Raw genomic sequence first — 55540 nt, 5'->3', positions numbered from 1 at the left:
CGCGAGTTGAGATCCATGACGGGCCGATTATGAGGGGGCGGACCAGAGACACAAGGGCGTCGGGCCTGATGACGCATGCGCGGGATCGGGCTTGACGGATGAGAGGGACGCGACGCGATGGCGGACGGGGCGAACGGGGGCGGTACGCTCCGGGATTGGATGGAGGCCCAGCTGCGGGAGCAACTGGCGCCGGAGCGGCTCGACGTGATCGACGAGTCGCATCTGCATGCGGGCCATTCCGGGGCCCGCCCGGGGGGCGAGACGCATTACCGGCTCGACATCGTCGCCTCCGCCTTCGCGGGCAAGAGCCGCGTCGAGCGGCACCGCTTGGTGAACGCGTTGATGGAGGAGGCGTTCAAGCGCGGCCTTCACGCCCTCGCGTTGCGGGCGCGCACGCCGGAAGAGGCGGCCTGAACTCCGGGGGCATCGACGCCGTTGGGAATGGCCGTCCGCGGATCACGAGAGACGATATGGCGATCCTGGTCCGTTGTCGCAGTCCCGCGCGCGCCGGTCACGACCCCGTCCGGAGGCCGCCATGTCGTTGCGGGTGACGCCGCGCATCGCCATTGCGGACGACGAGATCGAGATGTCGTTCCTGCGCGCATCCGGGGCGGGCGGCCAGAACGTCAACAAGGTCGAGACGGCGGTGCAGCTCCGCTGGGCGGTCCTTGCGTCGCCCTCCATCGATGAGCGGGTGAAGGCGAACCTCGTGCGCCTCGCCGGGCGGCGGATGACCAAGGACGGCGTCCTCGTGCTCACCGGGCAGCGGCATCGGACCCAGGAGCGCAACCGGGCCGAGATCCTGCAGCGGCTCGTCGACCTCGTGGCCGAAGCCGCCAAGCCGCCGCCGCCGATCCGCCGCCCGACGAAGCCCACCCGGGGCTCGCAGGAGCGGCGCATCGGCGCCAAGAAGAACCGCGCCACGATCAAGCAGGGGCGGGGCAACGTCCGGGATTCCGAGGGTTGACGAAGCCTTCGCACGTCGGGTCGCCCGCCGTCATGGATCTGTGAAGCCGCCACGGCCGACGCCCTTGACCTGGAGCGCGCTCCAACACGTACACCGCTCCGGCACCGACGAATCGTGCCGATGAAGATCAGCGACTTCTCCCGACGCAGCGGCCTCAGCATCGATACCCTTCGCTATTACGAGCGGATCGGCCTGCTGCCGCGCACCGCCCGCGACGGCGGCGGACGGCGCAGCTACGGGGCGGACGACCTCGCCTGGGCGTGCTTCCTCGGCAAGCTCCAGGCCATGGACATGCCGATCCGCGAGCGGCTCACCTACAGCCGCCTGCGGTCGGAGGGCGACGCCACCCTGGCCGCGCGGCGCGCCCTGCTCGAAGCGCACCGGGCGGCCCTCATCGCACGCCAGGAGGAGCTTCGCGGCCTGGTCGCGGCGCTCGACGCGAAGATCGCACATTACCGCGATCGCGAAACCCAGAGTGGAGACAGCCAATGATGGTCGATCAACGTACCGCGGGGGCCGGCGCGGCGCCGCTTCCGCCGGCCGAGGGATCCGCAAGTCCGGATCGCTACCAGCGTGGGCTCGACCAGCTCCGGGCCATCAGCGGGCCGCAGGGTGCCGCGGTGATCGACAGCCTGAACGACATCGCCCCCGACCTCGGCCGCTACATCGTCGAGTTCGCGTACGGCGACGTGTTCGCGCGCCCGGGCCTCGACGTGAAGACCCGGGAACTCGCCACGGTGGCGGCCCTGACCGCCATGGGCACGGCCGCGCCGCAGCTGAAGGTCCACATGCGGGCGGCCCTGCGTGTGGGGGCCTCGCGTCAGGAGATCGTCGAGACGGTGATGCAGATGATCCCGTATGCCGGATTCCCGGCGGCGCTCAACGCCATCGGCATCGCGCGGGATGCCTTCGCCGCGGAGTGAGCCCCGACAGGGCGGAGGCCGCGGGACGTCAGCGCCCCGCGACCCTCGGCCGGACGGCTCAATGGATCGCGTCGATCACCGCGGCCTTCGGGCTCGCGTCTGGTGCCGGCGACGAGCCCGCCACCAGGGTGCTGCCCGGCTTGGCGATGGTCAGCGCGATCGCGATCAGCGCCAGGATCGCCGCCAGGGCCGCCGGGAACAGGAAGGCCGATTCGCCGTAGCGCAGGTCGAGTAGCCCGCCGAGCACCGCGCCGGTGCTGAGGCCGGCCCAGAGCGGCGCCTGGATCCAGAATGACGGCGCCACCGTCCCGAGCAGCAGGTTGGCGCAGCCGGTGCCGAAGCGCACCACCGCGCCGGTGACGTAGGTCAGCGCGAGGGAGCGGCCGCCCTCGTCCTGCAGCGTCGCGTTCTGGAGCCCCAGCGCCAGCACGATCGGGTAGGCGTGGAGCGGATACGCGAAGGTGCCCCACGGCATCAGCAGCCCGCCCGCCAGCAGCAGCGCCTGGAGGGTCAGCAGCACGGCGAGACGCCAGCGCCCGACCCAGGCGGCGATCAGCGTCCCCAGGAAGGCCCCGAAGCAGAAGATGCAGATCGTGCTGGCGACCCGGGTGACGTTCTCCCAATCGGCATTGGCCACCGCCACGCCGAAGCGCGTGGTGTTGCCCGACATGAACGACATGAAGAGCTGGGAGAATTCCAGGAAGCCGATGGAATCGGCGCAGCCCGCCAGCATGGCCAACGCGATGGCGAAGGGGATGCGGGTCCGCGGATCGGCCGGGAAGGACTTGTCGGCCGGCGGTTCCGGCTTGCGCTCCGGTGTGCCAAGACCCGTCCGATTGCCATAATCCGCCATGCTGTTCCCCGATACAGCGGCCGCACCCGTCGCGACCGACTGACAATGGACGAATAGCGAGACCGTTTCATGCCGCGGTGCGGCGTAACACAACGACGCGGCCCGGCACCGGCAGCCCGGCCTCCCGCCGGACCCCGGCCGAACACAGGGTGAGGACTGCGAGGCTGGCTTCGGACGCGGCCTCCGCGACGTGGGAATCGGCATGGGCGTAGCGCCCATCGGCGCCCAGGACGGCGCCGGTCCCGTCATGGGACTGCACCGTGAAGGCCGCGAGCCCGCCCGGACGCAGGACGCGGCCGATCCCCGCCAGGACGGGGCCGAGATCCGCCACGTAGATCAGCACGTCGGCGGCGAGGCAGAGGTCTACGGAGCTTGCCGCGTCTCCGGCCAGGACCGCACCGAGTTCGCCCTCGACGAGGCGGTCGTAGAGCGGCCGGCCCTGCCAGGACTTGGCGCGCGCCAGGGCCAGCATCCCCGGCGAGAGGTCGACGCCCGTCAGGTGATCGACCCGCTCGCGGATCGCCGTGCCCATCAGGCCGGTGCCGCAGCCGAGATCGAGGGCCGTGCCGAAGCGCTCGGGCAGGCCGGGGAGGGCGTCTCGGATCAGGTCCGGCCCGACATAGGCGAGGCCCCCGACCAGATGGCGCTCGAAGCGCGGCGCGTAGCCGTCGAACAGGGCCTTCACGTAGGCGGGGGAGAGGGCCGGCAGGCCGTCGCCCGCGCCCAGGCGGACGAGCTGGGCCCGGACGCCCAACGTGTCGTCCGGATCGATGTCGAGGGCGCAGGCAAAGGCCCGGGCTGCCGCATCGCGCATCGGTGCATCGCCGCCCGCCGCCAGCCCCTCCCGCGCCCGGCCGAGCAGCAGCCAGGCCGGGGCGTAGCGCGGGGCGATCTCCAGAACCTGCTCGGCGAGATCCGCGGCGGCCGCGTGGTCGCCCTCGTCCAGGCAGGCCTCCGCGTAGCGATAGCGGCGGTCGGCGAGGAGGTCGCCGGAACTGTGCTGCGGGGCCATGCGTCTGCCGGTTCGGGGGCGCCACTATATCGGGGCCACCGGCGGACTCCACCGGCAGCACGGACCCGATGCCGATACGCGCCAGCGATCTCCTCACCCTGACCCGCGAGGGTCTCTACTGCCCCCTCGGGCGCTTCCACGTCGATCCGACCTGGCCGGTGGAGCGCGCGCTGATCACCCACGGCCATGCCGATCATGCCCGCTCCGGGCACACCCACGTGCTGGCGACGCCCGAGACCCTGCGGATCATGGCGGTGCGCTACGGCGCGGACTTTTGCCAACATCGGCAGGAGGCGCGCCTGGGCGAGGAGATCCGCGTCGGCGACGTCACCGTGCGCTTCGCCCCCGCGGGTCATGTCCTCGGCTCGGCCCAGATCGCGATCGAGCGGGAGGGCGCCCGGGTGGTGGTCTCGGGCGATTACAAGCGGGCGCCGGACCCGACCTGCCTGCCCTTCGAGGTGGTGCCCTGCGACGTGTTCATCACCGAGGCGACGTTCGGCCTGCCGGTCTTCACCCATCCCGACACGCGGGGCGAGGTGCGCAAGCTCCTCGACTCCGTCAGGCTGTTCCCGGAGCGCGCCCACATCGTCGGCGCCTACGCGCTCGGCAAGGCACAGCGGGTGATGGCGCTGCTGCGCGAGGAGGGCTGGGACCGGCCGATCCACCTCCACGGCGCGATGGAGAAGCTCACCGCCCTCTACAAGGAGGAGGGCATACCGCTGGGCGATACGCCGAAGGTGGTGGCGGCCGAGCGCAAGGACCTGCACGGGGCGATCGTGATCTGCCCGCCGTCGTCGATCCAGGATCTGTGGTCGCGGAAATTTCCCGACCCGGTGACCTGCTTCGCCTCCGGCTGGATGCGGGTGCGCGCCCGCGCCCGCCAGAAGGGCGTCGAGCTGCCGATGGTGATCTCCGACCATTCCGACTGGCCGGACCTGTGCCGCACCATCCGCGACACCGGCGCCGGGGAGGTCTGGGTGACGCACGGGCAGGAGGACGCGCTGGTCCACTGGTGCGGGACGGAAGGTATCCGGGCGAAGCCGCTGCATCTTTTAGGATATGGCGATGACGGCGAGGCCGAGCCCGCCCCCGCGGAGCCCGGCCCTGAGACGGAGGCGGCCGCGTGAACGAGTTCGCCCATCTCCTCGACCGCCTCGCCTACGAGCCCCGCCGCAACGCCAAGCTGCGGATGCTCCAGGATTATTTCACCCGCACGCCCGACCCGGAGCGCGGCTACGCCCTCGGCGCCATGACGGGGACGCTGAGCTTTCGTGAGGCGAAGCCGGCGCTGATCCGGGGGCTGGTGGAGGAGCGGATCGACCCCGTGCTGTTCCGGCTGTCGCACAATTACGTGGGCGATCTTGCGGAGACGACGGCGCTGATCTGGCCGACCCCGCGGGATCTCCCTCCCTCCTCTGCGGGGGAGGGTACCCTGCGCAGCAGGGGGGGGCGGGACGAAGTCCCGCAAGAGGGGAGCGCGGCTTCTGGAGATGGCGAGAGCCTTTATGAAGGTCGCGACCTCTCCAGCACCGTCGCTCCCCCCTCGCGGGACTTCGTCCCGACCCGACCCCCGCTGACGCGGGGGCCACCCGCCCCCACAGAAGGGGGAGGGGATCCGCCCGTAGGTCTCGGCCACAACAACCCGCCGCCCCACGTCCCGACCCTGGCCGAGGTCGTGGAAACCCTCGCCACCATCCCCAAGCGCGAACTCCCCCGGCACCTCGCCGACTGGCTCGACGCCCTCGACGAGACCGGGCGCTGGGCGCTGCTGAAGCTCGTCACCGGCAATCTCCGCGTCGGCGTCTCGGCGCGGCTCGCCAAGACGGCGGTCGGCGCCCTCGGGGGCCACGATGCCGATGCCGTCGAGGAGGTCTGGCACGGGCTGACGCCGCCCTTCGAGACCCTGTTCGCCTGGGTCGAGGGCCGGGCCGAGCGGCCCGAGACCCTGAACCCAGCCCCGTTCCGGCCGCCGATGCTGTCCCACCCGATCGAGGAGGAGGCCGACCTCGACAAGCTGGAGCCGGAGGCGTTCTCGGCCGAGTGGAAATGGGACGGGATCCGCGTCCAGCTCGTCGGCGGCCGCGACCGGGCCGGTGTGCAGGTCGGCAAGGTCTATTCCCGCACCGGCGAGGACATCACCGGGGCCTTCCCGGATCTCGCCGAGGCGATCAGCTTCACCGGCACACTCGACGGGGAATTGCTGATCCTGCGCGAGCGCCGGGTGCAGAGCTTTAACGTGCTCCAGCAGCGCCTCAACCGGAAAGCTGTCACGGCCAAGCTCCTGGAGGAATTCCCCGCCCATGTGCGGGCCTACGACCTGCTGACCCTCGACGGCGACGACCTGCGGGCCGACCCGTTCGTGGAGCGGCGGGCGAAGCTGGAGGCTCTGGTCACGCGCCTCGACCATGCCCGCATCGACATCTCGCCGCTCGTGCCCTTCGCCGACTGGGAGGCGCTCGCCGCCGCCCGGGCCGATCCGGCCTCGGTGGGGGCGGGCGAGGATGCCGAGGCGATCGAGGGCATCATGCTCAAGCGCCGCAACAGCCCCTACCTGCCGGGCCGCCCGAAGGGTCCGTGGTGGAAGTGGAAGCGCGAGCCCCACATCGTCGACGCCGTGATGATGTATGCCCAGCGCGGCCACGGGAAGCGCTCGTCCTTCTACTCGGACTACACGTTCGGGGTCTGGCGGGCGGCGCCCGAGGGTGGCGACGAGCTGGTGCCGGTCGGCAAGGCCTATCACGGCTTCACCGATGCCGAACTGGCCAAGCTCGACCGCTACGTCCGCAACAACACCACCAAGCGATTCGGCCCGGTGCGCGAGGTTGCCCATGGGCGCGAGGCGGGGCTCGTGCTGGAAATCGCGTTCGAAGGGGTGCAGCGCTCGACTCGGCATAAGTCGGGCGTGGCGATGCGCTTCCCCCGGGTCAGCCGGATCCGCTGGGACAAGCCCCCCGCGGAGGCCGACCGGATCGACGTGCTGGAACGCATCCTCGCCCGGGGCGAGCGCGAGGTCGCGCCGGGTGCAACCCTACTGGAGAAGGCCGGATGAGGCAGGGCAGTGGGCAGGGCAGTGGGCAGGGGAAGATCGGTCCGGTGGAGATGCTGGCCTCCGGCGCGGTGGAACGCCACGCCAGCGGGCGGCTCACCATCGGGACGGCGGGGCAGGGGTTTACGGACTTCACCGACGCGGTGGCGGCGTTCGTCCGCGACAGCGGGATCCGGGGCGGGCTGGTGACGGTGTTCTGCCGGCATACGTCGGCCTCGCTCACCATCCAGGAGAACGCGGATCCCGACGTCCAGACCGACCTGATGACCGCCCTCGACGGGTTCGCGCCGCGCCACGCCGGCTACGTCCACGGCGCCGAGGGGCCGGACGACATGCCGGCCCATATCCGCACGCTGGTGACCGATTCGGCCCTGACCATCCCCCTGGTCGACGGCCGGCTGGCGCTGGGCACATGGCAGGGAATCTACCTGATCGAGCACCGCGACCGGCCGCACCGGCGGGAGATCGTGCTGAGCGCGATCGGTGCGTGACTGGAGTCCCAGTCGGACCGATCGGCAACAGCCGGCAACACACCGGCGGTTAACCATGCCGTGCCCATGATCCCTGTCGGATGGAGTCTTGCGGCTCCGACCCACGGAGACCCCGATGAGCCTCTACGCCGCGCTCGCGAACTCGATTTCCGGCGCCTCGGCCCAGTCGCTGGCGCTCAACAACATCTCGGGCAACATCGCCAACACGCAGACGGCGGGGTTCAAGACCACCGAGACGCACTTCGCCGACATGCTGGCGCAGACGCAGCGCGGGCCGCAGCAGGCGGGCGGCGTGGCCAGCAGCACGCGCGACACGCTCGGCATCCAGGGCACGATGCAATCCACCGGGGTCTCGACCAACCTCGGCATCTCGGGCAACGGCTACTTCATCGTCCGGGCCAACACCGGCACCGACCAGAGCCCGACCTTCACCGGCCAGACCGCCTACACGCGGCGCGGCGACTTCGCCCCGGATGCCAACGGCTACCTCGTCAACGGCGCCGGCTACTACCTGTTCGCGGGCCCCTCGGCCAACGCACCGGTCACGGTGCCGACCGGCGCCAACACCCTGGCGGACCTGTCGGTCTCGTCCGCCGGCACGATCACCGGCACCGCCGCGAATGGCAGCACCGTGCCGCTCGGCACCCTGACGCTGGCGCAGTTCGGCACGCAGGAGAACCTGACCTCCCTCGACGGCGGCGCCTACGTGGCCAACGGCCAGTCCGAGACGCCGAGCTACGGCCTCAACGGCGCGACCCTGCGGGCCGGCGCGGTGGAGCAATCGAATGCCGGCATCGCGGACCAGTTCTCGAAGATGATCGAGACCCAGCAGGCCTACACGGCCAACACCAAGGTGATGAGCACCGCCGACCAGATGCTGCAGGACGCCATCTCGATGTATGCGTGACGGCCGAGTCTGACCGAAGGTTCGGGGTTTCCAAAGGGCAAGCCCTTTGGCGGGTTCTCAGGCAAAGACTTGAGAAATCTGGCCCTGAGATGTTCACCAGGGCTCCGCCCTGGACCCGCGAAAGGTCTCGACCTTTCGAAACCACGACTGGAGCCCTCCACGCGACGTCAGAGGATCTTGAGCGGGTCCTTCTCGGGCGGGGGCGGCGCCACGTCGGTACGGTTCCACCAGCCGCCGCCGAGGGCCACGAACAGCGCCGCCGTGTCGGCGTACTGCGTGGCCCGCGCGGCCGCCGAGGTGACCAGCGCCGAGAGGTAACCCTGCTGGGCGATCAGCACCTGCGAGGAGGTGACGGCGCCCGCGGTGTACTGCTTGCGGATCAGCCCGAGGCTCTGGTTGGTGGCGCTCACCGCGGCATCGGCGGCCGCCACAGCCTTGGCGTCGGCCTGGAGCGCCCGCAGGGCGTCGGCGACGTTCTGGAAGGCGGTGATCACCGTCGCCTTGTACTGCGCCTGAGCCTGGGTCAGCGATTCCTCGGCGGCCCGCTGGCGGCGGAACAGGGTGCCGGCGTCGAAGATCGGCGCGGTCGCCTGCCCGATGATGGTGAAGAAGGCCGCACTCGGATTGGTCAGCTGCGCGATCCGCGTGGCGCTCGATCCGCCGGTCGCCGTCAGGCTGAACTGCGGCAGGCGGTTCGCCAGGGCGACGCCGACATTCGCGCTCGCCTGCTGCACCAGGGCTTCCGCCGCCTTCACGTCGGGCCGCTGCTGCACCAGCCGCGAAGGCAGGCTCACCGGCAGCCGGTTCGGCAGGCGCAGGGCCGAGAGCTCGAAGGTCTCGCTCACCTCATCCGAGGGCAGCCGCCCGGCGAGCGCGGTCAGCAGGTTGCGCTGCTGGGCGAGCGCCTTCTCCAGCGGCGGCAGGAGCTGCTGCGACAGGGCCAGCGCCGCCTGCTGCTGCACCACGTCGGCGCCCGCGATCTGCCCCAGCGAGAGCTGCTTGTTGTAGAGCTGCAGGATCTCGGTCTGCGCCTGGATGACCCGGCGGGTCGCCTCGATCTGCGCGCGCAGGGACGCCTCTTGAACCGCGGCCGCCACCACATTGCCGGTCAGGCTGAGATAGGCCGCCTCCAGCTGGAAGCGCTGATTCTCGGCGGTGGCCTCGAGCGATTCGATCCCGCGCCGGTTCCCGCCGAACACGTCCGGATTGTACGAGACCACCGCCTGCGGGGTGGAGAGGCTGTAGAGGTACTGGAACTGGTTCTGCAGGGGCGATTGCAGGTCGAGGCCCGGCGCGAGGGCGCCCTGGATCTGTGGGGTCGCGGTCAGGCTCGGGTAGAGCGTGCCCTTCTGGGCCAGCACGTTCTGCTGGGCCACCCGCAGCGAGGCCTGCGCGGCTTCGAGGTTCGGGTTGTTGGCGAGCGCCTGCTCGACGAGGCGGTTCAGGGCCTTGGAATGGAACAGCGTCCACCACGCGCCGGGGATGTCGGCGCCGGACACGAAGCTCTGATCGGCCGAGCCGCCCTGGCGGGTGCGGACGGCATCGGCGGCTGAAGGGTTCCTCAGCGGCTCCCGGGTGTAGCGGCTGACCGGCGGATCCTCCGGCGGCACGTAGTTCGGGCCGACCGCGCAGGCCGACAGGGACAGGAACGCGGCGAGCCCGCCCACTGCCCGTCCGCACCGTTTCGGCGCACGCATCACCATTCCGCCCCCGGAAGCCTCACTCCGGTAGAGCGACGCGGAGCCCATCCAAGTCAATGCAGCGGTCCCCAGATGGCGCGCGCGGGTGGTTCGTTGTGGCGTGCCTGCAACGAGCCGCATCCGCGTTGTCAGCCGGCTCACGCGGCGGCCCGATGCGCGGGCCGCGCCAGCGCGTCCGGGTTCGGCTTGCGGCGGGAGAACAGGGAGATCAGCACCGGCACGATCACAAGAATGAGGGCCGGCGCCAGGATGATGCCGCCGACCACCACCAGTGCCAGGGGTTTCTGCACCTGCGAGCCGATGCCGGTGGAGATCGCCGCCGGCAGCAGGCCGACGCAGGCGGCCACGCAGGTCATCATCACCGGGCGCATGCGCACCACGGCGGCGTTCCAGACCGCCTCCTGCTTCCGCCAGCCCTCGTCGAGGAGCTGGTTGTAGTAGGCCAGCAGGATCACGCCCTCCATGGTCGAGATGCCGAACAGGGCGATGAAGCCGATCGCCGCCGAGATCGAGAACGGCGTGCCGGTCAGCGACAGGGCGAAGATGCCGCCGATCATCGCCATCGGGATCACCGACAGCGTCAGCAGCATGTCGGCCACCGAGGAGAAGTTGATGTAGAGGAGCAGCGCGATCAGCAGCAGGGTGATCGGCACCACGAGACTCAGCCGGTGCGCCGCCTCCTGCAGGTTGGTGAACTGCCCGACCCATTCCAGCCGGTAGCCCGGCGGCAGGTCCACCGCCTCGGCGACCTTGCGCTGCGCCTCGATCACCGCGCTGCCGAGGTCGCGCCCGCGGACCGAGAACTTCACCGGGATGTAGCGCTCCTGGTCCTCGCGGTAGATGAACGAAGCGCCCGAGACGAGGTCGACATCGGCGATCTCGGAGAGCGGCACCTGGATCACGCCGCCGTTCGGGTTCTGGGCGCCGACCGCGATGTTGCGGATGCCGGCGAGCGAGGAGCGGTACTCCTTGGCCAGCCGCACCCGCATCGGGAAGTGCCGGTCCGAGCCGTACTCGTAGAGATCGCCCGCGGTCTGGCCGCCGATCGCCGCCTGGATCGTGGTGTTCACGTCGCCGATCGACAGGCCGTAGCGGGCCGCCTTGTGCCGGTCCACGTCGATCCGCACCGTCGGCTGGCCGAGCGACTCGAACACCGACAGGTCGGTGATGCCCTGGACCGTGCCGAGCGCCGCCTTCACGGCATTGGCGGTCTTGGTCAGCTGCACGAGGTCGTTGCCGTAGATCTTGACCGAGTTCTCGCCCTTCACGCCCGAGGCCGCCTCCTGGACGTTGTCCTCGATATACTGGGAGAAATTGAACTCGATCCCGGGAAACTCCGATTCCAGCTGCTTGCTCAGATTGGCGATCAGGGTCTCCTTCTCGAGGCCCTTGCGCCACTGGTCGATCGGCTTCAGCGGCGCCAGGATCTCGACGTTGAAGAAGCCCGTGGCGTCGGTGCCGTCGTTCGGCCGGCCCTGGTGCGAGAGCACGGTGACGACCTCCGGCACCTCCTGGAAGATCTTGCGCATGCGCTGGACGTAGGCGTTGCCGGCCTCGAGCGAGATCGAGGACGGCATGGTGCCGCGCACGTAGAGGTTGCCTTCCTCCAGGCGCGGCAGGAATTCCAGGCCGAGGTTGCGCGCCGCGAGACCGGAGACCAGCAGCACCACCAGCATCACGCCGAGCGCCAGGATCCGATTCCGGAGGCCGAAGCGCAGGGCCGCCTCGTGGCCGACGCGCAGCACCCGTACGATCAGGGTGTCGCGCTCCTCCAGGTTCTTGGGCAGCATCAGCGCCGAGAGGGCGGGCGAGACCGTGAAGGTCGCGAGCAACCCGCCGATCAGCGCGTACGCGTAGGTCTTGGCCATCGGCCCGAAGATGTGGCCCTCGACACCGGTCATCGTGAACAGGGGCAGGAAGCCCACGATGATGATGGTGGCCGAGAAGAAGATCGCCCGGTTCACCTCGCGTCCGGCGATCGCGATCGTGCCGAGCCGCCCCGTGAGTCCTGCGGGGGGCGCCTCGCCCTTCACGTGATCGGGCTCGGCGATGTGGCGAAAGACGTTCTCGACCATGATGACGGTGGCGTCGACGATCAGGCCGAAATCGATCGCGCCGAGGGACAGGAGGTTCGCGGAATCGCCGCGCACGACGAGGATCAGGATCGCGAAGCCCAGCGCGAAGGGGATCGTCGCCGCCACGATGATCGCGCTGGTCAGCGAGCCGAGGAACAGCCACTGCACCACGAAGACCAGCACCACGCCGAAGACGAGGTTGTGCATCACCGTGTGGGTGGTGGTGTGGATCAGGCCGGAGCGGTCGTAGATCCGCTCGATCTTCACGTCGGGCGGCAGGATCGTGGAGCTGTTGATCTTGTCGATCTCGGCCTCGACCCGCTCCAGCGTCGGCAGGCTCTTGCCGCCGCGGGTCATGAGCACGATGCCCTCGACGATATCGGGCTGGTCGTCGTGGCCGACGATGCCGAGGCGCGGGGCGTTCGACACGCGCACCTCCGCCACGTCCCGCACCAGCACCGGGGTGCCGTTGACGAGGCTGATCATCGTGTCCTTGATGTCGTCCATGTCGCGGATCAGGCCGATGCCGCGCACCACGGCCGATTGCTGGCCGACATTCAGCGTCTGCCCGCCGACGTTGATCGAGGCGTTGTTGAGCGCCGTGGTCAGCTGGACGAGGGTCAGGCCCTGCGCCTGCAGGCGGTTCAGGTCGACCGCGATCTCGTATTCCTTGGCCTTGCCGCCGAAGGCGGTCACGTCGACCACCCCGGGGATCGCCTTGAACCGGCGCTGCAGCACCCAGTCCTGCAGGGTCTTCATGTCCATCGGCGAGTAGCCCGCCGGGCCGACCAGCTTGTAGCGCATGATCTCGCCCACGGGGCTCGTCGGCGAGATCTGCGGCGTGGCGCCGTTCGGCAGGGTCGGGGCCTGCGACAGGCGGTTGAGCACCCGCTGCAGCGCCTCCTCGTACGTGTACTCGTAGTTGAACTGCACCTTCACGTCGGACAGGCCGAACAGCGAGATGGTGCGCACCACCTGGGCGTTCGGGATGCCGGCGAGCGCCACCTCGAGCGGGATCGTGATGTAGCGCTCGATCTCGTCGGCGGATTGCCCCGGGTTCTGGGTGATCACGTCGACCAGCGGCGGCACCGGGTCGGGATAGGCCTCGATGTTGAGCTGCGTGTAGGCGCCGTAGCCGATGCCCAGCATCACCACGAACAGCAGCACCACCAGCACGCGCTGGCGCAGCGAGAAGGCGATCAGGGCGTTCATCGGACCGGATCCTCGCTCAGGACGCCTTGTCGCCGCTGGCCGCCCGGTCGATGAACAGGGCGCCGCGGGTCACGACCTGCTCGCCCGCCTTCAGCCCGTCGACCACCTGGGCGCTGTCGCCGTTGATCAGCCCGAGCTTGATGTCGCGCGCCTCGACCGCCCCGTCGGGCCGCGCCACCCAGACATGGGTGCGGTCGCCCTCGTACACGATCGCGGCCACCGGAATGCTCGGGCTCGGCTCGCCCTTGCCGGTGATGATCGTGAAGGTGGCGAACATCTCCGGGCGCAGCACCCGGTCGGGGTTGTCGACCTCGCTCCGCACCGCGAGCCGGCGCGTCGCCGGGTCGAGGCTGGAGGCCATGTAGTTCACCCGGGCCTTGAACACCCGCGTGCCGAAGCCCGCGACCTTCGCCTCGACCTCCTGGCCGATGCGGATGCGCGGGATCTCGCTCTCGCGCACGTTGGCCACGAGCCAGACCGTGGACAGGTCGCCGATCACGAAGACCGGATCGCTGGAGGCGGAGAGATACTGCCCGATGCCGACCTTGCGCTGGACGATCGTGCCGGCGATCGGGGCCCGGATCTGGGTCTCCGGGCTCATCGTGCCCTTCTTCTCGAAGGCGGCGATCTCGGCGTCGGTCTTGCCGAGCAGGCGCAGGCGGTTCTTCACCGCGTCGAGCGCCGCCTCGGCGGTCTTCAGGTCGCTCTGGGCGGCGATCACGTCGTTCTGGGCCGACTGGTAATCCTTCAGCGCCGTCGCGTGCGCCTGGAACAGCTCCTGCTGGCGCTGCGCGATGGTCTGGTCGAGCTTCAGCAAGGCCTGCTGTTTCCCGAGGTTGTTCAGCGCCGCCTGATAGTCGTTCTGCGCCTGGACCATATCGGTGGCCTCCAGCGTCAGCAGTACGTCGCCGGCCTTCACGTCGTCGCCCGCCCGGACCAGCACCTTGGTGACGCGGCCCGCATAGGGTGAGACCACCGGCACGTTGTCGTCGTCGTTCAGCGCGATGCGCCCCTCGGCCGCCCCCTCCGGGCGGAACACCTGCGTGGCCACCGGCAGGATCTCGAAGGCGGCGCGCTGCTCCTTGGAGGGTCGGAACACCCGCTCCACCGGGCCGGCCTTCACGGCGTCGATGCCCGGATCGGGATTGCTCGAACCGCCGAACAGACTCGCCACCGAGCCGGCGACGCCCGCGGCGGTCTCCCGGGCCCGATCCGGGAAGGCGAGGGCGAGGCCGCCCAGGGCCGCCAGCAGCACGATGAGGACGAGAGGCCCGGTCCACCGGCGACCGCGCGGCGGCGCCAGGGCAGTCTCGTCCTGTTCCAGCGGGTTTCGGGCGTCCATGAGCGTGTTCTTCTGCGTCCGGACGAAGAGACCGGTCTGGCTGAGGCGGATACGATTCGCGCGGAACGCCGCCCGTATCAATGCGATCGCTGGTGCTTTTCTATGGCGGACCGCGCGGGTGTTCCGCTGCGGCGTCCCGTGCCTAGAGCAAAGCTTGCCCGACGTGCAATCGATTGGCGGCCCCGGTCGCGAAACCGTGTGGCTCCGTCTTCCTTTGCGGGGATTTGTTACAATATGACAACGATCGTGGGCCCAGCCTTGCCCGATCCGCCGTCACACCGCGAAGATGCCGTCATGACCGACACGCGCTCTGCCCCCGCCCAAGCCGGCATCCAAGCTGGATCGACCTCCGGCAAGATCCCGGTGACCGTGCTCACCGGTTATCTCGGCGCCGGAAAGACCACGCTCCTCAACCGGATTCTCACCGAGAACCACGGCAAGCGCTATGCCGTGATCGTCAACGAGTTCGGCGAGATCGGCATCGACAACGACCTCGTGGTCGGCGCCGACGAGGAAGTGTTCGAGATGAACAACGGCTGCGTCTGCTGCACGGTGCGCGGCGACCTGATCCGAATCATGGACGGGTTGGTGAAGCGCCGGGGCAAGTTCGACGCGATCATCGTGGAGACCACGGGGCTGGCCGACCCGGCGCCGGTGGCCCAGACTTTCTTCGTCGATCAGGACGTGGGCGAGGCCGCCCGCCTCGACGCCGTTGTGACGGTGGCGGACGCCAAGTGGCTCACCGACCGCCTGAAGGACGCCCCCGAGGCCAAGAACCAGATCGCCTTCGCGGACGTGATCCTGCTCAACAAGAGCGACCTCGTGGCGCCGGCCGACCTCGACCGGGTCGAGGCCGAGATCCGCGCCATCAATCCGCTGGCCAAGCTGCACCGGACGCAGAACTGCGCCGTACCCCTCGACGCCGTGCTGGAGCGCAACGCCTTCGACCTCGACCGCATCCTCGAAGTGGAGCCCGACTTCCTGGAGGAGGGGCACCACCATCACCACGATTCCGAGATCCGCTCGATCTCGGCGAAGATCGAGGGGGAGGTCGATCCGGACAAGTTCATGCCCTGGATCTCGAACCTGACGCAGGTCCAGGGGCCCGACATCCTGCGCTGCAAGGGAATCGTGGCCTTCCCGAACGAGCCGAAGCGCTTCGTCTTCCAGGGCGTCCACATGATCCTCGACGGGGACGTGCAGGGCGATTGGGGCAAGGACGAGAGGCGGGTGTCCCGGGTGGTGTTCATCGGGCGGAACCTCGACGAGGCGGCGATCCGGGAGGGGTTCGAGGCCTGCCGGGTGTGAGGGGCTGAAGGATGGCGGTCTGAGACGAGGGGGCCTCCCCCGCAGGGGTTATCTGTCCACATCTCCAGGTTAGACGCCGACGCTTGCGACTGAGCGCGACGCGCCCCCTCTCCCGTGCGGGAGAGGGTTGGGGTGAGGGCTGCGAAGTCTCAGAACCGGGCGCGCCATCAACGCGGGAAAGGTTGAGTCTCTTCCTGGGAGTTCTCATCCCTCACCCTGTCCCTCTCCCGTGCGGGAGAGGGGACCCGCGCTCGATCCTGAAGCCCGTTGGCGAAGCGGACCTGTGAGTTGGCAAGCCGGCGGAATGGGGATCGACGCCTCCTGGATCTCATCTCCAAAGCCGTCGACACCCCTGTTTCGGCCCCGAAGCCGATTCTCAACGATTGAATGTCACCCTAGCGGCTGCGGGCCTGCGTATCGGGCCCGCGGAGCCCGCGTATCATGGCCCACAGCGCAACCGCCGGAACCGCGCCCGGAATCCCGCTCCGCTTCGCCGTGGAGGCGATGGCGAAGGCGCTGTTTGCCGCCTTCATCTTCTTCGCCTGCTTCGCGTTCTCGGACACGTCGCCCTACGACGCGGTGGCGATCCCCACGATCGTCCTGTGGCTCTGCCTCGGCGTGCGCCTGCACCGGGGGGCGGTGCCGCTGGTGGCCCTGCTGCTCCTCTACCTCGCGGCGATCGTCTGCGCGCTGCTGCCCTACCTCAACGAGGAATTCCCGGTCACCTGGACGATCCAGCTGATCTATCTCGTGATCACCTGCATCTTCTTCGCCGTGTTCTTCGCGGACGATACCCACGCCCGGATGGAGCTGGCGCTCAAGGCCTATACGGCGAGCTGCGTGTTCTCGGCGGCGCTCGGCATCGTCGGCTACCTGCAATGGCTCGGCATCGAGGACCTGTTCTACAAGTACGACCGGGCGTCCGGCACCTTCCAGGATCCGAACGTGTTCGGCTCGTTCCTGACGCTCGGCGCCCTCTACCTGATGCACGGCCTGCTCACCGGCTCGTCGCGCCGGCCGCTCGTCTCGTTGGCCGGCCTGCTGATCATCGTGGCCGGCATCTTCCTGTCGTTCTCCCGCGGCTCCTGGGGCGGAAGCGCCGTCGCGGTGCTGCTGATGGTCGGCTCGGTCTATGCGGGCAGCACCTCGGTACGCCTACGCCGCCGCATCGTGCTCCTCACCCTCGCGACTCTCGTGCTCGGCACCGTGGCGGTGATCGGCCTGCTCTCGGTCGATCACGTTCACAAGATGTTCGAGACCCGCGCGGCGCTGACCCAGGATTACGATCAGGGCGAGACCGGCCGCTTCGGCAACCAGATCCGCGGCCTCGCCATGCTGCTGGAGCGCCCGTTCGGGATGGGGCCGATGCACTGGCGGCTGGTCTTCGGGCTGGAGCCGCACAATTCCTACATCGGCTCCTTCGCCAACGGCGGCTGGCTCGGGGGGGCGGTGTTCATCGGGCTCGTGCTGACGACGGGCTTCGTCGGCTTCCGCCTTCTGGTGCGGCCGTCGCCGTTCCGGGCGCACGCCCAGATCGTCTGGCCGGCTCTGCTGATGTTCTTCCTGCAGGCCTTCCAGATCGACATCGAGAAGTGGCGGCACGTCTACATGATGCTCGGCATGGTCTGGGCGCTCGAAGCCGCGCGGCTGCGCGTGGGTCGGCCGCATCGGCGCGCGCTTGAAACGCGGTCCCGGGCGGGCCATCCCTCGCCCCGGGCCAGCGGATCGCCGGTCGGGGGTTCGCATCCGGAGGCCGTCACGTGAGCACACAGCCGGATAGCGAGACGCAGCGGCTCGCGGCCCTTCAGGCCCTCGGCATCCTGGGCACCGCGCCCGAGCCGCATTTCGACGCCGTCTGCCGCACCGCCCGCCGCCTGTTCGGGGTGCGCACCGCCCTCGTGAACTTCATCGACGCCACGGCGCTGTGGCCGAAGACGCCCTGCATCGACCTGCCGGGGGCGATCCCGCGCGCGGACGGCATCTGCGATCACACGATCCGCAGCGACGCCCTGCTGGTGGTGCCCGATGCCCAGGCCGACCCGCGGTTCCGCGCCATGCCGGGAGTCGCCGCCGGGGGCTTCCGCTTCTACGCGGGCCTGCCGCTGAGCCTGCGGCCGGGCCTGCGGATCGGCACCTTCTGCCTCCTCGATCCGGAGCCCCGCGACGGCCTCTCGGAGGACGAGATCGCGACCTTCCGCGACCTCACCGACATCGTCCTCGCCCACCTCCGGCTCACCGAGGCCAATGCCCGCCGGGGCCGCGAGATCGAGCGGGCGGCGATCCGCGAGGCCCTGATCCGCGAGCAGCACCGGGAGATCAACGCCCGCGCCCGGGCCCAGGAAGCGGCCAACCAGCAGCTGACCATGGCCGAGCAGCTCGCCGGCGTCGGCAACTGGCGGGTAGATCTCGCCGACGGCCGGCCGGTCTGGTCGGCGAGCCTCTACGCGATCGCCGGACGCGATCCCGGGGCGCCGCCGCCGCGCCTCGACGCCTTCGCGCAGCTCTACCACCCCGACGACCGGGCGCGGCTCGAGGCGATCGTGGCCGACGCGATCGCGCGCCGGGCGAGCTTCGACTTCGAGGCCCGGCTGCTGCGGCCCGGCGGCGAGATCCGCCACGTGGTCGTGCGCGGCGTCTGCCGCGAGGACGGGGACGCGGCCCGCCTCGCCGGCGTGCTCATCGACGTGACCGAGCGCCGCCGCGCCGAGGACGAGGTGCGCCGCAGCGAGCTGCGCTATCGCGGCCTCGCCGAGACCCTGCCGATCCTCATCTGGACCATGCGGGTCGGCGACGGGCAGGCGACCTACGCCAACGCGCAGTTCCAGGCCTATTACGGGCCGATCGGGTCGGACCGGGCCCAGCGCCTCGCGCGAAACCATCCCGACGACGCCGCCGCCATGGAGGCGGCCTGGACCCGGGCGGTCGCGACGGGCGAGGGCTTCAGCGGCCAGTGGCGGATCCGGCGCCACGACGGCGTCTACCGCTGGCACAAGGTATCCCTGGTCCCGATCCGCCTCGATCCCGCGGACGGCGCCGTGCTGGAATGGCTCGGCACCGCCCTCGATGTCGACGACATCGTGACGGCTCGCCTCGCCGTCGAGGAGGCCCGCGGGCTCCTGGGGATCGCCCTCGACGCCGCGGAGGCGGGCACCTGGGACTGGGACATGCGCACCGGGCTCGCCAACCTGAGCCCCGAGAGCGCGCGCATGCACGGGCTGCCGGAGACCGGCCTGACCCACACGATCACCGCCGCCGACTGGACCGGGCTGCTCCATTCCGAGGATGTCGGCGACGTCTGGAACGAGATCCGGCGGGCGGTGGAGACCTCGACGCCCTACGCGGCCGAGTTCCGGGTGGGCGATCGCTGGCTCTACGCCCGTGGGCGGACCGTGTTCGGGCCCGAGGGGCAGCCGCAGCGCATGGTCGGGCTCCACCTCGACATCACGGAGCGCAAGGCCGCCGAGGCGGCCCTGCGGACGGCCACGCGCGATGCGGAAGCCGCCCGCGCCGAGGCCGAGCGGGCGAGCGCGGCCAAGAGCGAGTTCCTGGCCGCCATGAGCCACGAGATCCGCACGCCGCTCAACGGCATCCTCGGCTATGCCGACCTGCTGCTCGACGAGGGGCATCTCGGCAACGAGGACCGGCGCCGCCTAGAGCTGATCCAGAGTTCGGGCGCGGCGCTCCTCACCGTCGTCAACGACATCCTCGATTTCTCCAAGATCGAGGCCGGCGAGCTGACCCTCGATCCGGTCGGCTTCCCGCTGGTCTCCACCGTCGACGCCGCGGTCTCGATCGTGCGCGGCAGCGCGATCCGGAGCGGCCTCGCGATCGAGGCCCGGATCGACCCGGCGCTTCCGGGTCACGTGGTCGGCGATCCCGGCCGCCTGCGGCAGGTGCTGCTGAACCTCCTCAACAACGCCGTGAAGTTCACCCCCGCGGGCTCCGTCACCCTGACGGTGCAGCGGGAGGGCGCGGGCACCGCCCCCGACGGCAGCCCCGGCGACGTCATCCGCTTCGCCGTGACCGATACCGGCATCGGCATCGCGCCGGCCCAGCAGGACCGGCTGTTCAAGCGCTTCAGCCAGGTGGACGGCTCGATCAGCCGGCGCTTCGGCGGCACCGGCCTGGGACTGGCCATCTCCCGCCATCTGGTGACGCTGATGGGCGGCGCAATCGGCGTCGAGAGCCGCGAGGGTCAGGGATCGACCTTCTGGTTCCGCCTGACCCTGCCGCGGAGCGCCGAAGCGGCCGCAGGTCAAGCTGTGCGCGAGGCGCACGAGAGCGCCCGGCCGCGGGCGCAAGCCACCGCCCAAGCGCCCGCCACGGCACAGCAGGACGCCGCGCAACTGCGCCTGCTCCTGGTCGAGGACGTGCCGCTCAACCAGGAGCTGGCCTGCGCGGTGCTCGAATCGCAGGGCTACGCCGTCGAGGTGGCGGGCGACGGGGCCGAGGCCATCACGGCGGTCGCCGCCGCGGTCGCGGGCGGCCGCCCCTACGATCTGGTTCTGATGGATGTCCAGATGCCCCGGGTCGACGGGCTGACCGCCACCCGCCGCATCCGCGCCCTGGCGCCGCCGGCCTGCGATATCCCGATCGTGGCCATGACGGCGAACGTGCTGCCCACCCAGATCGAGGAGCTGCGCGCGGCCGGCATGGACGACTACGTCGGCAAGCCGTTCCGCCGGGCCGATCTCTTCGCCACGATCAGCCGCTGGTCGGCGCCCGGCGCCCGTCGACCGGTACGGGCGGAGGAGTCGAACCGGGCCGCGCAGGTCGATGCCGCCATCCTCGACGCCGCGGTGCTCACCGAGATGGAGTCGAGCTTCGGGGCGGATCGGGTCGGCGCGCTGCTGGATCTCCTGGCGAACGAGCTGTCCGAGCGGTTCCGGCCGAGCGAGACCGACCGGCTTCAGATCGCCCACGACGCGCACGCCCTCGTGGCGGCGGCGGGGCTCCTGGGCTTCGTCGGCCTGTCGAGCCTGTGCCGGGAGGTCGAGGCGGCCGCCCATGCGGGGGCCGACCTGATGCCGCTGATCCGGCGCCTGGAGGTCCAGCGGGCGACGGCGTTGCGCGCGATCCGCCAGCTGCGCGCGGCCTGAACGCCCGCCCGGGCGCCTTCAGGCCGACCGCGCCAGCGGCACCGCGAGGCCCGCTCCGCCGCTGCGGACCGGACCGGACCGCGCGAGGTCGTCCACGGCCGTCAGGATGCCCGCCATGGCGTCCCGGCTCGCGAAGGCCGCCTGGAGCGCGCCGGCGCGCTGCCGGAACGTCGGCTCGGTGAGCACCCGGGTCACCGCCTCCCGCAAATCATCCGGGCTCGGCGCGTTGGTGGCGAGGTTGATGCCGGCGCCGGACCAGCCGACGCGGGCATTCACCTCGGCCTTGTCCTCGGTGAGGCCGGCCGAGACGATCGGCACCCCGGCGGCCAGCGCCTGGCTGACGCTGCCGTAGCCGCCGTTGGTCACCAGCACGCTGACCCGCGGCAGCAGATCGCGGAACGGCAGGAAGCTGGCCACCCGCGTGTTGGCGGGGATCGGCCCGCGCAGGGCCGCGACCGGCCGTCCGCCTGTGGTGGCCAGGACGAGGCGATCGTCCCGGTCGGCGAGCGCCGCCAGGGCCGGCTCGACCAGCTCGCCGAAATCCGCGTTGGCCAGCGTCCCCTGCGTGACCAGCACGACGGGTTTGCCGGCCGCGTTCGCGGCCTCCAGGTCCGGCCACCAGTCCGGCAGGGGCGCCGGTGGGGTGGGCGGCTGCAGCAGCCCGATGAAGCGCAGGCCCGGGGGCAGCGTGCCGTAATCGTATTCGAAGCCCGGCACCGTCGGCTGGAGGAACAGGTCCGGCAGCACCACGATGGAATGCGGCAGGGAGGCCGGCAGCGGCGGCAGGCCGAGCCTGGCGAGTTCGCCGTCCGTGTAGGCCCGCACCGGGTTGGTGAAGGCCGCGTCCATGCCGGCCTTCAGGGCGGCGTAGCGGATCCGCTCGGCCCGGTCCCGGGCGGGGGGCAGGCCGAGGCCGACCGGGGCGTGGTCCGGCCGATCCAGGAACAGGAAGCTGACATTGACGGTCACGATCGGCGGCCGCGGCGCCGCGTCGAGGAGCAGGGGCAGCACGCCGAGGAACAGGCTGCCGGCCACGATCACGTCCGGCGCCTCGTCGGCGATCAGCCCGCGCAGCACCTCCGCCTGACCCGGCATCGGATCGATGAAGCGCCGCTGGAACTCGCGCCGGTAGCGCTCGGGGCCCGCCGGCAGCCCGGTTTCCCGGAAGGTGGCCGAGCCGTTGTCGGCGTAGGCGGTGAAGCGCAGGCCCGCCGCCTCGATCTTCTCGCGGAACAGCGCATCGGACAGCACGAGCACGTCGTCGCCCCGCGCGGCGGCGGCGCGGCCGACGGCGAGCAGCGGGTTGATGTGGCCGGTGAGCGGCGTTGCGGCGATCAGGATCTTCATCGGGGCCTCCTTGGGCGATGCCAGCGTCACCGGCCTCGCCCCCGTCGGGGTTTTGGCGCCGTCTCGATCGGGCGCCCCGGGCGCGATCGTGCGCCGGTGTCGGAGGGAAAATCGCCCGCCGATCCATCTGGTTACGGGGCGTGAACGGCTTCGTGCGGCAGCGCACCATCGGCGCGTGCCGTGCCGGCCGGATCGCTCCGCTCCGCTCACGGGGCCGACGTTGCCGGCGCCCTGAGCCGGAACCCGGCTCACGCCACCACGATCACCCGGTTCGGCAACTCGTCCGGATCGTCGGGCCCGGCCGGCAGGTGCTCCGCCAGACAGGTGCCAATGGCCTCGATCGCCGCCGTCAACCCGGCCTCGATCTCACCCCGCCCGAGGGCCGCGATGAGGTCGGCCAGGATGCCGTCCCAGGCGGCGGGCGAGACTTCACGCAGCACGCCGAGGTCGGTGACGATCTCCGCGTGCCGCTCGGCCAGCGACAGGTAGAGCAGCACGCCGGTGCGGGATCGGGTCAGGCTCAGGCCCCGGGACCAGAAGGCCCGCTGCGCCGCCTCCCGGGCGCGGGCGCTGCGCAGGCTGCGCGGCACCAGGGCGAGGCGCAGCCGCTCGCTCTGGCTCGCCAGCAGGATCGCGGCCACGAGGGCGGCCTGCGCCAGCGCGATGGCGGCCGGCCCCCAGGGCGTCAGCGCGATCAGCGGCCAGGGCAGGATCAGGGCCGCCACCAGGATCGCCAGCAGGACGAGCGAGCGGTAGGCGCCCGCCCGCGCGCTCACCATCACGACGATCTCGCCGGACGTGCCGGCTTCGGCCCGCGCCACGACCCGGGCGAGGCGGGCGCGCACCTCCGGAGTCAGCGCCTGGCTGAGGCTACCAGCCATCGGATGCCCCTCCGCCGCCCGATGAGCCGCCCCCGCCGGAAAAGCCGCCGTCGAATCCGCCCGACGAACCGCCGAAGCCGCCGTCCGAGAAGCCGCCGCCCCAGCCGCCCGATCCGGGACCGGGCAGGATCACGATCCCGCCGCCCCGCCTGCCCCGTCCGCCCCGGTTGCCGAGCCGGGCCATGCGCCACGCCACCGTCACCACGATCAGGAGCAGGATCACGAAGATCGCCACCTGCAAGGGATCGGCCGCGTCGTCCTTCGGCTGCGGCGCGCGCTGCCATTCCTGCGCGTCCCGCGACAGGATCGCCAGGATCCCGTCCACGCCCGCGTCGAGCCCGCCGAACCAGTCGCCGGTCTTGAAGCGCGGCGTGATCGCGCTCGCCGTGATGGTGCGCGACTGGGCGTCGGTCAGCGCGCCTTCGAGGCCGTAGCCGACCTCGATGCGGACCTTGCGCTCCTGCGGCGCCACCAGGAGCAGGACGCCGTTGTTGGTTTTGGCCTGCCCGAGCTTCCAGGCCCGGAACAGGCGGTTGGCGTAGTCCTCGATGGTCGTGCCCTGGAGGTTCGGCACGGTCGCGACCACGACCTGATCCGAGGTCTTGTCCTCGTGCGCCTTCAGCTTGGCTTCGAGCGCGTGGCGCTGGTCCGGCGTGAGGAGGCCGGCCGCATCGACGACGCGGCCGGTGAGCGTGGGGAAGCTCAGCTCGGCCGCGAGCGCCCCGACCGCGTAGAACGCCAGGCAGGCCGCGATGACGGCGAGCGCCAGGGCGAGCCGCACCCGGACCGGGATGTTTCGGCTCACGGACGGTCCCTAGAACTTCACGTTCGGCGGCCGGTCGGCATTCGGCGTCGCCGTGAAGGTCTCCATGGGCTTGGCGTCGGGATAGAGGAACGCCGCGATCCAGCGGCCCGGGATCGTGCGCACCTCGGTGTTGTAGGCCTGGACGGCCGTGATGTAGTCGCGCCGCGCCACCGCGATGCGGTTCTCGGTGCCCTCAAGCTGCGATTGCAGGGCCAGGAAGTTCTGGTTCGACTTCAGGTCGGGGTATTTCTCCACCGTCACCAGCAGGCGCCCGAGCGCCCCGGAGAGCTGGTTCTGTGCGTCTTGATAATCCTTGAACTTCTGCGGGTCGCTCACCGTGGAGGCATCGACCTTCACGCTCGACGCCTTGGCGCGCGCCTCGGTGACGCCGATCAGCACGTCCTTCTCCTGCTGGGCGTAGCCCTTCACGGTCTCGACGAGGTTGGGGATCAGGTCGGCCCGGCGCTGGTACTGGTTCTGCACCTCGCTCCAGGAGGATTTCGCCTGCTCCTGCAGGGTCGGCACCCGGTTGATCGCCCCGCAGCCGGACAGGCCGATGGCCACGAGGACGAGCGAGAACACGCCGAGGAGCCGCGCCGCCGCGGAAGGCTGGCGCGGGGCGCCGGCCGTCAGTGTCGTCATCATTCCGTCCCCTGTCCGCCGGGGCAGGCCCGGCCCATGGATGAGGAAAGCAGCAGAACCCGATTCGATCCGTCGAGGTAAGCCCCACCCCCTCATGAAGCATGGGGAGACTTGGACAATCGGGGGCAACACAGAGCCGCCCTGCACGTTTGGGACGTCGAGGTCCGTTCCGCGGTCGCGTTGCGATCGGGGCCGCCCTCGGTTCTTGTGTTCGCGGCGCGGGCCCCTGCGCCGGAGCGGCGTCCCTCGGGGCGGAGAGCGCCCGAAGGGGTGCTGGGAGGCCGGAGATGGATGCAGTGCTCGCCGATCACGTCAGGGCCGCCAGCGCCGTCGCGCGGCGCCACGCGCTGGCCTTCCAGGCGCCCTCCGGCAAGGACGCATTGCCCTGGTCGGTGATCGAGGCCTACGACGCGCGGGTGCGCGGCCATGTCGAGCGCGATCCGCGGATCGAGGACGAGCGCGACCGGGTGCTGATCGCCGCCGTGAAGCTCGCCGAGACCCCGGTCGAGGAGGGCGAGGACACCATCGCGGCGGCCCGCGCGCATCTCGTCGACGCGATCGCGTATCTGGAGCAGGCGGTGATGCGCTTCGGCCGGGTCAACCGGCAGGGGGCGAAGCTCGGCTACGGCAGCTACGGCCAGCCGGTCGGTTCGCCGGACTGAGCGGGCCGGGTCATCCGATGTCCGCAGGCCCGCCCGTCGCGGCGACCCTGAGCCGCCTCGATCTGAAGACGCTGCGCCTGTTCGCGGCGATCTGCGCGGAGGGCACCCTCAACGGCGCGGCGCGGCGGGCGGCGATCGCCCCCTCGGCCGTGAGCAAGCGGCTCGCGGAGCTGGAGCACGCGCTGGGCTGTACCCTGCTGGTCCGGGAGCCCCGCGGCATGCGCCTGACCCCGGCGGGCGAGACGCTGCTGCACCACACCCGCCGCATGCTGGCGAGTGCCGAGCAGATCGCCCTGGAACTCGCCGAGCATGCCCGCGGGGTGCGCGGCTTCGTGCGGGTGTTGGCCAACCTCTCGGCCATCGTGGAATTCCTGCCCGAGGATCTGCAGGCGTTCCTGGCCGCGCAGGGCGGGATCCGGGTCGATCTGGAGGAGCGCCCGAGCGGCGGCGTCGTGGCCGGCGTCGAGGAGGGGCTCGCCGATCTCGGCATCTGCGCGGGCGGCACCGACACGCGCACGCTCACCGCCTACCCGTACCGGGCCGACCGGCTCGTCCTGGTCATGCCGGAGAACCACCCGCTCAGCGACCGCGCCAGCATCGCGCTGGCCGAGACGCTCGACTACGACCATGTCGGGCTCCACGTGGAGAGCTCGATCTACGCGGCCCTGCGGGACGAGGCCCGGCGCCTCGGCCGGCCGCTGCATCTGCGCATGCACGTGCCGAGCTTCGACGCGATCTGCCGGATGGCGCAGGTCGGGATGGGGCTCGGGACCGTGCCGGAGCACGTCCACGCCCTGCTCGGGCCGTCGATGCGGCTCGCCGCGGTACCGCTCACCGACCCCTGGGCGCAGCGCATGCTGAGCCTCGTCGTCCGCCCCGGCCTCCTGCCGCCGGCCGCCCGACTCCTGCTCGACCATCTGCGCGCCGCGGAGGGGTTGCGTTCTTCCCAAGAGAACGCACGGTGATGGATGGCGTTTGGACTCCAAGTCTTCGTGCGCAGTAATCAGTCATCAACAAAATATGGAGGAGAGAATGTCCGGTCCGCTCAGCGGTATCCGTGTTCTCGAACTCGGTCAGCTCATCGCCGCGCCCTTCGCGACGCGGCTGATGGCCGAGTTCGGCGCCGAGGTCATCAAGGTCGAGCCCCCGGGCGAGGGCGACCCGCTGCGCAAGTGGCGCAAGATGCACGAGGGCACCTCGCTCTGGTGGTACCTGCAGTCGCGCAACAAGAAGTCGATCGCGGTCAATCTGAAGAGCCCCGAGGGCCTCGACGTCGTCAAGCAGCTCGCCGCGAGCGCCGACGTGGTGGTCGAGAATTTCCGCCCCGGCGGCCTTGAGAAGCTCGGCCTCGGCTGGGACGTGCTCTCCGCCCTCAACCCCAACCTCGTGATGGTGCGGATCTCCGGCTACGGCCAGACCGGCCCGTATCGCGACCGGCCGGGCTTCGGCGCCATCGGCGAGTCGATGGGCGGCATCCGCTTCACCACCGGCAGCCCGGAGGCGCCCCCCGCCCGGGTCGGCGTCAGCATCGGCGACACGCTCGCCTCGCTCCACGGCGTGATCGGCGCCCTGATGGCGCTCCTGAGGGTCAAGACCGGCCAGGGCGCCGGGCAGGTGATCGACGTCTCGCTCGTCGAGAGCGTGTTCAACGTGATGGAGAGCCTCGTCCCCGAATACGACCTGCTGGGCGAGGTCCGCACCCGCACCGGCGGCGCGCTGCCGGGCATCACCCCGTCGAACACCTATCCGACCCGCGACGGCGGCTACGTCGTCATCGCCGGCAACAGCGACCCGATCTTCCGCCGCCTGATGGCGGCGATCGGCCGTCCCGACCTCGCGGACGACCCGGCTTTGCGCAACAACGCGGGGCGCTCGCAGCAATCCGCGATGCTGGACGGCACGATTGCCGACTGGTCGAAGACCAAAACGGTCGAGGAGGCGCTCGCCGTCCTAGAGGCCGCCGACGTGCCGGCGGGCCGGATCTACTCGGTGGCCGACATCGTGGCCGACCCGCACTATCAGGCCCGCGACATGATCCTCCAGGCGGAGCTGCCCGGCGGGACCCAGGTCAAGATGCCGGGCATCGTGCCGAAGCTGTCCGACACCCCGGGCGAGATTCGCTGGCAGGGCCCGGCCCTCGGCGCCCATACGGATGCGGTGCTCGGCGAACTCGGCCTCGACCCGGAGCGGATCGCGGCCCTGCGCGCGAAGGGAGCGGTGGCATGAGCGGCGACGCGATGATCGTCCAGGAGGTCGCCACCCGCGACGGCTTCCAGATCGAGCCCGTCTTCGTACCGACGGACGAGAAGATCCGCCTGGTCGATGCGCTCGCGGAAGCCGGCTTCAGCCGGATCGAGGTCTCGTCCTTCGTCTCGCCGAAGGCGGTGCCGGCGCTGGCCGACGCGGCCGAGGTCTTCGCCGGGATCCGGCGCCGGCCCGGCACCGTCTACGTCGCCCTGGTGCCGAACCCGAAGGGTGCCGAGCGGGCGCTCGCCGCCAAGGTGGACGAGATCAACCTCGTGGCCTCGGTGAGCGAGACCCACAACCGGGCCAATATGGGCATGAGCCCGGCCGACTCGATCGCGGGCTTCGCGCGGATCATGGATTCGATGCGCGGCGCGCCGGTCAGCACCAACGCCACGGTGGCGACCGCCTTCGGCTGCCCGTTCGAGGGCGACCAGCCGGTCGACAGGGTCGTCGCGCAGGTGGAGCGCTACCTGTCGCTCGGCGTCGACGGGGTGACGCTCGCCGACACCACCGGCATGGCCAATCCCCGGCAGGTGGCGCGCCTGGTCGCGCGGGTGCTGCCGCTGGTCGGCGCCGGGCGGCTGACGCTCCACTTCCACAACACGCGCGGCCTCGGCCTCGCCAACGTGCTGGCGGCCTACGACACGGGCGCCCGGCGCTTCGACGCGGCGCTCGGCGGCCTCGGCGGCTGCCCGTTCGCGCCGGGGGCCACCGGCAACATCTGCACCGAGGATCTCGTCAGCATGGCGCACGAGATGGGCCTGCCGACGGGGCTGAACCTGGAGGCCCTGATCGGCCTGTCGCGGGACCTGCCCCGCCTCGTCGGGCACGACGTGCCGGGCCAAGTCGCCAAGGCCGGACGCCCCTGCGACCTGCATCCGGCGCCCGCGAAGGCGGCTTGAATTGGAGAGCGACATCTCTGACGGACGCAACGCGCCCCCTCTCCCGTGCGGGAGAGGGTTGGGGTGAGGGACCAGAACTCTCAGGATCGAGCGTACCACTGAAGCGCCGACAGGTCGCGCCGCCTCCGGAGAGTTCTCCTCCCTCACCCTGTCCCTCTCCCGCACGGGAGAGGGGACCCACGCCCGGTCCGGCGAAGAGAGCCTCACGATCGCGGGTCGTGAGGCTGCTCGCCCAAGATTGATTCTGCGGGAAGCCGCCCACCGCGAAGGCGGCACCGCTCCCCCAAGTCCCAAAAAACGGAGGAAATCCATGACCGCAGCCCTGTCCGGGTCACCGACCGCCGTCGAGGCGGGCGCGGTGACCGAGAACGCCATCGTCCGCAAGGTCGCGTGGCGGCTCATGCCGCTGATCATGATCTGCTACATGTTCGCGTTCTTCGATCGCATCAACATCAGCTTCGCCAAGTTCCAGCTCCAGAGCGACCTCGGCTTCAGCAACGTCGCCTACGGGCTCGGCGCGAGCATGTTCGTGGTCGGCTACGTGATCTTCGAGGTGCCCTCGAACCTGTTCCTCTACCGGGTCGGGGCGCGGCGCTGGATCGCCCGGATCATGATCTCCTGGGGCATCGCCACCGCGCTGATGATCTTCATCCGCAGCGAGTGGCACTTCTACGCCCTGCGCTTCCTGATCGGCGCCATGGAGGCGGGCTTCGCGCCGGGCATCCTCTACTACCTGACCCTCTGGTTCCCGGCCTCGCATCGCGGCCGGATCACATCGTTCATGTTCGTGGCCTCGGCCTTCTCGGGGATCTTCGGGGCGCCGGTGGCGGGCCTGATCCTCGGCGGCCTCAACGGGGTCGGGGGGCTGGCCGGCTGGCAATGGCTGTTCCTGGCCGGCGGCCTGCCCTGCCTCGTGCTCGGCCTGCTCGTGCTGGCCCGCCTCGACGACCGGATCGCCGACGCCAAGTGGCTGTCCGAGCCCGAGAAGACGCTCCTGTCGAGCCGGATCGCGCATCACAACAAAGACATCGGCGACCACTCGCTCCTCGGGGCGATCCGGCAGCCGGGCTTCCTGATGATCGGGCTGATCTACTTCCTGCTGCAGATCGGCTCCTACGGCCTGAACTTCTGGGGGCCGGACCTGATCAAGACCGCGAGCGGCGGGCAGGCGTCCTCCGTCGGCTTCCTGACCGCGATCCCCTACATCTGCGGGGCGATCAGCATGGTGGTGATCGGGCGCCTGTCGGACGCCTCGGGCGAGCGGCCGAAATTCGTCGCCGCCCTGGCCGTCGCGGCGGCGCTCGGCTTCTTCGGCGCCGGCCTGTTCGACAAGCACATCGTGCCGCTGATGGTCGCCCTGGCGCTGCTGGGGGCCGGCATCGTCGCCTCGATCCCGACCTTCTGGACCCTGCCGGCCAAGCTCGTCACCGGCGTCGGCGCGGCGGGCGGGATCGCGCTGATCAACACCCTCGGCCAGTTCGGCGGCATCGTCAGCCCCGTGATGGTCGGCTGGGTGAAGGATTTCACCGGCTCGACCACCCCCGCCCTCTACGGCATCGGCGTGCTCTGCCTCGTCGCCGCCGCGCTCGCGCTGTTCGCCCTGCCGGCGAGCCTGCGCCGGAGCGACCGCGCCCCGTGAGGGGCAGCCGCGGGCGCCCCGGGCCGACCGGTCGGGGTGCGCCCGCGAGCGCGGCCCGCCGGTATTCCCGGGGCGTCATGCCCCGGTGGGCCCTGAAGCGGCGGGCGACATGGGCTCGGCTGGTGAAGCTGCAGCCGTAGGCAACGAGGCCGATTGCCGGATGGGCGGAGGCGGGATAGGCCCCGCGCATGGCGGAAGCCTCCAGTCGGCGCTCCCCGCTGTCGTCGGAGACGTGTCGGCCCGCGCGCGTGGAACACGTCCCGACGGCGTCGCGGCGACTCGCCCAGGGCCCCGGCAAGGGTGCGCGGATCGTGATCGAGCGCGCGGAAATGGGCCGCCACAGAGGCCTTGGCCCGCTGGACCACGACGGTGCCGCACAGAGGCTGGGCCACCTCCTGCGCGAGCCGCTCGGCGATGCTGGCCACGACCAGGTCGCCGCCGATCGCCGCCCTGGGGGCCGCCGCGTCCGGTGCCAGCTGGCGGCGGACCCGGATCGGATCGCGCAAGATCATCGTGGCCAGCATCGTCGCGCCCGGATCCGCACCGACCGTCCGCGCTGTGTAGAGGCGGGCCGGACCGAGCGAGCTCGCCCGCCGCGCGCGGGGCAGCGCCAGGAACGGGGACTGGCTTTTCGGACCTGATGTCAGGATCGCGGGGCGACGATCGATCGCCACGCGCTCGCGCGCCTGCTGCTGCGTGGTCCGCCCCCGTTGGGCCGTGCGGGTTCCGGCGCGCGCGAACGGGACGACAAGCCTGTCGGCCTTCCCCATACTGCGTGGAAGTTCCGGCGTGAATTCGCCGCGAATATATCCCTTGGCGATGCGCGTCAGCCGTATCGGCCTAATATCCGCCCTGTCCACCTCACCTTCGGGTGGCTTATCGTCGAGGCGCTCTGCTTCGGTTGGCCCCGACTGTTGGCGCAGCCTGTCATGCCGGGGCGGGAAACTGTTTCATGGGTGGTGCTGAGCAGTCGAAAACAGTGGCTGCACCAGTATTTTTAACCTTGATATCGCCCCCCTGCGCGGCAGGGCAAAAAATCTCGCGCCGTCGGACAAGCACCGCCCGCCACATATTGTATATCATCTGCATCCTCAAGAAACGAAAGACATCGAACTTGAGGTGCGTTCCACTCCCATCACCCGAGCGGCTTTCGGCGTCGATTCAAGCCCTTCAACAACATCAATAAAATCAGCCGATCGACGATCCCGCGAAGGTCTAACAGACAGCAAAGCTCGACATGAACAACCTGAAAGAAACCCATCCCGTCTTCATGCTGGAGAAGGTCGGCGCCATCGTGGCGGCTTATGTATCCCGCAACGCGGTTGAGGCCGCGGAACTGCCCAACCTGATCGATCAGGTACACACGGCCATCGCGGATCTGCGCGACCGCTCGGGACAGGGCGCTGCGCGCTGGGCCGGTGCGGATGCCGCGAAGGTCGAGGCCTCGATCCAGCATGACGGCCTGATCAGCTTCATCGACGGCCGGTCCTACAAGACCCTCAAGCGCCACCTCACCGCGCACGGGCTGACGCCGGAGCGCTACCGCCTCCAGTACGGTCTGCCGGCCGATTACCCGATGGTCGCCCCGGGCTATGCCGCCCGGCGCTCGGAGATCGCCAAGGCGATCCAGCTCGGCCACAAGGCGGCCTGAGCGATGATGCACGGCTATCCGCAGGGGCCGGCGCCGTCGCCTGCGCCCCTGTCGGAGGCGGACCGGACCCGGAGCAACCTCGCGCGCCTCGCGGACGTGCTGGGCGTTCCGGTCTCGGTCTTCTCTCCGGGGATCGACGGCCAGGACGAGGCGATCCTGCAGATGGCGGATCTCGTCGCGGTTTTCGCGGCCATCGAGAATCCCGCCGCGCGCCGGACCTGTCTGGCCTTCATCCGGGCGATGGCGAGTTCCTGAGGCGACCGGGGGGCGCCGCAGCCGGCCGGGCGACACGCCGCCCGCCCCGTGCCCGGGGGTGGCGTGCGGGGCCGGCCGGGCGAACCCGGCCGGCTGCGATAAGGACCCGTGTGGCGGGTCCTGGACAGAGCCCTGGCGTCCGTCGGGGCCTTGCCCCGACACCCCACCAAAGGGCTGAGGCCCTTTGGAAACCCGGATCAACCGGCCCGCGTACGGCGGTGATGCGCCCCTGTCAGAACACGTGGCGCAGGATGAAGAACAATCCGGCCGCGAGGGTGATGGCGGCCGGCAGGGTCATGATCCAGGCGAGCGCCATGTTGCGCACCGTCGACATCTGCAGCCCCGAGCCGTTGGCCGCCATCGTGCCGGCGACGCCCGACGACAGGATGTGGGTGGTCGAGACCGGCAGGCCGTAGAGTTCGGCCAGCCCGATCGTGCCGGCGGCCACGATCTCGGCGGAGGCGCCCTGCGCGTAGGTGAGGTGCGTCTTGCCGATCTTCTCGCCCACCGTCACGACGATGCGCCTCCAGCCGACCATGGTGCCGAGGCCGAGCGCCAGGGCCACGCAGACCTTCACCCAGCCCGGGATGTAGCGCGTGCCGTCGTTGAGCAGCCCCACGTAGCGCGTCAGGATCCCGCTCTCGGCCTCGGAGAGGTTGACGCCCGTCTTCGGCAGGAGCCGCATCGCGTCGGCGGCGAGGTACATGTCGCTGCGCAGGTTCTGCGTCTGGGCGGCCGGCACCGTGCGGATCGCACCGTAGCTCTTCACGCTGGCGGCGATATCGGTCGAGAGCGCCGCCAGCGCCGCGAAGACCGGCGGCCTGTTCAGATCCTTGGTCTTCAGCGCCTCCGTCACCGTCCGGCGCGCCTCGGCGGCCTCCGGCGCCGGGGCGCCGGGGGCACGGGCCGAGAAGACCTGGCTCGCCGCGGTCGAAGTCTGCACGAAGGCCGGCGTCGTGTCGTCCGCCATGGTGCGGTTCAGCGCGTAGGCCGTGGGGGCGGCGCCGATCAGGATCAGCATGATCAGGCCCATGCCCTTCTGGCCGTCGTTGCCGCCGTGGAAGAACGAGACCAGCGTGCAGGTCAGGATCAGCAGGCCGCGGATCCACAGCGGGGGCGGCGTGTCGCCCTTCGGCGCCTCGTAGAGGTCCTTGCGGCGCACGGCGAATTTCAGCGCGAGCAGCAGCAGCGCCGCCAGCACGAAGCCGCAGATCGGCGAGAACAGCAGCGCCTTGAACACGTTGAAGGCCTGATTCCAGTCGACGCCGGCGGTGCCGTCCCCGCCGCTCATCAGCTGGTTGGCGAGGCCGACGCCGAGCACCGAGCCGATCAGCGCGTGGGACGACGAGTTCGGCAGGCCGAACGCCCAGGTGCCGAGATTCCAGATGATCGCGGCCAGCAGCAGCGCGAAGATCATCGCGTAGCCCGCGTGGGAGCCGACATTCAGGATCAGCTCCACCGGCAGCAGCGTGACGATGGCGTAGGCCACCGCGCCGGAGGACAGCATCACGCCGAGGAAGTTGAAGACGCCCGACCAGACCACCGCCACGAGCGGCGGGAGCGAGTGGGTGTAGATCACCGTGGCCACGGCGTTGGCGGTGTCGTGGAAGCCGTTCACGAACTCGAAGCCGAGGGCGATGAGCAGGGCGAGCCCCAGGAGCGCGAAGGCGCCGTAGGCCAGGGGCGCCTCGCCCACGGCGTTCATGTCGGCGATCAGGCTCACGACCGCGTAGCCCAGCCCCGCCACCAAGACGAGCAGGAAGGCGATCACGCCGCCCGGGTGCATCCCTCGATCCAGGCGGGGCACGCCGAGCGGTCGACTCCCTGCGACCCCCGGCGGCGACATCACGGCGGAATCAGACATGAACCCTCACGCGGAATCAGGTGTGTTGGCACAATCGCGATTAAGATGTCGCCGTGACGCTTGGGTGACGTCGCTGCCTATTTGCGGCTGATGGGAACAGCATTCGCGAATCGAAAGACTTCATATCGCCGCAACTGTTCTTGTGACCTGAACATTTTCCTTCGATGACAGTGCGCTCCGGGAGCAAAACTAATCGCCGCGACGAAAGGTCGGGCCGCAGGTTCGCCCTGTCGATGACGGGCAGCGACAAGTTTGACGCAAGACATCATTCGATATTCGAAGTGGTATCATGTGTTGGCTAAGTACAAATCTGTTGCGCGCAGGCGACAGGCGGCGATTTCTCTTATTGTGAATGAAGTATGACGCCGCAGTGGTCGCTGTTTTCGCTAAGTCTCCCGCCGCAGCCGGACGGCGCGGGCTTTGGGGGCCAAAGATGAAGTTCCGACATGGGGTCTCGATTGCGGCCTTGACGGTCGCGGCATTCAGTTCTGGCGCGCAGGCGCAGACCGTCAACACGACGCCGTCCGACGTGAACGTGCTCAATCTCTTGTCGCCGTATCTGGCTCTCAACGCGACGGCCACCGGTCAGCAGACCCTGCAACGCAATCTGTCGCAAACGGCAGCGATCAACACGAGCGCCGACCTCGCGCAGCAGCAGCGCGCGATGAGCGACAAGAGCTACCTCGGCTCGGCCAGCAACAACCTGTCCTCGGTGGGCCTGGGCACCTACGGCGTGGCCGCGAATCTCGCGGGCGGCCTGCCGGCCCAGACGCCGATCAACGGGATCGTCCCGCAGCAGCTCGTCGGCGGCCTCGGCGCCCAGCTGGGCCCGATCTACCAGCGCGGCGTCGCACAGGGCGCGAAGGGTCCGCTCGGCAACGTGGTCAATCTGCTGGTCGGTGCCTTGAATGTCAGCGGCAACAATCTCGGCGTGGCGAAGAACTACTTCGCCAACGGCGCGGCCAACAATCCGAGCGTGACGCCGAGGAACTACGCCGCGGCTCCGGCCGTCGCGCCGGCCGGCTACAGCCTGCCGACCTATGACGGTCTGCCCAACACCCGCGACAGCGTCTACGACCTCGCCTACGGCGTCACCAGCAGGCAGGCCGGCCAGGACGTCTACGGCTCCTCCCGGCCGGTCCAGGCGGCGCCCGACCGCTTCAACATCTACGATCCGACGGCGCTCGGCGGCCTCGCCACCAACCCGTCCTTCCCGAGCGGGCACACCACCTACGCGTATACCGACAGCATCCTGCTGGCGATGCTGGTGCCGCAGCAGTATCAGAGCATGCTGGCCCGCGCGGCCGATTACGGCAACAGTCGCATCGCGCTCGGCGTGCACTACCCGCTCGATGTCATCGGGAGCCGGGCGCTCGCGACCTACGACCTCGCCCAGGCCTTCACCAACCCGGCCTACATCGACAACGCCGCGGTGACCGGCACGGCGATCAACCTGCCGGCTCAGTTCCTGGCCGCCCAGGGCCAGCTCCAGGCCTACCTCGCCGCCCAATGCGGCAACACCGTCGCCGCCTGCGCCGGCAGCGCCGCGAATGCGGCCGGCAACCCCTACGTGCCGTCCGCCGCCAACCAAGCCGCCTATCAGAGCCGCCTGACCTACGGCCTGCCGACCCTGACCTTCGCCCAGGCCCCGCGCGAGCAGGCCCCGGCGGGCGGCCCCGACGCCTCGATCCTGCTCGCCCCGCTCTACGGCGGATCCACCACCGCCGCCCGCACGATCGCCCCCAACGGCGGCCTCTACGGCCAGCTCTCCACCGGCACGATCAACCAGATCTTGGTCAACACCGAGACCAACGCCCTCGCCGCCTTCTACGGCAGCCCGCTGAGCTACTGGACGCGCCTCGACCTGTACTCCGCCGCCGGTTACTTCGGGAACGTCACCGGCACGCTGCGCATGGACGCCAGCGACCGCCTCGGCATCGACGTCGGCATCGGCCAGGGCGGCGCCCTCTACGCCAACGGCACGATCTCCGGCACCGCCTTCGTGGGCGCCGGCGGCCTGCTCGGCGGCTCGGGCACGCTCGGCGGGATCCGCGCGCTGCCGGGCGGCACGGTGTCGCCGGGCAACTCGATCGGCACGCTCACCGTCACCGGCACTGTCGCCTTCGCCCCCGGCGCGACCTACCGGGTTGAGGCCAACGCCGCCGGACAAGCCGACCGCATCACCGCCGGCGGCAACGCCGCCCTCGGCGGCGGCACCGTCCAGGTGCTGGCGGCCTCCGGGGCCTACAACCCGCGCACCACCTACACCATCCTGTCGGCCGCCGGCGGCGTGTCGGGCCAGTTCGCGGGCGTGACGTCGAATCTCGCCTTCCTGTCCCCGGGCCTGCGCTACCGGCCCAACGAAGTCGACCTGACGCTGACCCGCAACGACGTGCCGTTCTCGGCTAGCGCCACCAGCCGCAACGGCATCGCGGCGGCCAACGCCGTCCAGGCGGCCGGCGCCGGCCGGCTCACCGACGCGGCGGTCGCCTTCACCACCACCGAGGCGGATGCCGGCTTCCGGGCGCTCTCGGGCGACATCCACGCCAGCACCGTGTCGGCGGCCTACGAGACCGCCTTCTTCGTGCGCGAGGCGGTGCTCGACCGGCTGCGCTGGGGCAATCCCGGCGGCGATCCCGGCCTTGGGCTCGACTACGGCACCCTGCCGTCCGCCTACACGGCCGACCTGCCGGGCCGGGCGCCTGTCGTGGCGAACGTGCCGGTGCGGACCCTCGACCCGCAGGTGTTCGGCCTGTGGGGCCAGGGCTTCGGGTCGTTCGGCACGGCCGCGGGCGGCGGCAACGCGTTCGACCTCGACCGGCAGATCGCCGGCTTCGCGGCGGGCGCGGACATGCGTCTCCCGAGCGGGCTGCGCTTCGGCGTGGTCGGCGGCTACACGGAGGCGTATCTCGACAGCGCCGGCCGGACCGGCGGCACCAGCCGGGCGGAAAGCGCGACGCTGAAGAGCGGGTTCGGCGGCCTGTATGGCGGCTACGAGGCCGGGCCGCTGTCGCTGCGGCTGGGCGTGATCTACGCCGAGACCGACACCCGCACGCGCCGGGCGGTGGCCTACGGGCTGTCGGAGACGCTGAGCGGCCACGGTGGCGGCTACACGCTGCAGGGCTTTGGCGAGATCGGCTGGAGGATCCCGCTGGGCACGCCGGCCGTGGCGGCCCTGGTGTCGAAGGACGGGGCCGCGGTCGCGGTGCAGCCGGCGGCCTCCTACATCGAGCCGTTCGTGGGCGGGGCCTATGTCGGGATCCGGCGCGACGGGTTCGCCGAGGCCGGGGGCGCGGCGGCGCTGGCGAGCTTCGCCCGCGATTACGATCTGGGGGCCGTCACCGCGGGCGTGCGGGCCCAGACGAGCCTGGATCTGGGCCTGGGCCTTCCGGTGACGCTGCGGGGTCTCGTGGGCTACCGGCGGGCGTTCGGGGACGTGGTGCCGACGGCGCTGCTGCGCTTCGGGGCGGGCGGCCCGGCCTTCCTGAGCGGCGGCGTTCCGATCGACCGGGATGCGCTGGTGGCGCAGGTGGGGCTCGATCTGGCGGTGGCGCCGAACGCCAGCCTGGGCGTGTCCTACACGGGCCAGACCGGCGCCCGGGCGCAGGATCAGGCCGTGAAGGGCAGCTTCACCCTCCGGTTCTGAGGACCGGCCTGACGGGCGCACGGCCGGCTCCCGTCATGGTTTCGAAAGGTCGAGACCTTTCGCGGGTCCAGGGCGGAGCCCTGGTGCCGGGCTTTGCCCGGTGCCGGGCTCCGCCCGCTCTCAGGGCTCCGCCCTCAGAACCCGCCAAAGGGCTTCGGCCCATTGGAAACCCGAGATCCCGAGACACGAGGGGCCGGCGAATATCGGCCCTCGTCCCCCGGAGTGTCACACGACTGACGCGGTCCGGCCGCTAGCGACCGGGCCGCTCATGACGCCGAACGGGACTCCGCATGATTGACGCCACGGTGCCGGCCCTCACCCTCGGCGCGCTCCTGGCGCTCGTCCAGATCGGCAGCATGGCCATCGCGGCTTGGCGCCTCGGCACGGGACACGGGCCGTCGCGCTTTCCGGCGGGAGCGCCCGTCTCGCTGGTCCGCCCGCTCCATGGCCTGGAGGCCTACAGCGAGGAGATGCTCACCCGCAGTTTCCGCCTCGATTATCCCGCCTTCGAGCTGATCTTCTGTGTGGCCGATCCGGCCGATCCGATCGTGCCCCTGGTCGAGCGCCTGATTGCCGCCCACCCCCGGGTGCCGGCCCGGCTGATCCTCGGCGACGAGCGCGTCAGCGCGAATCCGAAGCTCAACAACTGCCTGCGCGGCTGGCGTTCCGCCGCCCATGAGTGGGTGGTGCTCGCCGATTCCAACGTGGCCATGCCGCCCGATTACCTCCAGCGCCTCCAGGCGGCGTGGCGGGAGGAGACCGGCCTCGTCTGCTCCACCCCCGTGGGCGCCCGCCCGGGTAGCTTCATGGCCGAGGTGGAATGCGCCTTTCTCAACACTCTCCAGGCGCGCTGGCAATACGCTGCCGAGGCGTTCGGCCTGGGCTTCGCGCAGGGCAAGAGCATGCTCTGGCACAAGCCGTTCCTGGAGGCGCAGGGCGGGCTCCAGGCGCTGGCCGCCGAGATCGCCGAGGACGCGGCCGCCACCAAGCTGGTCCGGGCCGCCGGCAAGCGCGTCCACCTCGTGGCGAGCCCGTTCGAGCAGCCTTTGGGGCCGCGCGGCTTCCGGGAGGTCTGGGCCCGGCAGCTGCGCTGGGCCCGGCTGCGGCGGGTGACGTTCCCGCTGTTCTTCATCCCCGAGATCGGCAGCGGCGTCCTGTTGCCGGCGCTGGCGGTGGCGCTCTGGGCCGGGAACGCCGCCGGTCTCGTCGGCGCTGCCGGCCTCGCGGCCCTGTGCTATGCCGCCGAGGCCGCGCTCGCGATTCGCGCGGGCTGGCATCGCGCGCCCCGCATGCTGGCGGCCTTCCTGGTGCGGGACGCGCTGATCCCGGCGATCTGGCTGGGCGCCTGGGTGCAGAGCGCCATCGTGTGGCGCGGCAATGCCATGGATGTCCGCCCGCGCCGGGCTGCCGAGGCGCGGACCTACGCGCCGACGACCTGATCACGGTCGCCATGCGCCCTGGAGGCCGAGACGTGACGCGTCGCTATGCCCTGTACTGGCTGCCCAACCCGGGCTCCCGCCTGGAGGCCTTCGGCCGGAGCGTGCTCGGATACGACCCCGTGTCCGGGGAGGCGGTCGCGCATCCGGCGGGGCTCGGCGACCTCGCCGCCGTGAACACGGGCGCCCGGGTCTACGGCTTCCACGCGACGCTCAAGGCGCCCCTGCGCCTCGCGCCGGGGGCCACGGAGGCCGATCTCGTCGTCGCGGCCCGCGGTGTCGCGGTCGCGCACCCGCCGGTGGCGGTCGGGCCGTTGCGGGTCGCGGCGCTCGGGCGGTTCCTCGCCCTCGTGCCGGAGAGCCCGCCGCCGGAGCTGGGCCTGCTCGCGGCCGAATGCGTGGCGGTCCTCGATGCCCTCCGGGCCCCGCTCACCGAGGCCGAGCGCGCCAAGCGCCGCCCGGAGCGCCTGGATCCGCGGGGCCGCGCCCTGCTCGACCGCTGGGGCTATCCGCACGTGTTCGAGGCCTTCCGCTTCCACATGACCCTGACCGATGCCCTGCCGGAGCCCGACCGTGACGGCTGGCACCGCCGCCTCGCCGAGGCTTACGCCGCTTCAGGTCCGGAGCCCGTGATGATCGACGCGATCTGCCTCCTGACCCAGGACGGATCCGGGCCGTTCCGGCTCCTGGCCCGCCTGCCCTTCGGTGAGTCCCATGGCTGAGGGTCCCAAGGCCGCCCCGGCGCTGGGCCTCGAACCCGCCATCGATCCCAGCGCCCGGGTCGAAGCGTGCCGCCTCGGCCGCTACACCGAGATCGGCGCCCGCACCCGCCTGACCGAGACGGTGCTCGACGATTATTCCTACATCGGGCAGGACGGCGAGGTGATCTACACGACGATCGGCAAGTTCTGCTCGATCGCCGCCAGCGTGCGGATCAACCCGGGCAACCACCCGATGGAGCGCGCCACGCAGGCCCACTTCACCTACCGGGCCCGCGCCTACTGGCCCGAGGAGGCCGACGAGCCGGCCTTCTTCGACCGGCGCCGGGCGAGCCCGGTCACGATCGGCCACGATGTCTGGATCGGCCACGGCGTGGTGGTCCTGCCCGGCCGGACCATCGGGACCGGCGCGGTGGTGGGCGCCGGGGCGATCGTCACCCGCGACGTCGAACCCTACACGATCGTGGTCGGCAACCCGGCCCGGCCGGTCCGGCGCCGGTTCCCCGGCGATATCGCGCCGCGTCTGGAGCGCCTCGCATGGTGGGACTGGGACCACGAGGCCCTGCGCCGCGCGCTTCCGGATTTCCGCGCCCAGCCGATCGGAGATTTTCTCGAACGCTACGAAACTTAAGCCGGCTATCAGCTAAATGTTCTGTGCCGGCAAACAATAAGACATCGTATTCGTCATTCAATCGTCGTGGAAGCGGCGTTTAGCTGCGGTCATTCCGCAGCGGATGAATGCATGCTTGTTATCGAGGATCTGACGCGCCAGTACGGCGACCGGCGTGCCGTGGACGGCGTCTCGCTGCGGATCGAACCCGGCAGCTTCGTCGGGGTGATCGGCCGGTCCGGCGCCGGCAAGTCGACGCTCCTGCGGTTGATCAACCGGCTCGCGGATCCGAGTGCGGGGCGCATCCTCCATGACGGGCGGGACGTCACGGGCCTGACGGGCCGCCAGCTGCGCGAATGGCGCACGCGCTGCGCCATGATCTTCCAGCAGTTCAACCTCGTCGGCCGCCTCGACGTGATGACGAACGTGCTGATGGGGCGGCTCAGCCACGTGCCGAGCCATCGGGCGCTCCTGCGCCTGTGGTCCGACGCGGATCGGGCCATGGCGCTCGCCGCCCTGGAGAGCTTCGACATGGGCGAGTTCGCCGGCCAGCGGGCCGACGGCCTGTCGGGCGGCCAGCAGCAGCGCGTGGCGATCGCCCGCGCCCTGGTGCAGGAGCCGCAGATCCTGCTGGCCGACGAGCCGGTGGCCTCCCTCGACCCGCGCAACACCCGCCTCGTGATGGACGCCCTCGCCGACGTGAACCGGCGCTACGGCATCACGGTGCTGTGCAACCTGCACTCCCTCGACCTCGCCCGCGCCTATTGCGACCGCCTCGTCGGCCTCGCGGCCGGCCGGGTGGTGTTCGAGGGCGGCCCGTTCGACCTGACCGAGGACGTGGCCCGCCGGCTCTACGGGCTGGAGGCCGGCGAGGTGCTCGACGATGCCGCTGAGCGGGAAGCGGAGCAGCGCGCGGCGTTGCCGGGCGGGCCCGGCTCTGTCCCGGCGCGCCCGGTTCGGGAGGCCGCGATCGGCGCCTGATTTTTCAGTGCATGACAGGGAAGATCAAGGTTTCGCACTAAGAAACGACAGATCTGGGAACGCTCTTGCTGGGTGCGCCACCGCTCGATTCGGATTCCGGCGCGCCGGTGAGGAGATCATGTTGATGTTGGGCCGAATCATTTTAGCCTTTGCTTTTGCCATCGCCCTTTTGACTGTGCCGGCGCGGGCGCAGGGCTGGCGGGACAGCTATCCCGCGTTGACCCTCGCGGTCGTCCCCGTGGAGAACGCCGACACCACCATCAAGCGGTTCACGCCCCTCGTGACGTACCTGACCAAGACGCTCGGCGTTCCCGTGACGCTGAGCGTGGCCAAGGACTACGCTTCGGTGATCGAAGGCCAGAAGAACCGCACGATCCACATCGCGCGCCACGGCCCGGCCTCCCTGGGGCAATCCGTGATGAACGGGGTGCTGATCCAGCCGATCGTCACCTGGGTCCATCCGGCCGGCAATCACGGCTATCATTCGGTAATCTACGTCCTGGCCTCCAGCCCTTACAGGACGCTCGACGATCTCAAGGGCAAGACCCTCGCGCTGGTCGACCCGAACTCCACCTCCGGCAACCAGGCCCCGCGCTTCTTCCTCAAGAAGGCCTGCTACGACGTGGACACGTTCTTCGGCGAGACCTTCTACGCCGGCAGCCATGAGAGTGCCGTCAACGCCCTGATCGCCGGCAAGGCCGATGCCGCCGCCAACCACTGGAACGCCGAGACCGACACGATCGTCAGCCGGATGGCCGCCAAGGGCACGCTGAAGACGCCGCAGGGCGCGCCGATGCAGCAATCCGACTTCCGGGTCGTGTTCAAGTCCGACCTCCTGCCGGAGGGGCCCTTCGCGATGCTGGCGAGCCTGCCCGAGGATCTGAAGGCCGCGATCCGGGCCGCCTTCATCGCCTTCCCGACCGCCGACCGGGCCGCCTTCGACCAGCTCTCCGACGGCAAGGACGAGGGTTTCACCCCGATGACGCTCAAGGACTACCAGCCGGTCATCGACATGCTGCGGTTCAACGCGGCGCAGCGCACGCGCCTGTAGCGCCACCGTCTTCACCCCCAATCCGCCGGGACCGCGCCGCGTGCGGATCCCCGGCGGGCTGGGCCTCGCCCCGACCGGCCGGCAGAGCCGGCCGCCGCCCGCCTTTCGGGCCACCACGAAGGACGACACGATGATCACCCGACGCACCCTGGCCGCGGCCGCCGCCGCGCTCGCCCTCCTCGGCCTGCCGGCCGCCGCGCAGGACTGGGAAGCCAAGTATCCTGAGCTGACGCTGGGCGTGATCCCGGCCGAGAACGCCTCCGGCACCTCCGACCGCTACGCCCCGCTCACCGCCTACCTGACCAAGGCGCTCGGCGTGCCGGTGAAGCTGCGGGTGGCGAGCGACTACGCCGCCGTGATCGAGGGCCAGCGCGCCGGCAACATCCAGATCGCCTTCTACGGCCCGGCCTCCTTCGCCCGCGCCGTGATGACCGGCGTGAAGATCGAACCGATCGTCAATCAGAAGCACGAGACCGGCGCCTCGGGCTACTATTCGGTGGTCTATGTCCTGGCCTCGAGCCCGTACAAGACAATTGAGGACCTCAAGGGCAAGAACCTCGCCCTGGTCGATCCGAACTCCACCTCCGGCAACCAGGCGCCGCGCTTCTTCCTTAAGCGGGCCGGCTACGACGTGGACAAGCACTTCGCCAAGACCTTCTACGCCGGCAGCCACGAGAACGCCGTCCTGGCGCTGACCCAGGGAACGGCCGACGCCGCCGCGAACCTCTGGAACTCCGACACGGACACGATGGTCACCCGCATGGCCGCCAAGGGCATGCTCAAGAAGCCGGACGGCACGCCGATGCAGCAGTCGGACTTCCGGGTCGTGTTCAAGTCCGACTTCCTGCCGGAGGGCCCGTTCGCGATGCTGGAGAGCCTGCCGGACGACCTGAAGGCCAAGATTCGGGAGGCGTTTATCGCCCTGCCCGGGGCCGACAAGGCGGCCTTCGACAGGCTCTCCGACGGCAAGGACCAGGGCCTCACCCCGGTGACGCTCAAGGACTACCAGCCGATCATCGACATGCTTCGGTTCAACGACGAGCAGCGCAAGAAGTCCTGATTCCCGGCGCCCGGGCCGGCGGACGATCCGCCGGCCCGATCCGCGCGCCCGCGGCGATCCCGGACCTGGCCAGCCTGAAGCCGGGCCGGGTCTCCCCCGACGACCCTGTCATCGACCCGATCCAAGGACATGCTCGTGATCACCCGACGCACCCTGGCCGCTGCGGCCGCGCTCGCGTTCCTCGCCCTGCCGGCGGCCGCGCAGGATTGGAAGGCGCGGTATCCCGAACTGACGCTGGGCGTGATCCCCGTGGAGAACGCCTCCGGCACCGCCGACCGCTGGGGGCCGCTCACCGCCTACCTCACCAAGGCGCTCGGCGTGCCGGTGAAGCTGCGGGTGGCGAGCGACTACGCCGCGGTGATTGAGGGCCAGCGCGCCGGCAACATCCAGATCGCGTATTACGGCGCGGCCGCGTTCTCGCGCGCCGTGATGACCGGCGTGAAGCTGGACCCGATGGTGAGCCCGAAGCACGAGACCGGCACGCCGGGCTACTACTCGGTGGTCTATGTTCTGGCCACGAGCCCGTACAAGACGGTAGAAGACCTTAAGGGCAGGAACCTCGCGCTGGTCGATCCGAACTCGACCTCCGGCAACCAGGCGCCGCGCTTCTTCCTGAAGCGGGCGGGCTACGACGTGGAGAAGCAGTTCGGCAAGATCTTCTACGCCGGAAGCCATGAGAACGCCGTGCTGGCGTTGACCCAGGGCACGGCCGACGCCGCCGCCAATGTCTGGTATTCCGAGACGGATACGATGGCCACCCGGATGGCCGCTAAGGGCATGCTCAAGAAGCCGGATGGCACGCCGATGCGGCAGTCCGACTTCCGGGTCGTGTTCAAGTCCGACATGCTGCCGGGCGACCCCTACGCCGTGCTGGCGAGCCTGCCGGACGACCTGAAGGCCGAGATCCGCCAAGCCCTCCTCGACCTGCCGAAGGCCGACAGGGCCGCGTTCGACAAGCTCTCGGACGGCAAGGACCTCGACCTCGTCCCGGTGACGTTCAAGGACTACGAGCCGGTCATCGACATGCTCAAGGCCAACGACGAACAGCGCAAGAAGTCCTGAGCCGATCATGGCGAACGCGCCCGGCCTGACACCGCTGCCGCCGGAGCGGCACGCCGCCCTTTCCGGCCTCTACGCAGCGGCGACGGCGGCCGCGCGTCGCCGTACCCTGGTGGGGCTCGCCGTCGTGGCGGCCCTCACGCTCCTCGCCGGGGTCGCCGCCGAGGTGCGGCCCCTGGTCTTCGTCGAGAATATCGGCAAGTTCACCGCCTACCTCTACGAGATCCTGCCGCCGATCGGCCTCGAACACCCGATCGCCGACGTGCGTGCGTGGTACTGGGGCCTGCCCAACTGGCTGGGCCTGCTGGGCGAGACCCTGCTGATGGCCTATCTCGGCACGCTGCTCGGCGGGCTGGCGGGCTTCGCCCTCAGCTTCGTGGCGGCCGCCAACCTCGTGCGGTCGCCCTGGCTGCGGATCGGCGCCAAGCGCCTCCTGGAGGTGTGCCGCACCGTCCCCGAGGTGGTGTTCGCGCTGATCTTCGTGATCGCCTTCGGGCTCGGGCCGATGGTGGGCGTGCTCGCCATCGCGATCCACACCACGGGGGCGCTCGGCAAGCTGTTTTCCGAGGTGGTCGAGAACATCGACATGCGCCCGGTCGAGGGCCTGTCCGCCTCGGGAGCCACCTGGGTCCAGACCGTGCGCTTCGCTGTCCTGCCGCAGGTGCTGTCGAACTTCGCCTCCTATGCGCTGCTGCGCTTCGAGATCAACGTGCGCGGGGCCGGCGTCATGGGCTTCGTCGGCGCCGGCGGCATCGGCCAGGAATTCCTCGTGGCGATCCGCAACTTCTACTACGCGGATGTCAGCGCGATCCTCGTGCTAATCATTCTGACCGTGTTCTGCATCGACCTCGCCACCGAGCGGGTCCGCCACCGGCTGATCGGCCCGGAGACCCACGGATGAGCGCGCGTCCCGAAGCCCTGCGGGCGGCGGCCCAGGCCGATCTCGACCGGTTGCGCGCCCGCTACCCGGCGCAGTTCCGCACCGATTGGGCGGCGCGTGCCCGGCTCGCCGCCGGGCTCGGCCTCCTCGTCGGGCTCGCGGCGCTGGGCGCTTGGCGGCTCGACTTCTCGGTGGCGCGCATCCTCAACGGGCTCGGGCGGCTCGGCTCCTTCGCGGTGCTGATGGTGCCGCCATCCCCGGAGGGCCAGTTCTGGACCTTCCTGCACGCGCTCGGCGAGACGCTGGGCATCGCGTTCCTCGGCACGCTGACGGCGGCGATCCTGGCCTTCCCGGTCGCGTTCCTGGCGGCGCGCAACGTCGTGCCCAATCCGTTCGCGCATTTCGCCGTGCGCCGCGGCCTCGACGTGATGCGCTCGGTGGACGTGCTGATCTGGGCGCTGATCTGGATCAACGTCGTGGGCCTCGGGCCCTTCGCGGGGGCGCTCGCCATCGCGTGCTCGGATTTCGGGGCGCTCGGCAAGCTGTTCTCGGAGGCGATCGAGACCTGCGACCGGCGGCCCGGCGAGGGCGTCGTCGCCTCGGGCGGCTCCGGCCTGCACCGCATCCGCTTCGGCCTGATCCCCGGGGTGCTGCCGGTGCTGGCGAGCCAGGTGCTGTACTTCTTCGAATCGAACACCCGCTCGGCGACGATCATCGGCATCGTCGGCGCGGGCGGCATCGGCCAGTACCTCACCGAGCTGATCCGCGTGCTGGAGCTGAAGCAGGTCGCCTTCCTGGTGCTGATGATCCTCGTCACCGTGGCGGCGATCGACTGGGTCTCGACCCGTCTGCGCCGGGCGCTGATCGGGCCGGCGGCACGCTGAGCCGGTCATGGATCCCAAAGGATGCGTCCTTTGGCGGGTGCAGGGCAGAGCCCTGCTGTCGGGCGAAGCCCGTTCGTCGGGGGTTTCACCCCGACACCCCACCAAAGGGACTCGTCCCTTTGGGAACCCCCTATCCGGACCTGCGCGCTCCGGCGCTCAGCCGCCGATCACCAGCTCCACCCGGTCGGCGGCGAACAGGGTGCGGTTCGCCTGGATCGGTACGCCCGCGGGGTCGATGTTGACGCTCGACACCACCAGCACCACCCGCCCCGGCGCGATGTCGAGCCGCCCCGCCTCCTCGGCGTCGGCCGGGCGGGCGCGGATGCGCGTCGAGAGCCGCGTGTAGTCGTGGACGCCGCAGGCCGCGAGCGCCCGGGTGATCGAGCCGCGCTCGGCATAGGCCTCGGCGAAGCCGGCGAAGCGCGGCAGCGGCAGCCAGGTCAGCGCCGTGGAGAGCGGCGCGTCGTCGGCCCGGTGGACGGTCAGCAGTTCCAGCACCGGCGCACCGGGGGCGATGGCCAGCGCCGCCGCCTGCTCGGGCGCGGCCGCCACGGTGGCCGACGCGATGAGATCGCCCCAGGCTTCTCGGCCGGCCCCGGCGACGATCTCCGAGAAGCGGGTGCGCGGCCCGATCGGGTAGGCCAGCGGCGCCTCCTCCACGAAGGTGCCCCGGCCCTGGCTGGCGCGCACCAGGCCGCCCTCGGCCAGGGCCGCGAGCGCCCGGCGCACCGTGTGCCGGTTCACCGCGAAGCGCGCCGCGAGCGTCGCCTCGGTGGGCAGTTGCTGTCCGGGCGCGTACCGCCCCGCCGCGATGTCGGCCGTGAGGGTGTCGGCGATCTGCCGCCACGCTGTCAGCCCTTCGCCCCGGACGAGGCCGGGCGCCTGTGCCTCTGCATCCATCCTGTCATCCAAACTTCATTTGTCCGGCGGGCGCCAGTTGTCTATAGATCTATACAACGACGCGACGGAGGGATTCGCGATGACCCCCAACCCAGCGGGACCCGAGCCCGGTCCCGGAATCGCGGCCCGGCAGGCCGTGATGGCGCTCTGCGCCGATGCGAGCCGGGGCGAACTCGAAGCCGCCCTGGCGCGCCTCGATGTCCCGCCGGCCGAGGATCTCCGTCCGCCGCAGACCGGCCTCGTCATGGCCACCGGCCGGATCGGCGGCGACGGGCGCCCGTTCAATCTCGGCGAGGTCAGCGTGACCCGGGCGGCGATCCGCCTGGCGGATGGACCAACCGGCTTCGCCTACCACCTCGGCCGTGACCGCTCGAAGGCGCGCCTCGCCGCGATCCTCGATGCGCTCTGGCAGGACCCGGCCCAGCGGGACCGGGTCGAGGCAGCCCTGGCGGAGGCGGCCGGCCGGGCCGAGGCGGATCGCCGGCAGGCGGCGCGGCGGACCGCCGCCACCCGGGTCGAATTCCTGACCGTCGCCCGCGGGGAGGATTGAGCATGCTCGCACCCGGCTTCACCGATCCGGTCCACGACGCGCAGGCGACGTTCCGCGCCGTGATGGATGCCCTCGCCCGGCCGGGTCTGCCCCGGCCGCTGACCCCGGGCCTGACCCCGCCCGCGCCGCTGACGCCGGAACTCGCCGCCGTCGCGCTCACCCTGACCGACGCCGACACACCGGTCTGGCTCGATGCCGGCCTCGCGGCGGCGCCGGCGGTCGCCGCCTACCTGCGCTTCCACACGGGTGCGCCGCTCACGGCGGATCCGGCGGAGGCCGCTTTCGCGCTGATCAGCGATCCGGCCCGCTGCCCGCCGCTCGGCACCTTCGCCCCCGGCACGCCGGCCTATCCCGACACCGCCACCACCTTGGTGTTCGCCCTGGAAGCGATCACCGCAGGGGAGGGGCTGTGCCTCGCCGGGCCGGGCATCCGCGGCGCCACCCGCGTCGCGCTGGCGCCGCTGCCGAAGGGCTTCGTCGCCCAGCTCGCCGAGAACCGCGCGGGCTTCCCCCTGGGGGTCGACCTGATCCTGACCGCCCCCGGCCGCGTCGCCGGGCTGCCGCGCTCCACCGCCGTCACGGAGAACTAGCCATGTACGTGGCCGTGAAGGGCGGCGAGGCCGCCATCGACAACGCCCATCGACTGCTCGCCGAGGCGCGCCGGGGCGATCCGGCCGTGCCGGACCTGTCCGTGGCGCAGATCCGCGAGCAGATGGCGCTGCTGGTCGACCGGGTGATGACCGAGGGCTCGCTCTACGATCCCGACCTCGCGGCGCTCGCCCTCAAGCAGGCCCGCGGCGACGTGGTCGAGGCGGTGTTCCTGGTCCGCGCCTACCGGACGACGCTGCCGCGCTTCGGCGCCTCCGTGCCGCTGGAGACCGGCGCCATGACGGTGGCCCGCCGGGTCTCGGCGACCTTCAAGGACCTGCCGGGCGGGCAGGTGCTCGGGCCGACCTTCGACTACACGCACCGGCTGATCGATTTCACGCTGGCGGCCGAGGGCGAGACCGCCCCCGCCGCCGAGGCCGAGCCCCACGCCGATGCCGCGACCTGCCCACGGGTCACCGATCTGCTCGCCCAGGACGGGCTGATCGAGGCCTCGCCGCCGGACGAGGGCGCGCCGGTCGGCGACCTCACCCGGGAGCCGGTGGATTACCCCGCCGACCGGGCGCTCCGCCTCCAGGCGCTCGCCCGGGGCGACGAGGGTTTCGTGCTCGGCCTCGGCTACTCGACCCAGCGCGGCTACGGCCGCACCCACCCGTTCGTCGGCGAGATCCGGGTCGGCGAGGTGGCCGTGGCGTTCGTGCCCGAGGAACTGGGCTTCGCGGTGCCGCTCGGCCGGGTGCGGCTCACCGAGTGCCAGATGGTCAACCAGTTCAAGGGCTCGGGGGCGGCGCCGCCGCAATTCACCCGGGGCTACGGGCTGAGCTTCGGCCAGAGCGAGCGCAAGGCTATGGCGATGGCGCTGGTGGATCGCGCTCTGCGGGCGGAAGAACTCGGCGAGCCGGTGACGAGCCCGGCCCAGGACCAGGAATTCGTGCTCGCCCATTGCGACAGCCTCCAGGCGACCGGCTTCGTCGAGCACCTGAAGCTGCCCCACTACGTCGACTTCCAGGCGGAGCTGGAGCTGGTTCGCCGGCTACGGACCGAATTCGAGCACAGGTCGGAATCCGTCGCGATGCAGGAGGCCGCGGAATGAGCGGGACAGCGATGCCTGAGCCATTCCCCTCCCCCCTGCGGGGAGGGGTCAGGGGTGGGGGTGGTGCAGGTGGCACCGCCGAGTTCAATCCTGCACCACCCCCACCTCCGGCTCCTCCCCGCAAGGGGGAGGAGAGTGATGTTGGCGCTTCCGGCTACAACTTCGCCTACCTCGACGAGGGCACGAAGCGGATGATCCGCCGGGCGATCCTCAAGGGGATCGCGGTGCCGGGCTATCAGGTGCCCTTCGCCTCCCGCGAGATGCCGATGCCCTACGGCTGGGGCACCGGCGGCGTGCAGGTCACCGCCGCGATCCTGGGCCGGTCGGACGTGCTCAAGGTCATCGACCAGGGCGCCGACGACACCACCAACGCGGTCTCGATCCGGCGCTTCTTCGCCAAGACCTCCGGCGTCGCCACAACCACCCGCACAACCGAGGCGACGGTCATCCAGACCCGCCACCGCATCCCCGAGACGCCGCTCACCGAGGGCCAGACCCTGGTCTACCAGGTGCCGATCCCCGAGCCCCTGCGCTACCTCGAACCGCGCGAGACCGAGACGCGCCAGCTCCACGCGCTCGCCGAGTACGGCGCCATGCACGTGAAGCTCTACGAGGACATCAGCCGGCACGGGCACATCGCCACAACCTACGCCTACCCGGTGGAGGTGGCGGGCCGCTACGTGATGGACCCGTCGCCGACGCCGAAATTCGACAACCCCAAGATGGACGATTGCCCCGCCCTCCAGCTGTTCGGGGCAGGGCGCGAGCGGCGGATCTACGCGGTCCCGCCCTATACGCGGGTGCGCAGCCTCGATTTCGAGGACCATCCGTTCCGGGTGCAGGACTTCACGCACCCCTGCGCGCTGTGCGGCGCCGAGGGCGTCTATCTCGACGAGGTGCTGCTCGACGATGCCGGAAGGCGGATGTTCGTCTGCTCGGACACCGACCATTGCGAGGGCCGCCGCGCGGACGGCCATGTCGGCACGGGGGACGCGGTATGACCGATCTCACGGTCCGCCGGGCCGGGAAGCCCGACCTCCCCGCCGTCCTCGCCCTCTACGGCGAGCTGAACAGCGGGCGGGTGGCGACCCTGGAGCAGGCCGAGGCGCTGCTCGACCGGCTCACGACGGCCTATCCCGATTACGGGCTCTACGTGGCCGAGGTCGATGGTGCGATCGTCGGCACCTTCTGCCTCATCATCCTCGACAACATCGCCCATTGGGGCATGCCCTCGGCGCTGGTCGAGAGCGTCGTGGTCGCGTCCGGGCATCGCGGCGGCGGTCTCGGCCGGGCGATGATGCACGAGGCGTTCCGCCTCGCCCAGGCGCGGGGCTGCTACAAGCTCGCTCTGTCGTCGAACGTCGACGCCAAGCCGGCGCATGTCTTCTACGAGCGCCTCGGCTTCGAGCGCTACGGCTACAGCTTCCGCCTCGATCCCCCCTTCCTGCCCGGCGCCGACGAGGTGACCCGATGACCGACCCTCTGCTTCAGGTCCGCGGCCTGACCAAGCGCTACGGGGACCGCCTCGCCTGCGCCGACGTGTCGTTCGATCTCGTGCCCGGCGAGGTCCTGGCGATCGTGGGCGAATCGGGTTCCGGCAAGTCGACGCTGCTCTCCATGATCGCCACCGAACTGGTGCCGGATTCCGGGACGGTCTCCTACCGGATGCGCGACGGCGCGCTGCGCGACCTCGGCACCTTGAGCGAAGCGGCCCGTCGGGCGCTGATGCGCACGGACTGGGGCTTCGTCCGCCAGGACGCCACGAAGGGCTTGCGCATGGCGGTCTCGGCCGGCGGCAATGTCGGCGAGCGGTTGATGGGCATGGGCGAACGCCATTACGGCCGGATCCGCGCCGAGGCCATCGACTGGCTCGGCCGGGTGGAGATCGACGCCGGGCGGGTGGACGACCCGCCGAGCCAGTTCTCCGGCGGCATGCGCCAGCGCCTGCAGATCGCCCGCAACCTCGTCACGGGCCCGCGCCTCGTGCTGATGGACGAGCCGACCTCCGGCCTCGACGTCTCGGTCCAGGCCCGGCTCCTCGACCTGATCCGGCGCCTCTCGGCGGAGCTCGGGCTCGCGGTGATCATCGTGACTCACGACCTCGCGGTGGCGCGGCTGCTCTCGCACCGGATCGCCGTGATGCGGGCCGGCCGCGTCATCGAGACCGGCCTGACCGACCGGGTGCTCGACGATCCCGAGCAAGCCTACACCCAGCTCCTCGTCTCCTCGGTGCTCGCCGCATGACCGCGCTCCTCACCTTCCAGGACGTCGCCAAGAGCTTCACCCTGCACCTGCGCGACGGGGTGGTGCTGCCGGTGGTGGGCGATGTCAGCTTCACCGTGGAACCCGGCGAGTGCGTCGTGCTCGGCGGGCCGTCCGGAGCCGGCAAATCCTCGCTCCTCAAGATGGCCTACGGCAATTACCGCTGCGACAAGGGCGCGATCCTGGTCCGCGACGGTGACGCCCTGATCGACGTGGTGCGGGCCGATCCGCGGGTGGTGCTGGGCTTGCGGGCGCGGGTGATCGCCTACGTGTCGCAATTCCTCCGGGTGATCCCGCGGGTCTCGGCCCTCGACGTGGTCGAGGCGGCCGGCCGCGAGGGCGGTCTCGACCAAACCGTCGCGCGCGCGCGCGGAAAAGACCTGCTCGCCCGGCTCAACCTGCCCGAGCGGCTCTGGGGCCTGCCGCCCGCGACCTTCTCGGGCGGCGAGCAGCAGCGGGTCAACATCGCCCGCGGCCTGATCGCCGATCGGCCGCTGCTGCTCCTCGACGAGCCGACCGCCTCCCTCGACGCGCAGAACCGCGCCGTGGTGGCCGAACTGGTGCGCGAGAAGCTGAACGGTGGCGCCGGCGTGCTCGGCATCTTCCACGACAGCGAGATGCGCGATGCTGTGGCGATCCGGGTGGTCGACGTCACCCACTTCGCGCCGCGCGCCCGGGCAGCCTGAGGACGGACACGATGGACAATTTTATCATCGAGAACGCGACCCTGGTCCTGCCCGACCGGGTGCAGCGCGGCTGGCTCGCGGTCTCCGACGGGGCGATCGCCGAGTTCGGCGAGGGCCGCCCGCCAGCCCGCGGCCTGGATTTCGGCGGCGATCACCTGATCCCCGGCCTGATCGAGCTGCACACCGACCACCTGGAGAGCCATTACGCGCCGCGCCCGAAGGTGCGCTGGCACCCGCTCGGCGCGGTGCTGGCCTATGACGCGCAGATCACCGCCTCCGGCATCACCACGGTGTTCGATTCCCTGCGCGCCGGCAGCGATCCGGACGGCAGCGGCCTCGGCTCGGAGCTGGACCAGCTCGCGGGCGCCATCGCCACGGCCCGGTCCCAGGACCTGTTCCGGGCGGAGCACTTCACGCATCTGCGCTGCGAATTGCCCTCGCTGGACGTGCTCGACACGGTGGCGTCCTTCGCGGCCCGCCACCCCGTCGGCCTGATCTCGCTGATGGATCACACCCCGGGCCAGCGGCAGTTCCGCGACATGGAGAAGTACTACACCTACGCCACCCGCGGCGGCCGGCCGATGGAGGAGATCCGCGCCAACACCGAGCGCAAGATCCGCGACGGACGCGCCCTCAACACGAAGAATCGTCCGGCGCTCGTTCAATTCGCCCGTGAGATGAACATCCCGCTGGCGAGCCACGACGATACGACGCTGGCGGATGTCGAACTCGCGGTCGGCGAGGGGGTGCGGCTCGCCGAGTTCCCCACCACCCTGGAGGCGGCCGAAGCCGCGCACGGCCAGGGACTCACCGTGATGATGGGCGCGCCGAACCTGATCCGGGGCGGCTCGCATTCCGGCAACGTCGCCGCCCTGGCGCTCGCCGAGGCTGGCCATCTCGACATTCTGTCCTCGGACTACGTGCCGGCGAGCCTGCTGATGGCGGCCTTCCTGCTGCCGCAGCAGGCGCCCGCGATCAGCCTGCCGGAGGCCCTGGCCACCGTGACCGCGAACCCGGCCCGGGCCACCGGCCTGACCGACCGCGGCGCCCTGGTGCCGGGCCTGCGGGCCGATCTCGTCCGGGTGCAGCTCGCCGAGGGCGTGCCGGTGGTCCGCGAGGTCTGGCGCACCGGCCGGCGGGTGTCCTGATGCCGGGCTGCCTCGTCCTGGTGGTCGGCCCGAGCGGGGCCGGCAAGGACACACTGATCCGGCTGGCGCGGGAGGCCTTGGCGGGGGACCCCCGCACCGTCTTCCCGCGCCGCCTCGTGACGCGCCCCCCCTCGGCGGACGAGGACAACGACGAGATCGACGCGGCCGCCTTCGCGGCGGGCTGCGCGGCGGGCCGCTTCACCCTGCACTGGCGCGCCCACGGCCTCGGCTACGCCATCCCGGCGGAGGCCAGCCGTCTGGCGGAGGCGGGCCATGTGGTGGTCTGCAACGTCTCCCGCCGGGTCGTGGCGCAGGCCCGGGCCGCCGAATTGCGGGTGAGCGTCGTGGAGATCACGGCGCCCCCCGAGATCCTGATGCAGCGCTTGGCCGCAAGGGGCCGGGCCGAGGACGGCGACCTCGCCGCACGGCTGGCCCGGGCGGTGCCGGTCGAGGCGGATCTGCGGATTCTCAACGTGGGCGCACCGGAGGCCGGCGCCGCGCGTCTGGTGGCGCATCTGCGGGCCTGCTGAGCTGCCCGTGGAAGCCGCCGGCACGGGCTCATGCCACGTCCCCTTTCCCGGACAGGTAGAGCGAAAGCGGGACCTGATCCGGGACCCCCAGCACAGGAAGCGCCGCGAAGCGGCACAGGTTGTCTCAGACGGATGCTGCGCGACGTTTCGTGCCGGCTCCCGGGGCGCATTCCGCTGGCCCTGCATGCGCCCGGGAAAGGGTCGGTGCTCCGCGGGATGTGCCCCGCCGCCATGAAAAAGGGCGCGCGCCGGATCCGGCACGCGCCCCATCGTCCGCCCGGGACCAGCGTCCCGGGCCGCGCTGCAAAGACTAGAAGCCGCCGAACTTGTAGTTGAATCCGGCGCGAACGATGCTGCCTTCCGTGCGGAAGCGCGAGATGTAGGAGCCGGTGCCGACGCCCGGGATCGCGGCGACCAGCACGTTCTGCGTGCCGAGATCGTAGTGCAGGTACTCGGCCTTCACCGTGATGGCGTCGTACTTGATGCCGAGGTAGCGGCCGATCGCGAAGTTGTTCAGGAAGCTGTCGGTCGGCAGCGCGAACTCGATGCCGCCGCCATAGGCGTAGCCGATCTTGAAGTCGTCGTAGCGGCCGGCGAACTGCAGGCGGCCGGCCGGGGTGAAGAAGTTGGCATCGTGGAACACGTTGCCGTAGGCGAGGCCGCCGGTCCCGTAGACCAGGACGCGGTCGAACGCGTAGCCGACGCGGCCCGTGAGGGTGCCGAGCCAGTCGAGGCTCTGGCGGAACTGGCTGATGTTCGGCGGGCCGCCCGCGACGTTGCCGGTGCCGAGCACGACCCGGTTCTTGGTGATGTCGGTCCAGTCGATGCTGTTGGCGACACCAACCACGAGGCCGGAGCCCGGCGTGAACTGATAGTTGTAGCCGGCGGTGCCGCCGATGTTGGCGATGCCGTCCTGCGAGGTCGAGGTCAGGAACGGCCGGCGGCCGAGCGCCACGTTGGCGGCGTTGCCCGGCAGGACGCCCACGGTGGTGATGCGCTCGCGGTCCGTGAAGGTGTAGGCGGTCTCGAGACCGGCGTAGAAGCCCGTCCAGGTGAAGACCGGCACCGGCGTGAAGACCGGCGGCGGCGCGGCGCGGCGCGGCAGGTCGGCGGCCGAGGCGGCCGTCGTGACCAGGGCGGTCGCGGCGGTGGCGAGGAGGAGCTTCTTCATCATGATGGCGGGATCCAAGCTTGTGCGTTGTTGAGCCCAATTAAGCTGGACGGCACAGATCCCGCTATGCCTCCGCTGCCACACTGTGGCTCGAAAGTGTCCACTCGGTTTCCGGAGATTGGTAATTCCGCGCTCAAGACACGTCCGCGCGGCTTGACAGGGAAGGTGGCGACAGGGCCCCGCGGCGCGGCGGACCTTGATCCGAACCGGCCGACCCTCTAAGCGGACCGCGTTTTGCGCCCCTGTCCGAGGTCGGGGCGGCCGATCATGATCCGGGGCCCCGCGTGGTCCCCGCCGCAGGAATGGGAATCATGGGCAAGGAAAAGTTCTCCCGCACCAAGCCGCACTGCAACATCGGGACGATCGGCCACGTTGATCACGGCAAGACGTCGCTGACGGCGGCGATCACGAAGGTGCTGGCGGAGTCGGGCGGCGCGA

At 70.7% G+C, this 55540-nt stretch carries 52 protein-coding genes (1 of these 52 cut by a window edge); 39 read left to right on the top strand and 13 right to left on the bottom strand.

What is annotated here, in order from left to right:
- Window positions 1-17 carry the 5' end (the start) of a J domain-containing protein gene (locus AAHG09_RS12145; RefSeq protein ID WP_342107472.1) on the bottom strand. 607 nt of this gene lie to the left of the window's left edge, so only the first 17 of its 624 coding nucleotides appear in the window; it begins with the start codon at window positions 15-17; its stop codon lies beyond the left edge, outside the window.
- Window positions 18-117: 100 nt separating this feature from the next.
- Between AAHG09_RS12145 and AAHG09_RS12140 the strand changes: the two genes are divergently transcribed.
- From AAHG09_RS12140 to AAHG09_RS12125, 4 genes are all read left to right on the top strand, one after another.
- Complete coding sequence (locus AAHG09_RS12140) at window positions 118-414, top strand: BolA family protein (protein WP_342107471.1); 297 nt, start codon at window positions 118-120, stop codon at window positions 412-414.
- Window positions 415-535: 121 nt separating this feature from the next.
- Complete coding sequence (gene arfB / locus AAHG09_RS12135; protein ID WP_342107470.1) at window positions 536-967, top strand: alternative ribosome rescue aminoacyl-tRNA hydrolase ArfB; 432 nt, start codon at window positions 536-538, stop codon at window positions 965-967.
- 120 nt (window positions 968-1087) lie between these two features.
- Window positions 1088-1459 carry a MerR family transcriptional regulator gene (locus tag AAHG09_RS12130; RefSeq protein WP_342107469.1) on the top strand — a complete coding sequence of 124 codons (372 nt, stop codon included), beginning with the start codon at window positions 1088-1090 and terminating at the stop codon, window positions 1457-1459.
- On the top strand, window positions 1459-1890 hold the full coding sequence (locus AAHG09_RS12125; protein ID WP_412760033.1) for a carboxymuconolactone decarboxylase family protein: 432 nt from the start codon (window positions 1459-1461) through the stop codon (window positions 1888-1890). The genes AAHG09_RS12130 and AAHG09_RS12125 overlap by 1 nt, the downstream gene beginning before the upstream one ends.
- 58 nt (window positions 1891-1948) lie before the next feature.
- Here the strand turns inward: AAHG09_RS12125 and AAHG09_RS12120 are convergent, their stop codons facing one another.
- Together AAHG09_RS12120 and AAHG09_RS12115 are read right to left on the bottom strand one after the other, a co-directional pair.
- Window positions 1949-2743, bottom strand: coding sequence for a YoaK family protein (locus AAHG09_RS12120; RefSeq protein WP_342107467.1), 795 nt, complete (start codon window positions 2741-2743; stop codon window positions 1949-1951).
- Window positions 2744-2810: 67 nt separating this feature from the next.
- Complete coding sequence (locus AAHG09_RS12115; RefSeq protein ID WP_342107465.1) at window positions 2811-3755, bottom strand: class I SAM-dependent DNA methyltransferase; 945 nt, start codon at window positions 3753-3755, stop codon at window positions 2811-2813.
- Between the two features lie 68 nt (window positions 3756-3823).
- Here AAHG09_RS12115 and AAHG09_RS12110 point away from each other — a divergent pair, with 68 nt between their 5' ends.
- The 4 genes from AAHG09_RS12110 to AAHG09_RS12095 all read left to right on the top strand — a co-directional run bounded on the left by AAHG09_RS12110 (window position 3824) and on the right by AAHG09_RS12095 (window position 8199).
- Entirely contained in the window at window positions 3824-4882 is a 1059-nt protein-coding gene (locus AAHG09_RS12110; protein ID WP_342107464.1) for a ligase-associated DNA damage response exonuclease, read from the top strand.
- The gene (locus AAHG09_RS12105; protein ID WP_342107463.1) at window positions 4879-6804 is read left to right on the top strand and encodes a cisplatin damage response ATP-dependent DNA ligase; all 1926 of its coding nucleotides are present in this window, start codon (window positions 4879-4881) and stop codon (window positions 6802-6804) included. The genes AAHG09_RS12110 and AAHG09_RS12105 overlap by 4 nt, the downstream gene beginning before the upstream one ends.
- On the top strand, window positions 6801-7292 hold the full coding sequence (locus AAHG09_RS12100; protein ID WP_342107462.1) for a secondary thiamine-phosphate synthase enzyme YjbQ: 492 nt from the start codon (window positions 6801-6803) through the stop codon (window positions 7290-7292). Before AAHG09_RS12105 ends, AAHG09_RS12100 begins: the two co-directional genes overlap by 4 nt.
- Before the next feature lie 115 nt (window positions 7293-7407).
- Window positions 7408-8199, top strand: coding sequence for a flagellar hook basal-body protein (locus AAHG09_RS12095; protein WP_342107461.1), 792 nt, complete (start codon window positions 7408-7410; stop codon window positions 8197-8199).
- 167 nt (window positions 8200-8366) lie between these two features.
- On the opposite strand, the gene AAHG09_RS12090 is transcribed toward AAHG09_RS12095, so the two are convergent.
- The 3 genes from AAHG09_RS12090 to AAHG09_RS12080 form a co-directional block, all read right to left on the bottom strand.
- Window positions 8367-9902: an efflux transporter outer membrane subunit gene (locus tag AAHG09_RS12090; RefSeq protein ID WP_412760030.1), complete on the bottom strand. Its 1536-nt coding sequence runs from the start codon at window positions 9900-9902 to the stop codon at window positions 8367-8369.
- A 134-nt stretch (window positions 9903-10036) separates the two neighbouring features.
- A complete protein-coding gene (locus AAHG09_RS12085) occupies window positions 10037-13186 on the bottom strand; it encodes an efflux RND transporter permease subunit (protein ID WP_342107459.1) in 3150 nt (1049 codons plus the stop codon).
- A gap of 16 nt (window positions 13187-13202) precedes the next feature.
- Complete coding sequence (locus AAHG09_RS12080; RefSeq protein WP_342107458.1) at window positions 13203-14528, bottom strand: efflux RND transporter periplasmic adaptor subunit; 1326 nt, start codon at window positions 14526-14528, stop codon at window positions 13203-13205.
- A gap of 294 nt (window positions 14529-14822) precedes the next feature.
- On the opposite strand from AAHG09_RS12080, the gene AAHG09_RS12075 reads away from it, so the two are divergent.
- The 3 genes from AAHG09_RS12075 (at window position 14823) to AAHG09_RS12065 (ending at window position 20935) form a co-directional block, all read left to right on the top strand.
- Window positions 14823-15836, top strand: a complete 1014-nt coding sequence (locus AAHG09_RS12075) for a CobW family GTP-binding protein (RefSeq protein WP_342107457.1) — start codon at window positions 14823-14825, stop codon at window positions 15834-15836.
- 441 nt (window positions 15837-16277) lie between these two features.
- Complete coding sequence (locus AAHG09_RS12070) at window positions 16278-17600, top strand: O-antigen ligase family protein (protein WP_342107456.1); 1323 nt, start codon at window positions 16278-16280, stop codon at window positions 17598-17600.
- A complete protein-coding gene (locus AAHG09_RS12065) occupies window positions 17597-20935 on the top strand; it encodes a PAS domain-containing protein (RefSeq protein ID WP_342107455.1) in 3339 nt (1112 codons plus the stop codon). Before AAHG09_RS12070 ends, AAHG09_RS12065 begins: the two co-directional genes overlap by 4 nt.
- A gap of 18 nt (window positions 20936-20953) precedes the next feature.
- Here AAHG09_RS12065 and AAHG09_RS12060 read toward each other — a convergent pair whose 3' ends face one another.
- The 4 genes from AAHG09_RS12060 to AAHG09_RS12045 all read right to left on the bottom strand — a co-directional run bounded on the left by AAHG09_RS12060 (window position 20954) and on the right by AAHG09_RS12045 (window position 24613).
- Window positions 20954-22282, bottom strand: a complete 1329-nt coding sequence (locus AAHG09_RS12060) for a nucleotide disphospho-sugar-binding domain-containing protein (protein WP_342107454.1) — start codon at window positions 22280-22282, stop codon at window positions 20954-20956.
- 248 nt (window positions 22283-22530) lie between these two features.
- Window positions 22531-23163 carry a TPM domain-containing protein gene (locus AAHG09_RS12055; protein ID WP_342107453.1) on the bottom strand — a complete coding sequence of 211 codons (633 nt, stop codon included), beginning with the start codon at window positions 23161-23163 and terminating at the stop codon, window positions 22531-22533.
- Entirely contained in the window at window positions 23153-23968 is an 816-nt protein-coding gene (locus tag AAHG09_RS12050; RefSeq protein WP_412760029.1) for a TPM domain-containing protein, read from the bottom strand. Before AAHG09_RS12050 ends, AAHG09_RS12055 begins: the two co-directional genes overlap by 11 nt.
- 9 nt (window positions 23969-23977) lie before the next feature.
- Complete coding sequence (locus tag AAHG09_RS12045; protein ID WP_342107452.1) at window positions 23978-24613, bottom strand: LemA family protein; 636 nt, start codon at window positions 24611-24613, stop codon at window positions 23978-23980.
- Between the two features lie 284 nt (window positions 24614-24897).
- On the opposite strand from AAHG09_RS12045, the gene AAHG09_RS12040 reads away from it, so the two are divergent.
- The 8 genes from AAHG09_RS12040 to AAHG09_RS12005 all read left to right on the top strand — a co-directional run bounded on the left by AAHG09_RS12040 (window position 24898) and on the right by AAHG09_RS12005 (window position 31966).
- Complete coding sequence (locus tag AAHG09_RS12040; protein WP_342107451.1) at window positions 24898-25272, top strand: hypothetical protein; 375 nt, start codon at window positions 24898-24900, stop codon at window positions 25270-25272.
- Between the two features lie 17 nt (window positions 25273-25289).
- Window positions 25290-26237, top strand: a complete 948-nt coding sequence (locus AAHG09_RS12035; RefSeq protein WP_342107450.1) for a LysR family transcriptional regulator — start codon at window positions 25290-25292, stop codon at window positions 26235-26237.
- Window positions 26238-26304: 67 nt separating this feature from the next.
- Window positions 26305-27498, top strand: coding sequence for a CaiB/BaiF CoA transferase family protein (locus tag AAHG09_RS12030; protein WP_342107449.1), 1194 nt, complete (start codon window positions 26305-26307; stop codon window positions 27496-27498).
- Window positions 27495-28421: a hydroxymethylglutaryl-CoA lyase gene (locus AAHG09_RS12025; protein ID WP_342107447.1), complete on the top strand. Its 927-nt coding sequence runs from the start codon at window positions 27495-27497 to the stop codon at window positions 28419-28421. Before AAHG09_RS12030 ends, AAHG09_RS12025 begins: the two co-directional genes overlap by 4 nt.
- A gap of 310 nt (window positions 28422-28731) precedes the next feature.
- Window positions 28732-30060 (top strand): MFS transporter, encoded by a 1329-nt coding sequence (locus tag AAHG09_RS12020; RefSeq protein ID WP_342107445.1) that lies wholly within the window; start codon window positions 28732-28734, stop codon window positions 30058-30060.
- A gap of 414 nt (window positions 30061-30474) precedes the next feature.
- A complete protein-coding gene (locus tag AAHG09_RS12015; RefSeq protein ID WP_342107444.1) occupies window positions 30475-30624 on the top strand; it encodes a hypothetical protein in 150 nt (49 codons plus the stop codon).
- Window positions 30625-31297: 673 nt separating this feature from the next.
- A complete protein-coding gene (locus tag AAHG09_RS12010) occupies window positions 31298-31711 on the top strand; it encodes a Ros/MucR family transcriptional regulator (protein ID WP_342107443.1) in 414 nt (137 codons plus the stop codon).
- A 3-nt stretch (window positions 31712-31714) separates the two neighbouring features.
- Complete coding sequence (locus AAHG09_RS12005) at window positions 31715-31966, top strand: hypothetical protein (RefSeq protein ID WP_342107442.1); 252 nt, start codon at window positions 31715-31717, stop codon at window positions 31964-31966.
- 232 nt (window positions 31967-32198) lie between these two features.
- Here the strand turns inward: AAHG09_RS12005 and AAHG09_RS12000 are convergent, their stop codons facing one another.
- The gene (locus AAHG09_RS12000; protein WP_342107441.1) at window positions 32199-33830 is read right to left on the bottom strand and encodes an inorganic phosphate transporter; all 1632 of its coding nucleotides are present in this window, start codon (window positions 33828-33830) and stop codon (window positions 32199-32201) included.
- Between the two features lie 433 nt (window positions 33831-34263).
- Here AAHG09_RS12000 and AAHG09_RS11995 point away from each other — a divergent pair, with 433 nt between their 5' ends.
- The 10 genes from AAHG09_RS11995 to phnE (AAHG09_RS11950) all read left to right on the top strand — a co-directional run bounded on the left by AAHG09_RS11995 (window position 34264) and on the right by phnE (AAHG09_RS11950) (window position 46156).
- Window positions 34264-37476, top strand: coding sequence for an autotransporter family protein (locus AAHG09_RS11995; RefSeq protein WP_342107440.1), 3213 nt, complete (start codon window positions 34264-34266; stop codon window positions 37474-37476).
- A 290-nt stretch (window positions 37477-37766) separates the two neighbouring features.
- On the top strand, window positions 37767-38915 hold the full coding sequence (locus AAHG09_RS11990; protein WP_342107438.1) for a ceramide glucosyltransferase: 1149 nt from the start codon (window positions 37767-37769) through the stop codon (window positions 38913-38915).
- A gap of 32 nt (window positions 38916-38947) precedes the next feature.
- Entirely contained in the window at window positions 38948-39634 is a 687-nt protein-coding gene (locus AAHG09_RS11985) for a DUF1045 domain-containing protein (RefSeq protein ID WP_342107436.1), read from the top strand.
- Window positions 39627-40262 carry an LbetaH domain-containing protein gene (locus AAHG09_RS11980; RefSeq protein ID WP_342107434.1) on the top strand — a complete coding sequence of 212 codons (636 nt, stop codon included), beginning with the start codon at window positions 39627-39629 and terminating at the stop codon, window positions 40260-40262. The genes AAHG09_RS11985 and AAHG09_RS11980 overlap by 8 nt, the downstream gene beginning before the upstream one ends.
- A gap of 111 nt (window positions 40263-40373) precedes the next feature.
- Window positions 40374-41222: a phosphonate ABC transporter ATP-binding protein gene (phnC, locus tag AAHG09_RS11975; RefSeq protein ID WP_342107431.1), complete on the top strand. Its 849-nt coding sequence runs from the start codon at window positions 40374-40376 to the stop codon at window positions 41220-41222.
- A gap of 124 nt (window positions 41223-41346) precedes the next feature.
- On the top strand, window positions 41347-42273 hold the full coding sequence (gene phnD / locus AAHG09_RS11970; protein WP_342107429.1) for a phosphate/phosphite/phosphonate ABC transporter substrate-binding protein: 927 nt from the start codon (window positions 41347-41349) through the stop codon (window positions 42271-42273).
- Window positions 42274-42403: 130 nt separating this feature from the next.
- A complete protein-coding gene (phnD, locus tag AAHG09_RS11965) occupies window positions 42404-43333 on the top strand; it encodes a phosphonate ABC transporter substrate-binding protein (protein WP_342107791.1) in 930 nt (309 codons plus the stop codon).
- Window positions 43334-43468: 135 nt separating this feature from the next.
- Entirely contained in the window at window positions 43469-44395 is a 927-nt protein-coding gene (gene phnD / locus AAHG09_RS11960; RefSeq protein WP_342107790.1) for a phosphonate ABC transporter substrate-binding protein, read from the top strand.
- 7 nt (window positions 44396-44402) lie between these two features.
- Window positions 44403-45293, top strand: coding sequence for a phosphonate ABC transporter, permease protein PhnE (gene phnE, locus AAHG09_RS11955; RefSeq protein ID WP_342107426.1), 891 nt, complete (start codon window positions 44403-44405; stop codon window positions 45291-45293).
- A complete protein-coding gene (gene phnE, locus AAHG09_RS11950) occupies window positions 45290-46156 on the top strand; it encodes a phosphonate ABC transporter, permease protein PhnE (protein WP_342107424.1) in 867 nt (288 codons plus the stop codon). Before phnE (AAHG09_RS11955) ends, phnE (AAHG09_RS11950) begins: the two co-directional genes overlap by 4 nt.
- 156 nt (window positions 46157-46312) lie before the next feature.
- Here phnE (AAHG09_RS11950) and phnF read toward each other — a convergent pair whose 3' ends face one another.
- Window positions 46313-47056 (bottom strand): phosphonate metabolism transcriptional regulator PhnF, encoded by a 744-nt coding sequence (gene phnF, locus AAHG09_RS11945; protein ID WP_342107423.1) that lies wholly within the window; start codon window positions 47054-47056, stop codon window positions 46313-46315.
- A 79-nt stretch (window positions 47057-47135) separates the two neighbouring features.
- Here phnF and phnG point away from each other — a divergent pair, with 79 nt between their 5' ends.
- The 9 genes from phnG to phnN all read left to right on the top strand — a co-directional run bounded on the left by phnG (window position 47136) and on the right by phnN (window position 53931).
- Window positions 47136-47606 carry a phosphonate C-P lyase system protein PhnG gene (gene phnG, locus AAHG09_RS11940; protein WP_342107422.1) on the top strand — a complete coding sequence of 157 codons (471 nt, stop codon included), beginning with the start codon at window positions 47136-47138 and terminating at the stop codon, window positions 47604-47606.
- Between the two features lie 2 nt (window positions 47607-47608).
- Entirely contained in the window at window positions 47609-48196 is a 588-nt protein-coding gene (gene phnH / locus AAHG09_RS11935; protein WP_342107421.1) for a phosphonate C-P lyase system protein PhnH, read from the top strand.
- A 2-nt stretch (window positions 48197-48198) separates the two neighbouring features.
- A complete protein-coding gene (locus tag AAHG09_RS11930; protein ID WP_342107420.1) occupies window positions 48199-49305 on the top strand; it encodes a carbon-phosphorus lyase complex subunit in 1107 nt (368 codons plus the stop codon).
- Window positions 49306-49496: 191 nt separating this feature from the next.
- A complete protein-coding gene (locus AAHG09_RS11925) occupies window positions 49497-50306 on the top strand; it encodes an alpha-D-ribose 1-methylphosphonate 5-phosphate C-P-lyase PhnJ (protein WP_412760028.1) in 810 nt (269 codons plus the stop codon).
- Window positions 50303-50779, top strand: a complete 477-nt coding sequence (locus tag AAHG09_RS11920) for a GNAT family N-acetyltransferase (RefSeq protein WP_342107418.1) — start codon at window positions 50303-50305, stop codon at window positions 50777-50779. The genes AAHG09_RS11925 and AAHG09_RS11920 overlap by 4 nt, the downstream gene beginning before the upstream one ends.
- A complete protein-coding gene (phnK, locus tag AAHG09_RS11915; RefSeq protein ID WP_342107417.1) occupies window positions 50776-51549 on the top strand; it encodes a phosphonate C-P lyase system protein PhnK in 774 nt (257 codons plus the stop codon). Before AAHG09_RS11920 ends, phnK begins: the two co-directional genes overlap by 4 nt.
- Window positions 51546-52253, top strand: a complete 708-nt coding sequence (gene phnL, locus AAHG09_RS11910) for a phosphonate C-P lyase system protein PhnL (protein WP_342107416.1) — start codon at window positions 51546-51548, stop codon at window positions 52251-52253. Before phnK ends, phnL begins: the two co-directional genes overlap by 4 nt.
- A gap of 11 nt (window positions 52254-52264) precedes the next feature.
- Window positions 52265-53401: an alpha-D-ribose 1-methylphosphonate 5-triphosphate diphosphatase gene (locus AAHG09_RS11905; protein ID WP_342107415.1), complete on the top strand. Its 1137-nt coding sequence runs from the start codon at window positions 52265-52267 to the stop codon at window positions 53399-53401.
- Window positions 53401-53931: a phosphonate metabolism protein/1,5-bisphosphokinase (PRPP-forming) PhnN gene (gene phnN, locus AAHG09_RS11900; RefSeq protein WP_342107414.1), complete on the top strand. Its 531-nt coding sequence runs from the start codon at window positions 53401-53403 to the stop codon at window positions 53929-53931. The genes AAHG09_RS11905 and phnN overlap by 1 nt, the downstream gene beginning before the upstream one ends.
- A 310-nt stretch (window positions 53932-54241) precedes the next feature.
- Here the strand turns inward: phnN and AAHG09_RS11895 are convergent, their stop codons facing one another.
- Window positions 54242-55105, bottom strand: a complete 864-nt coding sequence (locus AAHG09_RS11895) for an outer membrane protein (RefSeq protein ID WP_342107413.1) — start codon at window positions 55103-55105, stop codon at window positions 54242-54244.
- 308 nt (window positions 55106-55413) lie between these two features.
- On the opposite strand from AAHG09_RS11895, the gene AAHG09_RS11890 reads away from it, so the two are divergent.
- The coding region (locus AAHG09_RS11890) for a GTP-binding protein (RefSeq protein WP_342107789.1) at window positions 55414-55540 on the top strand (127 nt) is incomplete at its 3' end.

The sequence above is a fragment of the Methylobacterium guangdongense genome, from assembly GCF_038442355.1.
GTDB lineage: Bacteria > Pseudomonadota > Alphaproteobacteria > Rhizobiales > Beijerinckiaceae > Methylobacterium > Methylobacterium guangdongense.
The sequence above is the reverse complement of the archived record's forward strand: the minus strand, read 5'-3'. Positions and strand labels throughout refer to the sequence as shown.

What these genes read in the sequence shown, in the direction of transcription:
- AAHG09_RS12140 (WP_342107471.1), top strand. Translation starts at nt 118, where the DNA reads ATGGCGGACGGGGCGAACGGGGGCGGTACGCTCCGGGATTGGATGGAG.
- arfB (WP_342107470.1), top strand. Translation starts at nt 536, where the DNA reads ATGTCGTTGCGGGTGACGCCGCGCATCGCCATTGCGGACGACGAGATC.
- AAHG09_RS12130 (WP_342107469.1), top strand. Translation starts at nt 1,088, where the DNA reads ATGAAGATCAGCGACTTCTCCCGACGCAGCGGCCTCAGCATCGATACC.
- AAHG09_RS12125 (WP_412760033.1), top strand. Translation starts at nt 1,459, where the DNA reads ATGGTCGATCAACGTACCGCGGGGGCCGGCGCGGCGCCGCTTCCGCCG.
- AAHG09_RS12120 (WP_342107467.1), bottom strand. Translation starts at nt 2,743, where the DNA reads ATGGCGGATTATGGCAATCGGACGGGTCTTGGCACACCGGAGCGCAAG.
- AAHG09_RS12115 (WP_342107465.1), bottom strand. Translation starts at nt 3,755, where the DNA reads ATGGCCCCGCAGCACAGTTCCGGCGACCTCCTCGCCGACCGCCGCTAT.
- AAHG09_RS12110 (WP_342107464.1), top strand. Translation starts at nt 3,824, where the DNA reads ATGCCGATACGCGCCAGCGATCTCCTCACCCTGACCCGCGAGGGTCTC.
- AAHG09_RS12100 (WP_342107462.1), top strand. Translation starts at nt 6,801, where the DNA reads ATGAGGCAGGGCAGTGGGCAGGGCAGTGGGCAGGGGAAGATCGGTCCG.
- AAHG09_RS12095 (WP_342107461.1), top strand. Translation starts at nt 7,408, where the DNA reads ATGAGCCTCTACGCCGCGCTCGCGAACTCGATTTCCGGCGCCTCGGCC.
- AAHG09_RS12090 (WP_412760030.1), bottom strand. Translation starts at nt 9,902, where the DNA reads ATGGTGATGCGTGCGCCGAAACGGTGCGGACGGGCAGTGGGCGGGCTC.
- AAHG09_RS12085 (WP_342107459.1), bottom strand. Translation starts at nt 13,186, where the DNA reads ATGAACGCCCTGATCGCCTTCTCGCTGCGCCAGCGCGTGCTGGTGGTG.
- AAHG09_RS12080 (WP_342107458.1), bottom strand. Translation starts at nt 14,528, where the DNA reads ATGGACGCCCGAAACCCGCTGGAACAGGACGAGACTGCCCTGGCGCCG.
- AAHG09_RS12075 (WP_342107457.1), top strand. Translation starts at nt 14,823, where the DNA reads ATGACCGACACGCGCTCTGCCCCCGCCCAAGCCGGCATCCAAGCTGGA.
- AAHG09_RS12070 (WP_342107456.1), top strand. Translation starts at nt 16,278, where the DNA reads ATGGCCCACAGCGCAACCGCCGGAACCGCGCCCGGAATCCCGCTCCGC.
- AAHG09_RS12060 (WP_342107454.1), bottom strand. Translation starts at nt 22,282, where the DNA reads ATGAAGATCCTGATCGCCGCAACGCCGCTCACCGGCCACATCAACCCG.
- AAHG09_RS12055 (WP_342107453.1), bottom strand. Translation starts at nt 23,163, where the DNA reads ATGGCTGGTAGCCTCAGCCAGGCGCTGACTCCGGAGGTGCGCGCCCGC.
- AAHG09_RS12045 (WP_342107452.1), bottom strand. Translation starts at nt 24,613, where the DNA reads ATGATGACGACACTGACGGCCGGCGCCCCGCGCCAGCCTTCCGCGGCG.
- AAHG09_RS12040 (WP_342107451.1), top strand. Translation starts at nt 24,898, where the DNA reads ATGGATGCAGTGCTCGCCGATCACGTCAGGGCCGCCAGCGCCGTCGCG.
- AAHG09_RS12035 (WP_342107450.1), top strand. Translation starts at nt 25,290, where the DNA reads ATGTCCGCAGGCCCGCCCGTCGCGGCGACCCTGAGCCGCCTCGATCTG.
- AAHG09_RS12030 (WP_342107449.1), top strand. Translation starts at nt 26,305, where the DNA reads ATGTCCGGTCCGCTCAGCGGTATCCGTGTTCTCGAACTCGGTCAGCTC.
- AAHG09_RS12025 (WP_342107447.1), top strand. Translation starts at nt 27,495, where the DNA reads ATGAGCGGCGACGCGATGATCGTCCAGGAGGTCGCCACCCGCGACGGC.
- AAHG09_RS12020 (WP_342107445.1), top strand. Translation starts at nt 28,732, where the DNA reads ATGACCGCAGCCCTGTCCGGGTCACCGACCGCCGTCGAGGCGGGCGCG.
- AAHG09_RS12015 (WP_342107444.1), top strand. Translation starts at nt 30,475, where the DNA reads ATGCTGGCCACGACCAGGTCGCCGCCGATCGCCGCCCTGGGGGCCGCC.
- AAHG09_RS12010 (WP_342107443.1), top strand. Translation starts at nt 31,298, where the DNA reads ATGAACAACCTGAAAGAAACCCATCCCGTCTTCATGCTGGAGAAGGTC.
- AAHG09_RS12005 (WP_342107442.1), top strand. Translation starts at nt 31,715, where the DNA reads ATGATGCACGGCTATCCGCAGGGGCCGGCGCCGTCGCCTGCGCCCCTG.
- AAHG09_RS12000 (WP_342107441.1), bottom strand. Translation starts at nt 33,830, where the DNA reads ATGTCTGATTCCGCCGTGATGTCGCCGCCGGGGGTCGCAGGGAGTCGA.
- AAHG09_RS11995 (WP_342107440.1), top strand. Translation starts at nt 34,264, where the DNA reads ATGAAGTTCCGACATGGGGTCTCGATTGCGGCCTTGACGGTCGCGGCA.
- AAHG09_RS11990 (WP_342107438.1), top strand. Translation starts at nt 37,767, where the DNA reads ATGATTGACGCCACGGTGCCGGCCCTCACCCTCGGCGCGCTCCTGGCG.
- AAHG09_RS11980 (WP_342107434.1), top strand. Translation starts at nt 39,627, where the DNA reads ATGGCTGAGGGTCCCAAGGCCGCCCCGGCGCTGGGCCTCGAACCCGCC.
- phnC (WP_342107431.1), top strand. Translation starts at nt 40,374, where the DNA reads ATGCTTGTTATCGAGGATCTGACGCGCCAGTACGGCGACCGGCGTGCC.
- phnD (WP_342107429.1), top strand. Translation starts at nt 41,347, where the DNA reads ATGTTGGGCCGAATCATTTTAGCCTTTGCTTTTGCCATCGCCCTTTTG.
- phnD (WP_342107791.1), top strand. Translation starts at nt 42,404, where the DNA reads ATGATCACCCGACGCACCCTGGCCGCGGCCGCCGCCGCGCTCGCCCTC.
- phnE (WP_342107426.1), top strand. Translation starts at nt 44,403, where the DNA reads ATGGCGAACGCGCCCGGCCTGACACCGCTGCCGCCGGAGCGGCACGCC.
- phnE (WP_342107424.1), top strand. Translation starts at nt 45,290, where the DNA reads ATGAGCGCGCGTCCCGAAGCCCTGCGGGCGGCGGCCCAGGCCGATCTC.
- phnF (WP_342107423.1), bottom strand. Translation starts at nt 47,056, where the DNA reads ATGGATGCAGAGGCACAGGCGCCCGGCCTCGTCCGGGGCGAAGGGCTG.
- phnG (WP_342107422.1), top strand. Translation starts at nt 47,136, where the DNA reads ATGACCCCCAACCCAGCGGGACCCGAGCCCGGTCCCGGAATCGCGGCC.
- phnH (WP_342107421.1), top strand. Translation starts at nt 47,609, where the DNA reads ATGCTCGCACCCGGCTTCACCGATCCGGTCCACGACGCGCAGGCGACG.
- AAHG09_RS11930 (WP_342107420.1), top strand. Translation starts at nt 48,199, where the DNA reads ATGTACGTGGCCGTGAAGGGCGGCGAGGCCGCCATCGACAACGCCCAT.
- AAHG09_RS11925 (WP_412760028.1), top strand. Translation starts at nt 49,497, where the DNA reads ATGATCCGCCGGGCGATCCTCAAGGGGATCGCGGTGCCGGGCTATCAG.
- AAHG09_RS11920 (WP_342107418.1), top strand. Translation starts at nt 50,303, where the DNA reads ATGACCGATCTCACGGTCCGCCGGGCCGGGAAGCCCGACCTCCCCGCC.
- phnK (WP_342107417.1), top strand. Translation starts at nt 50,776, where the DNA reads ATGACCGACCCTCTGCTTCAGGTCCGCGGCCTGACCAAGCGCTACGGG.
- phnL (WP_342107416.1), top strand. Translation starts at nt 51,546, where the DNA reads ATGACCGCGCTCCTCACCTTCCAGGACGTCGCCAAGAGCTTCACCCTG.
- AAHG09_RS11905 (WP_342107415.1), top strand. Translation starts at nt 52,265, where the DNA reads ATGGACAATTTTATCATCGAGAACGCGACCCTGGTCCTGCCCGACCGG.
- phnN (WP_342107414.1), top strand. Translation starts at nt 53,401, where the DNA reads ATGCCGGGCTGCCTCGTCCTGGTGGTCGGCCCGAGCGGGGCCGGCAAG.
- AAHG09_RS11895 (WP_342107413.1), bottom strand. Translation starts at nt 55,105, where the DNA reads ATGATGAAGAAGCTCCTCCTCGCCACCGCCGCGACCGCCCTGGTCACG.